This is a genomic window from Candidatus Omnitrophota bacterium (assembly GCA_041648975.1).
In the GTDB taxonomy this organism is placed as follows: domain Bacteria; phylum Omnitrophota; class Gorgyraeia; order 2-01-FULL-45-10; family 2-01-FULL-45-10; genus JAQUSE01.
The window spans coordinates 1-57,671 of record JBAZNZ010000016.1 but is presented as its reverse complement, the minus strand read 5'-3'; the positions used below and the strand labels follow the sequence as shown (position 1 = coordinate 57,671).

General features: G+C 49.6%; 57 protein-coding genes, 3 tRNA genes, 1 other RNA gene, 1 pseudogene and 1 riboswitch (1 of these 63 running past the window's edge). Of the genes and pseudogenes, 7 read left to right on the top strand and 55 right to left on the bottom strand.

Annotation, left to right across the window (positions count from 1 at the left end; translation table 11 throughout):
- From WC592_06115 to rpmH, 55 genes and pseudogenes are all read right to left on the bottom strand, one after another.
- A protein-coding gene (locus WC592_06115) for a methylenetetrahydrofolate reductase C-terminal domain-containing protein (GenBank protein MFA4982024.1) crosses the window boundary here: on the bottom strand, nt 1-411 show its 5' portion. The gene continues 237 nt to the left of window position 1, outside the view; only the first 411 of its 648 coding nucleotides appear in the window; its start codon is at nt 409-411; the stop codon falls past the left edge of the window.
- Between the two features lie 10 nt (nt 412-421).
- Complete coding sequence (locus WC592_06110; GenBank protein ID MFA4982023.1) at nt 422-643, bottom strand: NifU family protein; 222 nt, start codon at nt 641-643, stop codon at nt 422-424.
- Nucleotides 644-659: 16 nt separating this feature from the next.
- Nucleotides 660-1,154 carry a TlpA disulfide reductase family protein gene (locus WC592_06105; protein ID MFA4982022.1) on the bottom strand — a complete coding sequence of 165 codons (495 nt, stop codon included), beginning with the start codon at nt 1,152-1,154 and terminating at the stop codon, nt 660-662.
- A gap of 21 nt (nt 1,155-1,175) precedes the next feature.
- Complete coding sequence (locus WC592_06100; GenBank protein ID MFA4982021.1) at nt 1,176-1,901, bottom strand: cytochrome c biogenesis protein CcdA; 726 nt, start codon at nt 1,899-1,901, stop codon at nt 1,176-1,178.
- 7 nt (nt 1,902-1,908) lie between these two features.
- Nucleotides 1,909-2,172 carry a hypothetical protein gene (locus tag WC592_06095; protein MFA4982020.1) on the bottom strand — a complete coding sequence of 88 codons (264 nt, stop codon included), beginning with the start codon at nt 2,170-2,172 and terminating at the stop codon, nt 1,909-1,911.
- Between the two features lie 4 nt (nt 2,173-2,176).
- Complete coding sequence (locus tag WC592_06090) at nt 2,177-4,879, bottom strand: calcium-translocating P-type ATPase, SERCA-type (protein MFA4982019.1); 2,703 nt, start codon at nt 4,877-4,879, stop codon at nt 2,177-2,179.
- A gap of 138 nt (nt 4,880-5,017) precedes the next feature.
- Complete coding sequence (locus tag WC592_06085; GenBank protein ID MFA4982018.1) at nt 5,018-5,926, bottom strand: permease; 909 nt, start codon at nt 5,924-5,926, stop codon at nt 5,018-5,020.
- Nucleotides 5,927-7,141 carry a homocysteine biosynthesis protein gene (locus tag WC592_06080; protein MFA4982017.1) on the bottom strand — a complete coding sequence of 405 codons (1,215 nt, stop codon included), beginning with the start codon at nt 7,139-7,141 and terminating at the stop codon, nt 5,927-5,929.
- Nucleotides 7,142-7,156: 15 nt separating this feature from the next.
- The gene (locus tag WC592_06075) at nt 7,157-7,621 is read right to left on the bottom strand and encodes an Rrf2 family transcriptional regulator (protein MFA4982016.1); all 465 of its coding nucleotides are present in this window, start codon (nt 7,619-7,621) and stop codon (nt 7,157-7,159) included.
- A gap of 48 nt (nt 7,622-7,669) precedes the next feature.
- Nucleotides 7,670-8,605 (bottom strand): cysteine synthase A, encoded by a 936-nt coding sequence (gene cysK / locus WC592_06070; protein MFA4982015.1) that lies wholly within the window; start codon nt 8,603-8,605, stop codon nt 7,670-7,672.
- 102 nt (nt 8,606-8,707) lie between these two features.
- Nucleotides 8,708-9,487 (bottom strand): sulfide-dependent adenosine diphosphate thiazole synthase, encoded by a 780-nt coding sequence (locus WC592_06065; GenBank protein MFA4982014.1) that lies wholly within the window; start codon nt 9,485-9,487, stop codon nt 8,708-8,710.
- 12 nt (nt 9,488-9,499) lie between these two features.
- Nucleotides 9,500-10,534 carry an AIR synthase family protein gene (locus WC592_06060; protein ID MFA4982013.1) on the bottom strand — a complete coding sequence of 345 codons (1,035 nt, stop codon included), beginning with the start codon at nt 10,532-10,534 and terminating at the stop codon, nt 9,500-9,502.
- Between the two features lie 41 nt (nt 10,535-10,575).
- A riboswitch (TPP riboswitch) is annotated at nt 10,576-10,689 on the bottom strand.
- A gap of 31 nt (nt 10,690-10,720) precedes the next feature.
- Nucleotides 10,721-11,719: a tRNA 4-thiouridine(8) synthase ThiI gene (locus tag WC592_06055; protein ID MFA4982012.1), complete on the bottom strand. Its 999-nt coding sequence runs from the start codon at nt 11,717-11,719 to the stop codon at nt 10,721-10,723.
- Nucleotides 11,716-13,926: a hypothetical protein gene (locus tag WC592_06050; GenBank protein MFA4982011.1), complete on the bottom strand. Its 2,211-nt coding sequence runs from the start codon at nt 13,924-13,926 to the stop codon at nt 11,716-11,718. Before WC592_06050 ends, WC592_06055 begins: the two co-directional genes overlap by 4 nt.
- Nucleotides 13,905-15,068 (bottom strand): AAA family ATPase, encoded by a 1,164-nt coding sequence (locus WC592_06045; protein MFA4982010.1) that lies wholly within the window; start codon nt 15,066-15,068, stop codon nt 13,905-13,907. The genes WC592_06050 and WC592_06045 overlap by 22 nt, the downstream gene beginning before the upstream one ends.
- Before the next feature lie 81 nt (nt 15,069-15,149).
- The gene (locus tag WC592_06040) at nt 15,150-17,261 is read right to left on the bottom strand and encodes an NHL repeat-containing protein (protein MFA4982009.1); all 2,112 of its coding nucleotides are present in this window, start codon (nt 17,259-17,261) and stop codon (nt 15,150-15,152) included.
- A 4-nt stretch (nt 17,262-17,265) separates the two neighbouring features.
- Nucleotides 17,266-17,643: a four helix bundle protein gene (locus tag WC592_06035; GenBank protein MFA4982008.1), complete on the bottom strand. Its 378-nt coding sequence runs from the start codon at nt 17,641-17,643 to the stop codon at nt 17,266-17,268.
- A 55-nt stretch (nt 17,644-17,698) separates the two neighbouring features.
- Nucleotides 17,699-20,752: a hypothetical protein gene (locus WC592_06030; protein ID MFA4982007.1), complete on the bottom strand. Its 3,054-nt coding sequence runs from the start codon at nt 20,750-20,752 to the stop codon at nt 17,699-17,701.
- Nucleotides 20,753-20,815: 63 nt separating this feature from the next.
- A complete protein-coding gene (locus WC592_06025) occupies nt 20,816-22,096 on the bottom strand; it encodes a replication-associated recombination protein A (protein ID MFA4982006.1) in 1,281 nt (426 codons plus the stop codon).
- Between the two features lie 123 nt (nt 22,097-22,219).
- Complete coding sequence (locus WC592_06020) at nt 22,220-22,729, bottom strand: nuclear transport factor 2 family protein (GenBank protein ID MFA4982005.1); 510 nt, start codon at nt 22,727-22,729, stop codon at nt 22,220-22,222.
- An 11-nt stretch (nt 22,730-22,740) separates the two neighbouring features.
- Nucleotides 22,741-23,001, bottom strand: coding sequence for a hypothetical protein (locus WC592_06015; GenBank protein ID MFA4982004.1), 261 nt, complete (start codon nt 22,999-23,001; stop codon nt 22,741-22,743).
- 26 nt (nt 23,002-23,027) lie between these two features.
- Complete coding sequence (locus WC592_06010; protein MFA4982003.1) at nt 23,028-23,216, bottom strand: hypothetical protein; 189 nt, start codon at nt 23,214-23,216, stop codon at nt 23,028-23,030.
- A gap of 2 nt (nt 23,217-23,218) precedes the next feature.
- Nucleotides 23,219-23,959, bottom strand: coding sequence for a lipid-binding SYLF domain-containing protein (locus WC592_06005; protein ID MFA4982002.1), 741 nt, complete (start codon nt 23,957-23,959; stop codon nt 23,219-23,221).
- A gap of 27 nt (nt 23,960-23,986) precedes the next feature.
- On the bottom strand, nt 23,987-24,403 hold the full coding sequence (locus tag WC592_06000) for a peptide chain release factor-like protein (protein ID MFA4982001.1): 417 nt from the start codon (nt 24,401-24,403) through the stop codon (nt 23,987-23,989).
- Between the two features lie 58 nt (nt 24,404-24,461).
- Nucleotides 24,462-24,803, bottom strand: a complete 342-nt coding sequence (locus tag WC592_05995) for a P-II family nitrogen regulator (protein MFA4982000.1) — start codon at nt 24,801-24,803, stop codon at nt 24,462-24,464.
- A gap of 83 nt (nt 24,804-24,886) precedes the next feature.
- Complete coding sequence (locus WC592_05990) at nt 24,887-26,122, bottom strand: ammonium transporter (protein MFA4981999.1); 1,236 nt, start codon at nt 26,120-26,122, stop codon at nt 24,887-24,889.
- Between the two features lie 151 nt (nt 26,123-26,273).
- The gene (locus WC592_05985; protein MFA4981998.1) at nt 26,274-26,453 is read right to left on the bottom strand and encodes a hypothetical protein; all 180 of its coding nucleotides are present in this window, start codon (nt 26,451-26,453) and stop codon (nt 26,274-26,276) included.
- 6 nt (nt 26,454-26,459) lie between these two features.
- A complete protein-coding gene (locus WC592_05980; protein ID MFA4981997.1) occupies nt 26,460-27,719 on the bottom strand; it encodes a glycosyltransferase family 39 protein in 1,260 nt (419 codons plus the stop codon).
- A gap of 137 nt (nt 27,720-27,856) precedes the next feature.
- On the bottom strand, nt 27,857-28,036 hold the full coding sequence (locus WC592_05975; GenBank protein MFA4981996.1) for a hypothetical protein: 180 nt from the start codon (nt 28,034-28,036) through the stop codon (nt 27,857-27,859).
- A gap of 274 nt (nt 28,037-28,310) precedes the next feature.
- On the bottom strand, nt 28,311-29,093 hold the full coding sequence (locus tag WC592_05970; protein ID MFA4981995.1) for a phage Gp37/Gp68 family protein: 783 nt from the start codon (nt 29,091-29,093) through the stop codon (nt 28,311-28,313).
- 2 nt (nt 29,094-29,095) lie between these two features.
- Entirely contained in the window at nt 29,096-29,935 is an 840-nt protein-coding gene (locus WC592_05965; protein ID MFA4981994.1) for a three-Cys-motif partner protein TcmP, read from the bottom strand.
- 311 nt (nt 29,936-30,246) lie between these two features.
- Nucleotides 30,247-30,768, bottom strand: a complete 522-nt coding sequence (locus tag WC592_05960) for an ORF6N domain-containing protein (GenBank protein MFA4981993.1) — start codon at nt 30,766-30,768, stop codon at nt 30,247-30,249.
- Between the two features lie 427 nt (nt 30,769-31,195).
- A non-coding RNA gene (ssrS, locus tag WC592_05955) (6S RNA) lies at nt 31,196-31,358 on the bottom strand.
- A 58-nt stretch (nt 31,359-31,416) separates the two neighbouring features.
- Nucleotides 31,417-33,540 (bottom strand): phenylalanine--tRNA ligase subunit beta, encoded by a 2,124-nt coding sequence (gene pheT, locus WC592_05950; GenBank protein MFA4981992.1) that lies wholly within the window; start codon nt 33,538-33,540, stop codon nt 31,417-31,419.
- Between the two features lies 1 nt (nt 33,541).
- Nucleotides 33,542-34,594 carry a phenylalanine--tRNA ligase subunit alpha gene (gene pheS, locus WC592_05945; protein ID MFA4981991.1) on the bottom strand — a complete coding sequence of 351 codons (1,053 nt, stop codon included), beginning with the start codon at nt 34,592-34,594 and terminating at the stop codon, nt 33,542-33,544.
- Nucleotides 34,595-34,615: 21 nt separating this feature from the next.
- Complete coding sequence (gene rplT, locus WC592_05940) at nt 34,616-34,963, bottom strand: 50S ribosomal protein L20 (GenBank protein ID MFA4981990.1); 348 nt, start codon at nt 34,961-34,963, stop codon at nt 34,616-34,618.
- 124 nt (nt 34,964-35,087) lie between these two features.
- Nucleotides 35,088-35,288: a 50S ribosomal protein L35 gene (gene rpmI, locus WC592_05935; protein MFA4981989.1), complete on the bottom strand. Its 201-nt coding sequence runs from the start codon at nt 35,286-35,288 to the stop codon at nt 35,088-35,090.
- A 169-nt stretch (nt 35,289-35,457) separates the two neighbouring features.
- Complete coding sequence (infC, locus tag WC592_05930) at nt 35,458-35,946, bottom strand: translation initiation factor IF-3 (GenBank protein MFA4981988.1); 489 nt, start codon at nt 35,944-35,946, stop codon at nt 35,458-35,460.
- A gap of 40 nt (nt 35,947-35,986) precedes the next feature.
- A complete protein-coding gene (thrS, locus tag WC592_05925) occupies nt 35,987-37,708 on the bottom strand; it encodes a threonine--tRNA ligase (protein MFA4981987.1) in 1,722 nt (573 codons plus the stop codon).
- Between the two features lie 41 nt (nt 37,709-37,749).
- Nucleotides 37,750-37,835 (bottom strand) — tRNA-Leu (locus tag WC592_05920).
- Between the two features lie 132 nt (nt 37,836-37,967).
- A tRNA-Val gene (locus WC592_05915) sits at nt 37,968-38,044 on the bottom strand.
- Nucleotides 38,045-38,314: 270 nt separating this feature from the next.
- Nucleotides 38,315-38,389: transfer RNA gene (locus WC592_05910), tRNA-Cys, on the bottom strand.
- A 114-nt stretch (nt 38,390-38,503) separates the two neighbouring features.
- Nucleotides 38,504-39,049, bottom strand: a complete 546-nt coding sequence (locus WC592_05905; protein ID MFA4981986.1) for a DUF1559 domain-containing protein — start codon at nt 39,047-39,049, stop codon at nt 38,504-38,506.
- A 6-nt stretch (nt 39,050-39,055) separates the two neighbouring features.
- A complete protein-coding gene (locus tag WC592_05900) occupies nt 39,056-39,700 on the bottom strand; it encodes a phosphopantothenoylcysteine decarboxylase (GenBank protein MFA4981985.1) in 645 nt (214 codons plus the stop codon).
- A complete protein-coding gene (locus WC592_05895) occupies nt 39,697-40,242 on the bottom strand; it encodes a flavoprotein (protein MFA4981984.1) in 546 nt (181 codons plus the stop codon). The genes WC592_05900 and WC592_05895 overlap by 4 nt, the downstream gene beginning before the upstream one ends.
- Entirely contained in the window at nt 40,239-40,442 is a 204-nt protein-coding gene (gene rpoZ, locus WC592_05890; GenBank protein MFA4981983.1) for a DNA-directed RNA polymerase subunit omega, read from the bottom strand. Before rpoZ ends, WC592_05895 begins: the two co-directional genes overlap by 4 nt.
- Before the next feature lie 3 nt (nt 40,443-40,445).
- Nucleotides 40,446-41,021: a guanylate kinase gene (gene gmk / locus WC592_05885; protein ID MFA4981982.1), complete on the bottom strand. Its 576-nt coding sequence runs from the start codon at nt 41,019-41,021 to the stop codon at nt 40,446-40,448.
- Nucleotides 41,021-41,899, bottom strand: a complete 879-nt coding sequence (locus tag WC592_05880; GenBank protein MFA4981981.1) for a YicC/YloC family endoribonuclease — start codon at nt 41,897-41,899, stop codon at nt 41,021-41,023. Before WC592_05880 ends, gmk begins: the two co-directional genes overlap by 1 nt.
- A complete protein-coding gene (locus tag WC592_05875; GenBank protein ID MFA4981980.1) occupies nt 41,896-42,393 on the bottom strand; it encodes a nucleoside-diphosphate kinase in 498 nt (165 codons plus the stop codon). Before WC592_05875 ends, WC592_05880 begins: the two co-directional genes overlap by 4 nt.
- Before the next feature lie 111 nt (nt 42,394-42,504).
- Nucleotides 42,505-43,353 (bottom strand): ParB/RepB/Spo0J family partition protein, encoded by an 849-nt coding sequence (locus WC592_05870; protein MFA4981979.1) that lies wholly within the window; start codon nt 43,351-43,353, stop codon nt 42,505-42,507.
- A gap of 195 nt (nt 43,354-43,548) precedes the next feature.
- Nucleotides 43,549-44,298: pseudogene (locus WC592_05865) on the bottom strand (AAA family ATPase).
- A 160-nt stretch (nt 44,299-44,458) separates the two neighbouring features.
- Nucleotides 44,459-46,051 carry a membrane protein insertase YidC gene (yidC, locus tag WC592_05860; protein ID MFA4981978.1) on the bottom strand — a complete coding sequence of 531 codons (1,593 nt, stop codon included), beginning with the start codon at nt 46,049-46,051 and terminating at the stop codon, nt 44,459-44,461.
- A gap of 112 nt (nt 46,052-46,163) precedes the next feature.
- Nucleotides 46,164-46,370, bottom strand: a complete 207-nt coding sequence (gene yidD / locus WC592_05855; GenBank protein MFA4981977.1) for a membrane protein insertion efficiency factor YidD — start codon at nt 46,368-46,370, stop codon at nt 46,164-46,166.
- A complete protein-coding gene (rnpA, locus tag WC592_05850) occupies nt 46,367-46,726 on the bottom strand; it encodes a ribonuclease P protein component (GenBank protein ID MFA4981976.1) in 360 nt (119 codons plus the stop codon). Before rnpA ends, yidD begins: the two co-directional genes overlap by 4 nt.
- Nucleotides 46,723-46,860: a 50S ribosomal protein L34 gene (rpmH, locus tag WC592_05845; protein MFA4981975.1), complete on the bottom strand. Its 138-nt coding sequence runs from the start codon at nt 46,858-46,860 to the stop codon at nt 46,723-46,725. Before rpmH ends, rnpA begins: the two co-directional genes overlap by 4 nt.
- A 207-nt stretch (nt 46,861-47,067) precedes the next feature.
- Between rpmH and WC592_05840 the strand changes: the two genes are divergently transcribed.
- From WC592_05840 to WC592_05810, 7 genes are all read left to right on the top strand, one after another.
- Entirely contained in the window at nt 47,068-47,319 is a 252-nt protein-coding gene (locus WC592_05840; GenBank protein MFA4981974.1) for a hypothetical protein, read from the top strand.
- A gap of 96 nt (nt 47,320-47,415) precedes the next feature.
- Nucleotides 47,416-48,786 (top strand): chromosomal replication initiator protein DnaA, encoded by a 1,371-nt coding sequence (gene dnaA, locus WC592_05835; protein MFA4981973.1) that lies wholly within the window; start codon nt 47,416-47,418, stop codon nt 48,784-48,786.
- 187 nt (nt 48,787-48,973) lie between these two features.
- Nucleotides 48,974-50,071 (top strand): DNA polymerase III subunit beta, encoded by a 1,098-nt coding sequence (gene dnaN, locus WC592_05830; GenBank protein ID MFA4981972.1) that lies wholly within the window; start codon nt 48,974-48,976, stop codon nt 50,069-50,071.
- Complete coding sequence (locus WC592_05825; GenBank protein MFA4981971.1) at nt 50,068-50,403, top strand: DUF721 domain-containing protein; 336 nt, start codon at nt 50,068-50,070, stop codon at nt 50,401-50,403. The genes dnaN and WC592_05825 overlap by 4 nt, the downstream gene beginning before the upstream one ends.
- 43 nt (nt 50,404-50,446) lie before the next feature.
- Nucleotides 50,447-54,277: a DNA topoisomerase (ATP-hydrolyzing) subunit B gene (gyrB, locus tag WC592_05820; GenBank protein ID MFA4981970.1), complete on the top strand. Its 3,831-nt coding sequence runs from the start codon at nt 50,447-50,449 to the stop codon at nt 54,275-54,277.
- A 98-nt stretch (nt 54,278-54,375) separates the two neighbouring features.
- A complete protein-coding gene (gyrA, locus tag WC592_05815; GenBank protein MFA4981969.1) occupies nt 54,376-56,991 on the top strand; it encodes a DNA gyrase subunit A in 2,616 nt (871 codons plus the stop codon).
- Between the two features lie 74 nt (nt 56,992-57,065).
- Nucleotides 57,066-57,401: a GIY-YIG nuclease family protein gene (locus WC592_05810; GenBank protein MFA4981968.1), complete on the top strand. Its 336-nt coding sequence runs from the start codon at nt 57,066-57,068 to the stop codon at nt 57,399-57,401.
- The last annotated feature ends 270 nt before the right edge of the window (nt 57,402-57,671 follow it).

The following is a 57,671-nucleotide window of genomic DNA, read 5'->3' as shown; positions in this document are numbered from 1 at the left end:
GTCCCCGCACGCGGAACATCTTTCCTGGAAGGCGCCGCCGGCGTCTATCGCGCCCATAAATAGCGTGTCGCATCCGACATGGACTTTTTTATCTATCCTTAAATTCTCCGCGACAGACTGGATCCCCAAGCCACAAGCCAGGACGAGGATGGCGTCCGACGATTCTATTATTTTCCTGTTCCTGGCAAGTTCCAACTTTACTTTCGAGGCTATACACGGGGCTTCGGGCACACAGTAGCCGGTTACGGTCTTGCCTTCTTTCTCGAGGGCTTCTTTAACTCTCTTTATCTCCTCTTCGCCGCCCGTCTTGCAGGTCGTAGAACATTCACCGCACCCGACGATAAATATCTTATCTTCGTTCTCGAGGAACCTCAGTATCTCTTTTATCTCTTTCTGCTTTGTGATGATCATAATAAAACCTCTATATTACGGCCTGTATTTTCTTTATCTCAGGAACCTGCTTGCGCAGCTCTGTCTCGACGAAATTAGCGAGCGTCATCTGGCTCATGGGACATCCCGCGCACGCGCCTTTCAGGCGGATCTTCACCACGCCGTTCTCTACACCTACTAGTTCGATATCGCCGCCGTCCTGCTGCAGCCCCGCCCTTATGCTTTCCAGCGCTTTCTCGATCTTTTCTTTCATGGCTTATTTCCCCTTTTTACTTTAACAGCTCCTGTATCTCCTTCTCAAATACATCCTTCGCCCTGTAACCTATAAACACTTTCGCTATCTTGAAATCCTTATCGATCAGGAATGTGGTCGGTATGGACCTGATAGGCCCGTAAGAATCGCTGGCCTTTCCGTCGTCGACCGCTACCGGATAATTGATATTCTGCTGGGAGACGAACTTCGCGGTCTCATTCTTGTCGACCAGGCTTACGCCCACCATCGTAAAGCCCTGCGAAGCATATGTCTTCTGCAGCGCGATGAAATCCGGTATCTCCATCCTGCACGGAGGGCACCAGCTGGCGAAGAAATCCAGGATTATGACCTTGCCTTTGAATTCGGAAAGCGTGACGGGTTTTCCCTCCGCGTCGTTTATGGTAAAATCAGGCGCTACCTCGCCGACCTCCATGGCGCCGGATTTAGAGCATGCTCCGACAAGAAATAAAGCGACCGTCAGGACAAAGAACTTACTCAGTTTCGACTTCATATCTCCCCCTTTTTTTAGCTCCTATCTCGTGAACGCGGCCAGGAACCTCTCCGAGATGACCGCCAGGTAATTCGTCGCAACCAGGATACCGATTATAATAAGGAATACCCCCCCGACGATATTTACGACGTTTATCACTTTTTTGAACCTGTTAAAATATTCCAGGAAAGAATTCACCGCCAACGCCGTTATGAAAAAAGGGACCGCTATGCCTAGCGAATATACGGTCAAGAGCTTCGCCCCCTCGGCGACGCTCGACTTCGTGCCTGCCAGGACCAGTATAGAGCCGAGTATCGGGCCGGCGCACGGCGTCCATGCGGCGGCGAACGTAACGCCGATCAGGAACGAACCGATATAACTTGCCCCTTTCGTCTTAAGATCGAACCTGCGCTCTTTCCCCAAAAAGTCCAGCTTCAGGATACCGGTAAGATAGAGCCCAAACAGCGTTATCATAACACCGCCCGCTATCCTGATGATCTTTTGATATTGAAAAAGCGCCTTGCCTATAAAGGTGGCTGTAAGGCCAAGCAGGACGAATATGACAGAAAAGCCGGCGATGAAGAGAAGGGAGTGTATAATTGTCTTCTTCCTCACATCGCTCTTCCTGCCGGAGTCTTTCAGGTCGCTGAACGATACGCCCGCCATATACGCGATGAAGGAAGGGACGAGCGGCAACAGGCACGGCGACAGGAAGGTAAGTATTCCCGCGAAAAAGGCTACGATATAAGATACGTTTTCTCCGCCCATATATCTCCTACTGCTGCTGAGTTACCCTTATCTTTAACACATTCATTTCCTGCTTCAACGATTCCATACCTTCCATAACTTCCTTTTGACCTTTTAATATTTCGTCGAGCTTCCTGATTATAACCTCATTTTGCGCCCGTACCTGGTCTGCCGTCATGATCCCCGGCATGTTTTCTTCCTGCGCCATTATAGCATTACCTGCCGCCATTAGAAAGCCCGATACGGCTAAAAGGCATATGGCTATCGCCGCCGCTCTCTTTACGGTCTTCATGTAACTACCTCCTTTTTATTGACCTCTTATTTACAGCCTTCACCGCCTCCATGGCCCATAAAGGGAATGACGAGATAACTATGACCATCACCCAATCAAAGGCCCCGAGCGGCTCTGTCTTGAATATCGTATTGAATAAAGGTATGTAGACGGCCGCCATCTGAAGCATGAAAGACACGATGGTCGCGATTATCAGTTTCTTGTTGGTCAATATCCCGAGCGCGAAGAGCGATTCCGTCTCGCTCCGGCAGTTGAACGAATGGAAGAGCTGGGCGCAGGAGAGGACTATGAACGCCGCTGTCCTTGCCCTGGCCAATCCCTCCTTTTCCACATACAGGACCAATACGAACGCGAGCAAACTGCAGAACGCTATGAACGCTCCCTGCATCAACATGCCGAGCGCCCTCTTCCTGGTAACAACGGCCTCGTCCGTGGGCCTGGGCGGCCTCTTCATTATATCAGGATCGACGGGATCTACGCCAAGCGCCAGGGCCGGCAGGCTGTCGGTTACAAGGTTGACCCAAAGGATATGTATAGGCAAGAGCGGCACGGGCAGCCCTATAAGGGAAGATATGAACATGACCAGTATCTCGCCGGCGTTGCAGGAAAGCAGGTAGTTGATGAATTTTTTAATATTATCGTATATGCCCCTGCCTTCTTCGACGGCGGACACTATCGACGCGAAATTGTCGTCCGTTATTACCATGTCCGAGACTTCTTTGGTGACGTCGGTCCCTGTGATGCCCATGGCCACGCCTATATCCGCTTCTTTCACGGCAGGCGCGTCGTTAACGCCGTCGCCGGTCATCGCCACGACATCGCCGCGCTTCCGCCAGGCGCGCACGATCCTCAGCTTGTGCTCCGGGGAGACGCGGGCGTATACCGGCGTCATCTCGATCTTCGCGTAAAGCTCTTCGTCCGATAAGCCGTCCAGCTCTTCGCCGGTCAATGCCATAGAATCTTTATTAAAGAACTTAAGCTCGCTCGCTATCGCCACGGCGGTCCGCTTATGATCCCCTGTGATCATCACGGTCTTTATGCCGGCCGTGTTGCACTCTTCGATCGCGGCCCTGACCTCTTCGCGCGGAGGATCGATCATTGCGATAAGTCCGGCGAATGTAAGGGCCTTCTCTATATTCTTCGCTTCATAGCTATCCGGCTCTTTATCCAGATACCTGTACGCGACCGCCAGGACCCTCAGGGCCTGCCCGGCCATATCGTCGTTCGCCTTCAGTATATTTTCCCGCTCTTTTTCGCCGAGCGGCCTTACCTCGCCGCTAACTTCGATATTAACGCAATCGTTGAGCAGGATGTCGGGCGCGCCTTTTACGAAAGCCGCGAACCTCTCTTTCTCCTTGCGCACTATGGTCATCTTCTTCCGGTCGGCGTCAAACGGTATCTCTTCGACAAACGGAAAATCCTTTTCGACGGCCTCTTTCGACATCCCGGCCTTTGCCGCGGCTGTGAGTATGGCGCCCTCGGTGGGATCGCCCATTATCTTGTAAACGCCGTTTTCGGAAACAAGGTCGGCGCCGTTACACAATACGCCGCAGATGAGTACCTTATCCAGGTCCCGCCGTTCCCGGGGCTTTACCGGATTATTGTCGAGTAAAAATTCTCCCTTTGGTTCGTATCCTGTGCCTGTTACTTTATAGTTATTGCCGTATGTGAATACCTCTTTAACCGTCATCTCGTTCCGGGTGAGCGTTCCGGTCTTGTCCGAGCATATTACGGTCGCGCAGCCGAGCGTCTCTACCGACGGGAGTTTCCTTATGAGGGCATGGCGCTTCACCATCCTCTGCACGCCCAGGGCGAGAGCTATCGTCACTACTGCCGGCAGGCCTTCCGGTATCGCCGCCACCGCAAGGCTGACCGAAGTCAGGAACATGTCCAGTATCTTGCCTCCACGCAGGAGCCCCATCACGAATACGAGCCCCACAAGAACAAAACAGAGGTAGACGATCCACTTACCGAACTGGTCCAGCTTCTTCTGGAGCGGCGTAGTCTCCCCGCCTATAGACTGTATCATGCCGGCGATCTTGCCGAGCTCGGTATTCATGCCTGTCTCGGTCACCATGGCCCTCGCCTTGCCTGATGTGACGGAGGTGCCCGCATATACCATATTAGCCCTGTCGCCCAGCGGTATATCTTCCTCGTCGAGCGAGAGGGTCGTCTTTGATACAGGAGTCGATTCGCCGGTAAGGCTCGCCTCGTGCGCAGCAAAATTGCCGGTAGCGTACGTTATGCGGCTGTCCGCGGGGACGTTGTCCCCGGCTTCGAGCTCTATCAGGTCGCCGGGCACTATCTCAAGCGAAGGGATCATAACATGTTGGCCGCCGCGGATCACCTTCGATGTCGGGGAAGAGAGTTTCCTCAGCGCCGCGAGCGACTTCTCCGCACGAAACTCCTGGATGAAGCCCAATAAGCCGTTCACGATCACGATCGCTATTATAGCGATGGCGTCGACCCATTCTTTAAGGAAGCCCGAGACGAGGGCCGCGCCTATGAGGACCCATATTATAAAGTTATTGAACTGGCCGATGAGGATGGAGAACGCTGTCGGGCCCTTTATTTCCCGAAGCTGGTTCGGGCCGGACTTTTCGAGGCGGTCTTTCGCCGCGGACGCGGTCAACCCGGCGTCTATATCTGCGCCGAGCAATCCGGCCGCGGATTCGACCGTTAAATTATAGAATTTTGTACTGGCCATTTGTATGGATAACCTTTATCTTCAGGAATGTGAAGCTCCACGGGTATAAGTCTGTGGAGCGGAACCCTGAACCGTCCCAAACCCGAACGAAGTGAGTGGTTTGTGGACTGGTTCACGGGTAATTTTACCATATAAAGGTTATTTTGTGTAGGAGATTGCCTCATATCCGAATCCGAGAAGAAGCGATATTATTATCAATGTGGACAGGAAAACGGTAAGCACTTTTATACCGTACTCTTTTCTCAACACCAGTATCGTGCCGTAACTTGTGACCGGCCCGATCAGAAGAAGCGTCATCGCGGCGCCGTGGTTCATCCCCTGCCGCATCAGGCTGTCGATTAGAGGGACGCTAGCCGTCGAGCAGAGGTACATAAGGACGCCGAAGACTGCGGCAAAGAGATAGCCGAACCAGCCGCCGAGGTAATTTTTGATGAGCCTGCCTAAAGGCATGAATGTCGCGACAAATGCCGCAAGCAACAGGCCTATAAAAAGCTCCACGCCTATCTCTCTCGGCAGTTCGATAAAAGCATATTTCATAGCGGATATCACCTTCTCGCGCAGGGTCTTCTTTCTGTGCAGTTTTTCGTGTCCGGGATCGATCTCGCAATGCGGGCAATGTGCCTTTTCGGATGGAGGGCGGGGCGTGTATTTTACCATATTGCCCGCCAGGCCTACGACGATGCCCATCACTATTACCGCAAAGAATATATATACGGTGAATTTCAGCCCGAGGACGCTGTATGCGACCAGGAGCGCGCTGACAGACGTTGCGGGCGTTGCGACAAGAAAAGCGAGTATCGGGCCGAGTTTCGCGCCTTTCTTGTAGAAGCTGACCGCGATCGGCAGGGAACCCCAGCAGCAGACAGGAAGGACGGTCCCGACGAGCGTCGATATAAGGATAGGCCGTATCCCCTTGCTGCCGAGATATTTAAGGACGAAAGTCTCGGGTATAAGTTCATGCACAAGCCCGCTTATCAGGAACCCGACCGCGAGCGCCGGGATGACCTCTTTCAGGTAATGGATGAATATGTGGATGAAATGTTCCAATTACTCCTCCTTAACCGGCCTTTCTTTTAGCGGTTTAAACGCAATGCCCGCATCCGCCCCGGGCAGGGCCTGGACGTATTCGGTCAGGAAGAATTTCCTGTCCTTTATCCATTTCTTCAGCTCCTCCGCTATCTCTATAGCCTTAGGATAGCTGGAGAGAGACGCGGTCGGCACCTCTTTGCCCTTCACGGTAATGCTTCCACTCTTAAGCTGTTTATAATTTACCTCGCCCAGTGAGCCGATCTTGCCCTGCGGGTAGTCATCGCTGTAATCGACCACCTGCGCCCAGAGATCTTCATCTTTTATCGCGGCGCATTTCAATACCTCTTCATCGAGGACAGGTATAGGAACTCCTAACCCGACCGTAAGAGTTACACCATATCCCTGGAATGAGGTCCCGCGCAGCCATTCGGCCTTCATCTGTTTCAGGTCGCCCATCACAGCGAGGGTCCCCGCAGGGGCCTGCGGCACCCCATTTTCTTTCCGCTTTACCGACGGATTGTGCTGGGTCCCGTTCCAATAGACATACCCCACGCCCCCGCCCAGGAATATCCTGGTGCCGACGCCTATTGTCCTGTAATACGGGTCTTTCAAGAGCGGAGAGAGCTGCCCGGCCGAGCAATAATTGGCGTTCCCGATGTTGGGCCGGAGCATTCCCATATAGGTGTAGATAGACTTCTTGTCGGAGAGGTTTACTGCCACATTATAATTCTGGTAGCAGTTCCTCGGGTTCAACAGCACGGCCTCATTCATATCTTTTATATTTACGTAGGTCTTGATATATTTACGCGGGTAACAGTCCGTCCCGTAAGCGCGAGCCTCCAGCACCACGTCCTTGCCGCCGGCCAGTTCTTCTATGACATGCGCGCCGCCGTATTTAAATTCGCCGGGGAATACCTTGTTCCTGGGGTCGTCGTCGGGCATGGCCGTTGCGCCCAGATAGATATCGACCGCTGCGAAACCCGTATACGCGGGGACATTGTTCAGCGTGACCTGGCCGCCGCCTAATTTTATCTTCGGCTTCGAGTGGCCCAGGTTAAGATATATGCCGCTTGAGCACATCGGGCCGAAGGTGCCGGTCGTTACTACGTCGACCTCCCTCGCGGCCTCTTTAAGCCCCTTCTTCTCGACGAGGTCTATGACCTCCTCGGCGGTCACGACGACTACGCCGCCGCTTCTTATCTTTTCATTTATCTCTTTTATCGTCTTCGCCATCTGTTGCCTCCCTTTTTATATCGTATAATCAAATTCCGGCAAAATGCCCAGCGACTTCTCTTTGTGTCTCATCACCAACTCCTCGAACGTCAATGTGTCTATCACTATCGATATCGCATTTTTAACGTCTTTCCAGACGTTGCGGAATATACAGCTAGCGACGTCTTTGCAGCCCTTATAACCATCACGCTCTATGCACGCTATCGGCCCTATCGGCCCTTCGATGAACCTTATCACTTCACCGACCGTTATCTCTTTGGGCTCTTTAGCCAGCATGAATCCGCCGTTTACGCCGCGTTTGGACTTCACAAAACCGCCCTTCCTTAATATAAGAAGTATCTGCTCCAGGAACTTCGTAGGCATGTCGCCGAGCCGCGCGATCTCGCTTATGGCCATGACCCCGTTGCCGCTTTCGTCGTACCTTAACGCCAGTTGGAACAGGGCCTTTAACGCGTAATCGCCTTTATATGTTATCTTCACCCCGCCCTTCCTTCCTAATCCCCTAACCCATCATAAGATGGGCGGGGTTCACCCTAAAAACTCCTGAAATAGCCATGTAGAGAGATACCGCTCGCCGGTGTCCGGCAACAGGACCACTATCGTCTTGCCGGCGGATTCTTTTCGTTTCGCCGCCTCGAGCGCCGCCCACATAGCCGCGCCGCTCGAGATGCCCGCGAGTATCCCTTCTTCCCTGGCAAGCCTCCTGGCGATCTCGCCGGAGTCTTCATTGCTTACCTTAATTACTTCATCCAATATCTTTTGGTTCAATACTTTTGGGACAAATCCCGCGCCGATGCCCTGTATCTTATGCGCGCCCGGTTTACCGCCCGATAAAACCGGCGAATCGGCAGGCTCCACTCCAAGCACTTTCAGGCCCGGCTTCCTGCTCTTCAGCGCCTCGCCCACGCCGGTTATCGTGCCGCCGGTGCCTATGCCGGCCACGAATATATCAACGGCTCCGTCCGTATCTTTCCATATCTCTTCGGCAGTCGTCTTCCGGTGTATCTCGGGGTTCGCCGGATTATTAAACTGCTGCGGCATAAAACTGTCCGGTGTCTTTTTTGCCAGCTCTTCGGCCCTGTCCACGGCCCCTTTCATGCCTTTTGCGCCGTCGGTTAGGACGATCTCTGCGCCGAGTATCTTCAATAACTGCCTGCGCTCCACGCTCATGGTATCGGGCATCGTCAGTATAAGTTTGTATCCTTTTGCGGCGGCCGCGAACGCCAGGGCAATACCTGTATTGCCGCTCGTCGGCTCTATTATAACGGAATTCTTTTTTAATGCGCTCTTTTTCTCGGCGTCCTCTATCATGGCAATGCCGATCCTGTCCTTTACGCTCGACAGCGGATTGAAAAATTCTAGTTTGGCCAGGATGGTCGCACTCGATCCTTGGTTCAGTTTGTTTATCCTTACCAATGGCGTATTACCTACGGTTTTCGTAATGTCCGAGAATATCCGAGCCACAATACACCCCCGATTTCAAAAGGCTATAAATATGATTGACTTAGTAGTGATTATACACTAAAAAAAGAATTTGTCAAGTCTATTTTATAAAATTTTTAATATTTAATCGCGCAGTCTTTTTACCAGATCCATAGCTACTTTTTTCCCGGAGATGAGCATACCCCCGAATATCGGCCCCATCCTAGGCCCGCCGAAGACGGCGTTTGCGCACATCCCGCAGACATACAGGCCGGGCGCGGCCTCTTTCGAGTTCTTAACTATCGTATCTTCGGCAACCTCGGCCCACATGGACCCCTCACCTACCACCTTGCCCGTCCTCGTCTTAAGCGTTATCCCCGATTTCCTCTCCGCCAGGCGCGCCAGCTCAGCCGCGTGGCCGGTGGCATCGACTACGAATCTGGCGGACATGGTAATAGGATCGACGTGAAGCTTCGCCATCTCTACCGCCGTCCAATTCAGGACAAGACCTCGCACATTCTTATTCCTTACCATAAGGTCCTCCGCGCTTATCAGGTTTAGTATTGTCACTCCGGCCTTAACCGCCTTTGAGCAGATCGTCGAAACGGCTTCGATTGAATCGGCCATATAGTAGTCATCTTCGTACCTCCTCGTCCTTACATCAAGTTCGTCGAGGATGGCCTTTGCTTTCTTCTGTACCACTATCTCGTTAAACATTATTCCGCCGCCCCACATCCCGCCGCCCACGGAGAGCTTTCTCTCAAAGATCACCGTCTTTACGCCCTTTCGGGCCAGGTAATAGCCGCAAGCCATCCCCGCAGGCCCTGCCCCTACGATAGCTACGTCCACATCCAGGCAATTGATAAGCTTATCATAGTATGTCTTGATTATGGCCTGCGATATCTTTATCTCGTCTAATTTCAATTTGCACCTCCGCTACTTTTTTAGATACTCCTCGAATTTCGCCCAGAACGGGTCGATCTTCGGATGGCTCAATATCTTCTTCTTGCCGTTAACAATAGTATGGATGCCTTCTTTCGCGGGAACGGCAACGCCCGCGATGCTCGCCGCGATCCCTTCTTTCTTAAGCGCCTTGACGACGCTGTCCGCTTTATCGGCCCGGACGCTCGCGAGAAGCGTCCCCTCGCTTATCGCGACATACGGGTCTATCCCGAAACAGTCGCAGGTCTTTCTTACCTCGTCCTGCAGGATGATCTTATCTACATCTATATTCAGCCCTACATTACTATGCGCCGCCATCTCGTAAAGCCCGCCGAATACGCCACATTCGGTCGCGTCATGCATCGCAGTGACCCCTTTTACGGACGACGCGACGAGCGCGTCCTTAACGGTCGACATCTGATAATAGACGTCCTGAGCCCTTTTGACAAACGCGCTTCCGTACTTCTCCTCCAGGAATTTCGGGAAATACGCGGCCATGAGGCCTGTCGTCTCTATCGCCGGCCCTTTCGAGACTACAATGGCATCCCCGACGTTTATCTTAGGTATAATAAGCTCATTCTTACTGCCAACGCCTATCATCGTGGCGCCGCCGACCATCGGATAGTTACAGCCCGCGTAACGCGCTGTGTGGCCTGTTACAACGGTAATGCCGAGTTCCTTGCAAACGCCATCCACCGCGCCCCACATCCTTACGAGCTCGTCCTCTTTCATGCCGGGAGGCAGGTTGAGGTCCACTGCCAGGTATCTCGGCCTTATCCCGCTTACCGCGACATCGCTCGCGAGTATATGGACGGCGAACCATGCCGCCTTCTCCATCCCGAGCTCACTGGCGATATAGAACGGATCTGTCGACATCACCATCACCCTGTCGCCAAGGTCGACGACCCCGAAGTCGACGCCGTGCTGCGGCTCGACCAGGACCGACTTATCTTTCGCGCCCAATTTTGGGTAGATGAATTTGTTAAAAAATTCCGGGTTTATCTTCCCCAGTTCTGGTAATTTTTCCATATCTATCCTATTAAAAAATCGGCCCTTACGCCAAAACATAAGGGCCTCGTCCTAACCTATCCCTACGCTGGCATAACCCAGATCAGGTTCTAAGGGTAATCTGCTCGATGCGGCAGAACTCTCAGGCCGCTTCACGGCCTCCCCGTTATTTGTCTTTATTAAACCACCTTCGCCCACTTATGTCAACTAAATCCGCGATGCTTCTACATCGCTCTTATCTGCAGGCTTTACGGTCAACGTAACACGGTCGGATGAGCCTGCCTTCCAGTGATCTATCTTCAACGTCTCCTCGCCGCGGAATTTTGTGTGATAGGCGGCGATCTCCGCCGCGCGCTTGATTACTTCTTCGCTGTGGCTCCCCCTCAAGAGGGATAGCGGCCCCTGGCGGTCTTTAAGCTTGAATATCATATCCTCGGGACTCGCCATCGACAGCAGCTCTTCATTGTCCTTCTCGTCCCGCCCTACGACGAGTTTCGCGGCCTCTGTCAACCGGAAATGCCTCCCCGCCTTAAGGAGCCTCAGGTCGTTCACATTGAGCGCGCCGTGTTTTTCCAGGTCCTTTACCCGCCTGGCGAACCCCGGATCCGTCAATAGGCACCCGCCCGCAGGATTAGGATATTCTTTTATGCCGAATTTTTCCGCAAGCTCCATCTGCCGGGTCCTGCCGCGGCCGGACATATCGAGCAGCTCTTCTCTATTAATAATGCCTTCCGTCTCGGGCAGCGTCGGGTTCAGGAGTTTCGCCGAGAGCGGCCGCAACAGTATCTCTTTGACTTCTGCCTGTTTCGAGATTAGATAGAGCATGTCCTTTCTCTGGGACATCGGCCGCTGGCCGACTACCTCTCCGGTCACCAGAAATGAAGCGCCGGCCTTCTTCATATATTCTTTGGCCTTCTTTAACATGAATATCTTGCAATCGATACAAGGATTTACGTTCGAGCCGTAGCCGAATTTCGGGTGCTTAAATGTCTCTAGATATTCGTCGGTGATATCTATGAGCTCGAACGGGACCTTCAGCATCCTCGCCGCTTTCGCCGCGGAACCTTCGCCTCCTCTGGCATTGCATGCGGCAAAGTCTATATAATAATTGACGGCGAATACCTCTATGCCCTGTTCCTGCATGAGCTTAACGGAAAGTATGCTGTCGAGTCCTCCGGATAATAACGCAATTGCTCTTTTATTCATATCCCGGCCTCTCCTATCCCGGTGCGATCTTCTTTATTGTTCTTGTCGTAGACGGAGAGTTGATAATAGAGGGTTGTAGGGTTATTGCCTGCCCGACTGCTGTAGGATTTCTGCGAGGCAGGCGGGGGTTTTAGGGTTATAGCGTTATTTGCGTTTGTTGCGTTTGTTGCGTTAAGAGGTAGGGTATATATAGAGGGGATGGGGTTGGGGAGGTCTATCGTTTTAATAAGGTTATAGTCTTTATCGTAGAGCTTTATGTTTGATCTGACGATGAATAAATGATAATTGCAGGTTATCGTGAATTCTATCAGTTCGTTTGTTGCGTTATTTGCGTTTGTTGGGTTTGTTGCGTTTGTTGGGTTATTGGGTTCGGAGTTAGATGATACGATTTTATGGGAGATGGAGAGGCGGGGTTTTAGCATGACGGGGTCCTGGGAGATGCTTACCTTTAGCAGAGGCTGGTTGTTTGCGTTTGTTGGGTTTGTTGCGTTGTTTGCGTTTATTGGGTTTGTTGCGTTTGTTGGGTTGTTTGCGTTATTGCGTTCTCGTGGTAACTGCACGGCGAAAGAGACTTTTGTGAGGACGCCTTCGGTTACCGTTACATGATAGGGGTTGTCTGTAGTTATGACGCTTCCTTCGGGTAAAGTGGATTCGTCTATCTTCAATAGATGCTGGCCTACCTCTATATAGGGGAAGTGGTATTTACCGTCCGGGTCTGTTATGGCGTAGATGCCGGTGTCGGAGACGACTTTGACGCCCTCGATGCCGGGTTCGGTTATTGCGTTATTGCGTTGTTGGGTTATAGGGTTTGTTGCGTTCATTGCGTTTGTTGGGTTTGTGGCGTTCATTGCGTTTGTTGGGTTTGTGGCGTTCATTGCGTTTGTTGGGTTTGTGGCGTTGGTTGGGTTGTCTTGGATGCCGTTGGCGTTTACGTCGTTGAAGACTTTACCTATCAGGGCTTTGCCCTGGTCAAACTGGGGGCCGTTCTTTATGGATGAGACGCCGATGTTGTAGATGAGGACGCGGTTGTTGCGTTCATCGTCAACATATAGTCTTCTACCGTCAGAAATAGCTACACGCGGGTAATTCAATGTATCTGCCTTCGGCCCTCCGCCCTGGTTGACAGAATTCGAAGTAAAATTCGGCTGCCCTATAACAATATCCGCATAGGCATTATTTCCAGTCGGGATTGAATTAAAAACAAGGATCCGGTGATTATCCTCTGCGATAAACAGTCTTTTGCCATTTGTGGTAACGCCTTTAGGGCCTTTTAAGGTATTCGGCCCGGGGTCGCCCCCCTGATTATAAGAGCCGGATGTAAAATCAGGCTGGCCTATGACAATATCCGCGGAGGCGTTGTTCATGGTCGGAATAGAGTTATAAATGAGAACGCGGTGATTTTGCCCGTCACTTAAAAATAATCTTTTGCCATCCGAGCAGCCCATCACCACAAGCCCTACGGTATTGGCCGCGGGCCCTCCTCCCTGGTCAACAGCGCTGGAGGTAAAATCAGGTTGGCCGATAACCACATCAGCGGAGGTATTGTTAGCGGTTGGGATACGATTAAATATAAGAGCGCGGTGATTACCGTAGTCGATGATGAACAGCCGTGTCCCGTCCGAAAACACATCTGTCGGTTGATATAAAGTATTTGAACCCGGCGCGGCTCCGCCCTGGTTTATCGAATTGGAAGTAAAGTCAGGCTGGCCGATAACAACATCCGCGGGAACGTTATTACCAGAGGGAAAAGAGTTGAATATCAGAACGCGATTGTTGCCTTGATCGGAAATGAATAACTTTTTTCCGTCAAAAAAAGCGTTGCTCGGGCTGTAAAGCGTATTCGCCGCGGAACCTGCGCCTCCCTGGTTAGCCGAATTCGACGTAAAGTCAGGCTGGCCGATAACAGTATCAGCGGAAGAATCGTTCGTGCTGGGGATTGAATTGAAAAACAAAATACGGTGATTGCTTGCATCTGCTATGTAAAGCTTAGCGCCATCGCAAAAAATCTTGTAATTGTGATACAGGGTATTGCTATTCGCGCCGCCCAGGCCCTGATTCGCAGCATTCGAAACAAAGTCTTTCTGCCCTATCACCACATCCGCGGACATGCCGGTCGTCAGTTCGGCGTGGGCGGGTCTTGGGTAAAACAGAAGAGTCAATATGATGAGGATCATTATAGGGTTCATTATATTATATGTCTTCCCCATAATTCGCGCAGAAAATCACGCCAGGGCATAATCTCTATTTTGCCACGCATTCTCTTTTCTCTTTCGCTACAAACCACAATCGCCCTCTTTGGGGCATACGCTTCGGTAAACGCCGTCAACCCGGCAAGATCTTTTCCGTCAACACGCTCGGTCCCTTTTATCTCTACGGCAACCTCCCCGGCGCCAAGCACGAAATCCACCTCAAGGCCCGTTTTAGTCCTCCAAAAATTCATTTCAAAATCGCGTCTGGAGTAAGACCTGTAAGCGGTTATTTCCATAAGCAAAAAATGCTCGAACGCCTTTCCAAACTCCGAGCCTTTGGCTTTTTCTACGCGTCTCTTTGTCAGATAACCGGCGACGCCTACGTCAAACATATAGTATTTAGGCGCCTTTGTTATAACCTGACGCGATTGCCTTTTCTTAAACGGTTCTATCCTGATCGCCAGCAATGTATCGACAAGTATCTGATAATATTCTTTTACAGTCTTTGAGTCCACTCCGCAGTCGCGGGCGATGTTGGAATAATTGGTGATCTCACCGTGTGAATATCCGAATGCCTCGAAAAATCTTGAAAACGCGGGAATATTACGCGTCAGGCCTTCGGCAAAAACTTCCTCCTTTAAATAATCCTGTATATAGGCTGCCAGGGATTTTCTGCAATCCTCTTCGTCCTGTAAATAGTGTGACGGGATCAAGCCGTGATTGAGAGCGCGCAAAAGGTCAAATTGCCCGATCTCGGGTGTAGCGAGCGGGAAGAGTTCATAACGCCACGCCCTTCCGCCTAAAAGATTCGCATGCCCCCTTTTTAACTTTCTGGCGCTTGAGCCGCATAATATAAACCTTAAACCTTTGTTTTCTATTAACCAATGCACCTCGTCCAACACCTGCGGAACTTTTTGGACTTCATCAAGTATCACCGGATGTTTAAGCGCCACTTCATTCTTCGCGAGCAAACGCTCCCTCAGCAGGGCGGGATTTTTAGTGACTTCGAGAAAAAAGTCAGCCTTAAGGAAATCGTAAACCAGGCTATCCGGGAAACGATTCCTAAGATATGTAGTCTTGCCTGTTTTCCTGGCGCCCCATAAAAACGCGGATTGCCGGGCCGGAAGTTTAATATCCAACATCCTTTGAATGTGTTTCATAATGGAATTACCTCCGTATTAGTATTACTACTCTGGAGTATATACCATTTTGGTTAGGTTGTCAAGGCCTACCCGCAGATCCTACTTAATGGCAATCTCCCCTACGCCCGTCCTGTCTTCCTTGTTGTTCTTATCGTAGACGGAGAGTTGATAATAGATTCGTTCATTCGTTGGTTCGTTTATTCGTTTATTCGTTTGGAATGATAAGTCGGATATGGGGAGGGTATATGTTGAGGGTATGGGGTTGGGGAGGTCTATTGTTTTGATGAGGTTATAGTCTTTATCATAGAGCTTTATGTTTGATTTAACGATGAAAGGGTGATAATTACAGGTTATCGTGAATTCTATCAGTTCGTTGGTTCGTTTATCCGTTAATTCGTTAGTTCGTTTAGTCGTTGGTTCGCTGGTGACTATCTTATGGGAGATTAAGAGGCGGGGTTTTAGCATGACGGGGTCCTGGGAAACGCTGACTTTGAGCAGAGGTTCGTTGATTCGTTTATTCGTTTGTTCGTTGATTCGTTCGGGTGGTAATTTGACGGCGAAAGAGACTTTGGTGAGGACACCTTCTGTTACTGTTACATGATAGGGGTTATCTGTAGTTATTGTTGAGCCTTCAGGAAGAGTTGATTCGTCTATCTTTAAGAGATGCTGGCCTACCTCTATATAGGGGAAGTGATACTTACCGTCCGGGTCTGTTATGGCGTAGATGCCGGTGTCGGTGGCGACTTTGACACCCTCGATACCGGGTTCGGATATTCGTTTATTCGTTAATTCGTTTATTCGTTTATTCGTTAATTCGTTTATTCGTTTATTCGTTAATTCGTTTATTCGTTCGTTTGTTAATTCGTTGGTTCGTTTATCCGTTAATTCGTTAATTTGTTCATTCGTTTGTTCGTATGTGTCCTGCATCCCGTTACCGTTCACGTCGTTGAAGACCTTGCCTATCAGGGCTTTCCCCTGGTCGAACTGGGGGCCCTGTTTGATGGATGAGCCGCCGATGTTGTAGATGAGAGCGCGGTTGTTGGTTGTAAATTCGGAAACTATCAGTCTTTTGCCGTCGGAGGTCACATTTATCGGAGCCGAAATTGTATTGGCATTCGCGCTGCCGCCCTGGTTGACCCCGTTGGAAAAAAAGTCGCGCTGGCCGATCACCATATCCGCAGAAGCGCCATTAGAAAGCGGCATATTATTCCAAACGAGTATTCTGTTGTTATTAACATCGGGCACATAAAGACGTTTACCGTCCGAAAAAACCTTGCCGGGGATATGGAACCTATCAGGGCCGAGCCCCGAAGAGGAAGTTGTAAAGTCCGGCTGTCCCAGGACGATATCCGCTGGAGCGCCGTTAAAGGAAGGGATTGAATTGTAAATAAGGATACGATTATTGTCATACTCGGATATGAACAACCTCTGGCTGTCAAAAAACAACGAGTTTGGGCGGTCTATCTTGTCCCTGGCTGTGCCCTGTGAATTAGTCGTAAAATCGGCCTGTCCTATTACGTTATCTGCTGGGGCGCCGTTCGATACCGGTATCGATTTGAATATCAGGACCCTGTTATTATATTCGTCGGGAACTATGAGCGTTTTCCCATCGGAATGGAGCATATTGGGCCTGTACATCTTACTTTGGGACACGCCGGAAGATACGGTATCGAAATCGGGCTGGCCTACCACGACATCCGCGGGCGCGTTATTGACGGTGGGAAGCGTATTCCATATTAGGATACGGTTATTCCCCCAGTCCGCGACGAATAATTTTCCCCCGGCGTAACAGACGCCTCTGGGCCCGTTAAGCCCGCTCCGGCCCGTCCCGGCTGCCGACGTTGTAAACACGGCCTGCCCCAGGACGATATCCGCGGGGGCATCGTTTAAAACAGGGATGGAATTCCATATCATAACGCGATTATTATTGACTTCGGTGACAAAAAGCCGTTGGCCGTCCGTAAAAATACCGTGCGGCGCGTTTAAGTTACGCTGCGTAGTCCCGGCGCTGGTCGTTCTAAAATCCGGCTGGCCTATCACCACATCCGCGGACATGTCGTTCGTCAACTCAGCATGAGCAGTCGATGAGTAAGAAAGCAGGGTTAAAACGATGAGTATGGTTATTGCGTTTGTAGGGTTTGTTGGGTTTGTTGGGTTTGTTGCGTTGTAGCGTTTTAGGGTTATGGGGTTTGTTGGGTTTGTTAGGTTCATTGAGTTAATTGTGTTTGTTGCGTTGTAGTAAATATGTTATAAAATTCGATATCAATCTCGCTACTTTATCGCTTTGCTCGTATATTTTGTTAAAGGCCTCTTTAGTCATGTATTCTTGATCTAACGCGACATATAAATGACTCTGCACTTCCGCGGCTGAAGCCTTGGCTATAAATAAAAACTGTATAAATTCTCTGTTGGATCTTCTTGAAAAACCTTCGCTGATATTTGCCATTATCGAAACCGCCGCGGAGGTAATCTGATCTCTAAATCTGTAATCTTTATAAAACGATTCCTTAGATTTAATAACCTCATAAACCATTCCTACTAAAACTCTTGCTTCCTGCCAAGCCTGTATGTCTTCAAATTTTTCAATCTTCATAACTCAACCAACCCAACAAACGCTATAAACGCAATAAACCAACCCTATCAGACTGTTAATACCTTCCCTGCAGTCTCACGAAGAACCCGCCGGCGCCCTGATTTTTGTCGGCGATGTCCGAGAGTTTCATGTCGAGGTTGTCGGCGAATGAGGTGAAGTTATAGCCCGCGCCGACGGCAATGCCCTTCGCTATAAGATAGTTGGCTTCGACAAGGAACCCGTCTTCGCGGTGTTGCGTCGTAGCGCCAAGCGACGGCCCCTTCTCCTGCAAGACCCTGTATTCGAACGCGGCATCCCACTTTTTCGTAAGATGGTAATTAAGCCTGGTTATCCATAATTTAGCGGTAAGGTCATCCGGTGTTTCTACTATCCCGAGCGGATCGTATGAAAGCGTCTTTTCGTATTTATAGGCCAGCTTTTGCACAAGCTGGAAATTCCACGGCAAATCAAGCGCCGCCTCTGCCGCAAACGTGTCGCTTGTCGACTGCATCGTCAGGAAGCCGCCGTCAGCGCTCGTAACGCTGTCCGGCCGTTCGTCTATATAACGTATGTATTTGATAAGGCCGTTGAACCAGTCGAACGCCACGGGCCTGTAAGCGAGCCCCACCTGTTTTTTGTCGATCTTCGAGCAGGAATCGTTGGCCCCCTCCGTGTAGGCGATGGAATATTCACATTCGCCGAAAAGATATACGTCGCCGAAGACCTTTACCTCACCCGTATTGTCCGTCAGGATCTGCCAGGTCTTGTCCTGATCGCGCCTGTATTCTTCCTTCGTCACCAGCTTAAACTTATCGGGAGCTATATACGAGCCGTTAAATGAGAAAGCATCCTGCGGGATGGATCCCATCAGGTTATAATCCTCGCCTTCGTTACGCCTCTGGTAAGTGGCGCTGAACTCCGCTTGGGGATTTATGCTGTAGCTCAAGCCCATCAGATTCGTCGTGTAGGCGCCCCTTATGTCGCTGGTTATGAACTGCCGTTCCGTATTTAGTTTGGCGTTCGGGCTTAACGCGGTGTTTGAGCCGAATGAGGTCGTGGAAGATTTCCCGTCGGTCACGGAATCGGTAAAAGTGTAGTTGGTATAAACGCTTCCTTCCTGCCCCACAGCCTTATCGAAAGCGGCCGATACGGAATTGCCGTCGTTCCCGGCCGCGCACTCGACCATGGCTTTTGTGCCGTCGAAAAGCTTAGTGTTAACGCCGGCGGAGGTCCTGGCCTTGCCGCCGTCTACGGTAATCTGCTCTCCTATGAACAGGGAGGTTATCTTGTTTAAATTATATTGGACGCGCTCGGCGATCGTGTTTTCCGTTAATCTATGCTGCCCGCCGCCATAGTAAGAATACACATCCGTCTTATCCTTGGACGCGAATTCCGTTATGAAATCGAATTTATCGTACTTGTGGGTCCACTGCCCCGTGAAGTCCTGTTCCGAGCCGGCAGTGACCTGGTTCTGGGCCGCTTTATTGGTCGATTCAAGCGCTTTCTTCTCGTATATGAAGCGTATATTGTCATTCTCGGTGAGTTTATGCGCGAACTCAAACCCGTATTTTTCCGTCCCCGCCTGGAAAAGGCTGTCGGAGGTTACAAAATTCTTCCCTATATATTGGTAATAAAATGAAAAATCTCCGTAACCTCTGCCCAGCCCCAGATATTCGCCTATACTCGAATTAACGTTTATCTTTAACGCATGGTCCCGAAGGGCGTTATCGCCTGTCACTGTGGTAAAATCGTAGCCGCCGTTATAAGAGATATATAGAGGCGCTGTGGCGGCCTGCGTGCCCACAGCCTCGATGGTGGCTTTGGTGAAATTCCCGATTTTAACGGTGCCGTCTATCCCGTACATCTGATACTGATTAAGGGAATCGTTTGGGTTTGCCTCCTGGACATAAGTAACGCCGACGCCGAAATTATTGAAATTCTGCGTTATATTTAAGCCGCCGGTCCTTTGCCCGAACTCTTCTATCGAGATCGGGAACGCGTTCTGATCCTTGTATTCGTAATTCACGACGACGTAAACCGGATTGCCGTTCAGGACGTCGCTTGATATGATCGTATCGGAAGCGGCAACGGCCAGGACAGGTTTGTTAAAAGTAATATTGCCCTGGTCATACTTTATCTGATAGTCCGTAGAAACCGCCTGGTTGATCGAATACAGCGTTATGCCGGTATTCTTATCCCTTACATCGATACGCACCTGTTCGCTTCCCTCTACAATATTCCTGTGCCGGAGATAATACAGGGATGTGCCCGTAGCCAAAAATTCATTATGGCCGGCGTGCTGGTTCGCCTCGGCGGCGAACATGGCGGCCTTCGTGATGGGTTCGCCGTATATGGTCCGCTGGGTCGACTCGAGCTGGATCTTGCCGCCATAGAGGGTCCTGTTATATTTCGCTATCTTGTCGGACTTCTCCCCGCCTATCTGCGTCTGGAAGTTGCCGACCGTGATCCCCGATCTGTCCCATTCTAACAAGAGATAGAACTTCCCCTGGCTGTTCACATCATACACCACCGTGGAATCGTCGCCATAGACCGGATAATATTTATCGGGATCGATATAGGTAAAAAGTTTTTCCTGGGTAGCTTTATCGGTGTCGAGCTGGGATTTGATTAAAATTTTCCCGAGGATCTTGCCGACGCAGTAGTAGGCGAGTTTCCCGTCGGCGTTGAAGCCGTTCTTGAAATGCTTCCCATCCCGTTCCCAGGTCACGCCTTCGCTTGCCTGGGAAAAGTTGAGTGTCCCGTCGGCGAGCCCCACCATGAAGAAGTGATTTTCCTTCGCCGTTATTTTTTTGGCGTAGGTTTTAACTTTACCGTCCTTGTTTGTAGCCGTAACTTGTATTTCGGTATCGCCTAAAGGGATAAGGACGTCATCCTGGAATGAGCCGTCTTTCTGGATGATTATGTTCCGTCCGTTTACCCGCAGAACATTATCCTGATCTGTAATCCCTTTGATATTAACTGTGGATCCGAGAAGCTGTATTTCCTGAGATTCTCCGGGCAGGACTTTTGGAATGGAAAAAGGATTAGCGAAAACTTGAGTGGTAATGATCGAATAGTTGAATGAAAAAATAGCGGAAAAGACAAGAATGGCATTCTTTCTGGCGCTCATTGCCCCTCCTTTTTGTATTATATATAATTTCCATAAGTATATTATATATATATTAAGTCAATATTATTTACCGGCCTTGAGCTTCTCCAGCCACGCTTTGATCTTCGCCTCATATCCCATATTTGTCGGAATGTAGTAGATCTTGTCCGTGGGTTTATATTCCTGTTTCACGTAATGATTGTCGAAGTCATGCGCGTATTTGTACCCCTTGCCGTGGCCGAACTCTTCCGAGTCAAGGCTCGCGTCCTTCAGGTGGTCCGGCACCTCCAGCGTCCTGCCCGCTTCCACATCCTTTAACGCCGCCTCTATGCCGAGGTAACTCGCGTTCGACTTCGGCGCGCACGCGACATAGACGGCCGCCTGGGCGAGCGGTATGCGCGCCTCCGGCATCCCTACGAACTCCGACACCTGAAGCGCCGCGTTGGCCACGACGATCGCCTGCGGGTCGGCGTTGCCCACGTCCTCTGCCGCGCAGATGACGATCCTGCGGGCGATGAACCTCGGGTCTTCGCCGGCGTATATCATCTTTGCCAGCCAGTAGAGCACAGCGTCGGGATCCGAGCCGCGCATCGACTTTATGAACGCGGATATCGTGTCGTAGTGCCCGTCTTCGTTCTTGTCATATACCACGGCCTTCTTCTGTATGGACTCTTCCGCAATCTTAAGCGTAATGCGGACCTTCTTGTCCTTGCCTGCCGGCGTGGTCAGGACGCCTATCTCGAGCGCCGACAAGCCGCGCCTGGCGTCCCCTTCCGACATCCTGGCAAGGTGCATGACAGCGTCGTCGTCTATTGCAACGGATATCTTCCCAAAACCTCTCTCTTTGTCATTCAAAGCGGCTTTCAATATCATGACGACGTCGACGTCGGACAATTTCCTGAATTCAAAGACCTGCGAGCGAGAAAGGAGGGCGTTATTTACGTAGAAGAAAGGGTTGTGGGTCGTCGTGCCGATGAGTACCGGGTTGCCGGCCTCGACGTCCGGCATCAGCACGTCCTGCTGGGCCTTGTTGAAGCGGTGTATTTCGTCTATCAATAGTATCGTGCGTTTGCCGTCTACGGAGGCGCGCTTCTGGGCCTGGGCGATGATGCGCCGTATGTCCGCTACGTTATTGGACGCGGCGTTTATCCTCTCAAAGTGCGACTTCGTCCTCTCGCTTATTATGAGCGCGAGCGTCGTCTTGCCGCATCCCGGCGGCCCGTAAAGGATGAGCGACGAAATCTTATCCGACGCTATCAGCCGCCGCAGCAGCTTGTCGGGGCCCAGGATATGTTCCTGGCCAGTGAAGTCGTCGAGCGACCTCGGCCGCATCCTCGCGGCGAGCGGCCCTTCGGCTTCGCTCATCCCTCGACTCTGCTCGGGATGAGCCCTGAGCTTTGTCGAAGGGCTCAGGGCCTGTCCTGAGCTTTTGCCGAAGGACGGCCCTTCGGCCTTCAGCTTAGTCTTCTCTTTTTCGAATAGGTCCATCTAGAATTTTTCGATCCCCGTATCTTCTTCGCATGGAGCGCCGTCACAAGTCATTTTATGGGAGAGCTGTTTTAAACGGACGATGCGCCAGCCGTTGAGGGTCTTTGTCAGGTCGACCTGCCACGTCCGCGTAGTCCGATACAGGTGCTTTCCGCCGGTCAGCATATATTCGTGTATCGCCGTGACCGTAGCCGCGCCGTTTACGTCTATGGCCTCCGCTTTTGTGACGTCATATCTCGTTTCTTCATTTTCTATCTTGTTGAAATTTTTCTTCAGGTTTGCTTTCCATTCGTCCGCGGTAAGGACCGTGCCGTCCAGGTACTGCAATGTGGCCGCCGGAAGGTATGCCCTGACCACACCACCGACGTCTTCCTTGTCGAACGCAGTGCCCGAGGTGTTAAAAAGCGACTGTACCTCGTCCTTTATCGACGTCGGCTGGACGTCGTCCGCCGCCGATACGGGGCCGATCAATATACAGACGGCGAAAAAAGATAATATTATTCTTCTCATGCGTTCCTCCTTTATTGTGTCATATCGTTGTAACGGGACTGGTATATTTCCTGGATAGACGGCGCGTCCTCAAAACCCTTAGTCGTAGGAAGCTGCACATATTTGCCGTATTCCAACCTCGATACGACCCTTTTTGTGAACCGGTTGACTAAAACCGTCTCAGTGCCGATCTGGACTTCTTTATATATGACTTTTTCCGCCAGGTCAAGCGCATACGACGGCGCAGTGGCCATCATAGAGAATAATAACAGCATTACAACGACCTTCTTCATCTCTCGCCTTTCGAAAATATAACCTGTTATTTTTTACCGGATGCATTATTAGCTCTTTCCCGCTCCAGAACACTCATTGACGATAGATACTGGATCTTGCTTATCTTGCCGTTTTCATAATCCGCATCCAGCGCCCGTTCCCGTTCGCTTAACATTATACTGGAACAGCCGCACAAGTAACAGCATATTATAGCTATGAGTATTATCCTCATCATCCCTACTTAAACACCCCTATTTTTCTTAAGAAACGGATTACCGGATTGTCCGGCTGTAATGTCTTAAAGAACGCGTATGCGGCCTTGGGCATGACGGCCTTATCTTCAATAAGTATCTCCCGGGCCGTTAGGGGCTTCCCGTAAAGTTCCTCATTCGCTTCTTCGTGCTCCAAAAGTACCGCGCCTTCTACCTTGGCGCCGATGAAAAGGCCTCTCGATATGGAATACGACAATATGCCGCCCCTTAATTGGGCATCGGTGGCCGCCGACACGTTCCTTCCGACCGGGCCCGCGGCAACCGAGGCGTCCACGCCGAGTTTCATCTTTCCCCGAAGAATGGCATCGACGCTGTGAGCGTCCATAAAGACCAGTATTATGTCGGTCGCCTGAGCGCCTATCTGCCAGCCGATGCTCCCTCCGGCCAGCGTAAATATCGCCGGGGGCGACCATCCGTCGTCATGTTTGACCAATATTATCCCCTGGCCGTATTGGCCGCCGAGGCCGAATCCTCCGGAAATTGTAGACGGGAATATGCCTACAGCCTCGCAATTGGCTATCGGGCCATTCATTATGCCCTCGCCTGCCGCCTTACCGGCGCTATCGACCACTCCGGCGCATTTTACTATCAGCCTCGTCCACTTGTTTTCCGGGTATGACAGGGTCTTGTGTAATAAAAATACGGCGATAGAGATAATGAGGATGAAGAAAATTATTACCGGTAGGAATTTTTTTCGCTTAGGCATGTATTTATTATATTACTTCGGCTTATATTAGAGTAGTGAAATTTTGGATTTGTTTCGGAGCGATTTCTTCTCGGAATGGAGTTTCTTATCCCTGAGCATCTTATCTTTAGCCCTTCTTGAACGCCTGCGTTTCTGGCGGCGGATCTTCTCGTATCTCTTCTGCTCTTCCGACTCCCTGCCGAGAATAAGCGCTTCGATCTTGTTGACAAGGATCCTACGGGCAAGGAACCGGTTCAGCGCCTGGGAGCGCTCCTGTTGGCATTTGACCTCGATACCGGTAGGCTTATGTTTCAGATATACGCAGGAGGAGGTCTTATTGACCTTCTGGCCTCCCTTTTTACCGGCGAGTATGAAGAGCTCGACGATATCGGACTCCTTTATACCGGCGGCGGCCATCCTCGCCCCTAAAGCCTCTTCTTTGTCTATTCCCGCTATTGATGTCATAACCGTCCCAGGTTATGATTATTATATTACTTTGGTGTGTATTAAAGTAGTAAAATTACTACCCTATGGCTTCGTTTCCCTTTTCGCCTGTTCTTATTCTTACACATTCTGTAAGATCCAGCACGAATATCTTACCGTCGCCTATGGCGCCGGTCTTGGCGCCGCGCGTTATCGCGGCTATGGTCGGCTCGACAAATCCTTCATTGACGGCGATCTCTATGCGGACCTTTTTGAGGAGATTCCCGGTCTCTTTTCTTCCCCGGTATACCTCCACCCGCCCTTTTTGCCTTCCGCATCCCAACACGCTGGAAACAGTCCTCAGGTGTATCTCATTTTTATCAAGCTCCTGTAAAACATCTTCGAGTTTGTGCGGCTGAATTATCGCTATCACCAGTTTCATGGCTGCCCCCGATTTGTTGCAATCTTACTCTTACAAATCATCCCGAACCGCATCTGTTTAATTCATGCGGTGAGGGACTACCACTAATCCAACAACGTGTACGCGCTCTCTTCGTGCTGGCTAATATCGAGACCTATCACCTCTTCCTCGTCGCTCACCCTGAGCCCCATGGTAGCGTCGAGTATTTTCAGCATGACGAATGTCATACCGACGGAATATACGACAATGACGAGCGCGCCGAATGTCTGGACGGCAAGCTGGGAGGCGTTACCGAAAAACAGGCCGTTGTTACCTGCGGGATTAAATATTTTCTGCGCTAAAGCCCCTGTAAAGATAACGCCCACGAATCCTCCGATGCCGTGGACGCCGAACGCGTCGAGCGAGTCGTCATAAGAGAACTTAAGTTTTACTACGGCAACCGCAAAATAGCAGATCGCGGCGGTTGCGATGCCGATGATAATGGATGAAAACGGGCCCACAAATCCCGACGCGGGAGTTATTGTGGCAAGCCCCGCTACGGCGCCGGTTGCCCCGCCCAGAAGGGTGGGTTTTCCCGTAACTTTCCATTCGATCAGCATCCAGGTAAGCGCGGCGGTGGCGGCGGCCGTATTGGTAACGACAAGGGCCATCGCCGCGATAGCGTTCGCTCCCAACGCGCTTCCTGCGTTAAATCCGAACCAGCCAAACCACAGAAGCCCGGCGCCTATAATAGTCAAAGGGAGATTATGCGGCGGCATGGGCTCCCTGCCATAGCCTCTTCTCGATCCCATATAAAACGCGCACGCAAGAGCCGAAAAACCCGCCGTGACATGCACCACAAGCCCCCCGGCAAAATCCATCACTCCCATGTTCCTCAGCCATCCGCCGGAGCCCCAGACCCAATGGCACACAGGATCGTACACCAGGGTCGCCCACAATAAAGTGAATACCGCGTATGTGGAAAATTTCATCCTCTCGGCGAATGCGCCTGTTATCAGCCCCGGCGTGATCACCGCAAACATCATCTGAAATGCCATAAAAAGAACGTGGGGAATGGTCGCGGCATACACGGCATTCGGCTCCGCGCCGACGCCCCTCAGGCCAAACCATGACAGATCTCCTATGATGTGGAATTTATCCGGCCCGAACGACAGGGTATAACCAAACAATATCCATTGCAGGCTTATCAGGCACAAGACAAAGAAAGACTGCATCATGGTGGCAAGGACATTTTTTCTTCGCACCAAGCCGCCGTAAAAAAGCGCGAGGCCGGGAATGGTCATGAGCATCACCAGAGCCGTCGACATCAGGACCCACGCGGTATCGCCCGTATTAATCATAATTTCCTCCTAATTCTATATCCACATTATTAATGCCGATGAAATAAAAGAGGGCGTAATAAATGCTTACACTACGCCCTCTGTCATATATACAAGTAAAAAATAGCTTCTCTTGGTAACTGTTTAGGTTTTGGGAAGGTATTTATCTTATTTATTTACAGACGTGGTCTCCACCTGTTATATGAACCATCTTGTGCTCCAATTCGCCGACCTTATTGTATAGGTCCGACAGCATCACACAAGTAGCTATTACATATATCACGGCTGCCACAGCCAATAGTTTTAAATAGCCGGGATTCGTTATTGCCGGCCTCTTCTTATCTTTTTCCATATTCATTTACCTCCAAGTGCCGATGTTGTTAAAATATGTCCTGGCGCCTGCCCATAGCCTGTCGAGCGCCAAAAAGGCAAATACCAGCACATAGAATATAACCGGGATCAGCATCCTGAACCCGTAATTATGGATAGGCGCGCTCATGATCACTGTTCCATAATAGCATATAATAAAAAGATGCGTGGCCGCTTCCCACATCTCCGGCCTTGCGCGGTCTTTGATCCGGAAAAACAGGTATAAAAAATAGCCCGCCCACATGGCCAGCCAATGGCTGCGCAGGCCATACACCGGAGACAGGGGGGACATGTAGCCGAGACAGAAAAGCGCCTTCTTAATATAATAACCGAAGAAGAGGCGGGGCTTCTGCAGCGCATATTCCGCATAATCGACCATATCCCTACTAAGATGCAGCTTCGCGTAAAGGAAATTCTCGTTCGTCCTTGTAAGATCCACTGATGAAGGTATAGGGTGATACATCCTGGCAAAACTCATGGATGACACCTGGACGGGAAGAAGGTACGGCTTTTTGCAGACCAGGTAATTCCTTACCAGGAGAAGCGATGAGCTTAGAAAAAACACCAGTAAAAATGCCGCCAGCTTTATATAGCCGGCCCTCCCCCGTCTGACGTAGTATGCTGTGACGAGCGGAATGAACGCCAGGCCGAATATAACGATATTGGGCCTTGTCAGAATAGAGAGCCCGAGCGAGGAGGCGGCTGTAAGCTGCAGCGCAAGGCTCTTCTTTTCGATGCCCTTGATAAAACATAAAAAGAAAAGCGCCATAGTAAAAAGCGCCAGGTTCTCTCCCAGCAGCAAAGCTGAATAGTTTTTACAGATATCTTTTATGCTGAATACGAAAAGGGTGCATAGGAATATGAGGGATGTAAGTCCGTTCATCTTGTCTCTGAACGCCCAGTAGACGAACCCTATGGAAAGTCCCAGCATCAGATGCTGCGCTATAAATATCGGAACGCTCTTCTCCCCGAACAGCGCCAGACAAAATGCGATAAAATAGGAATAGAGATAGCTTGCCGGGAAATAATACGCTCCCTGCACGGAGGGCATAAGAAGGCCGTTATCTTTTATGTCCAATGCGTAGCGCGCATACAGGCTCCAATCATCGCCCCCGGAGTCGATGATGCTTTGAAAAGTTTTAAAATCGTACGTCCTTATTAAAGATATGACGAGGAATATCGCTATTATCGAGACCGCTATTATCGTTCCGGTGCGTTTTGCGGCGCAAAATTCCAATATTTTATCCATTGGCGCTCTTTATCATGACGAGCAGCATTTTGAATCTCGCGGCGGCCTTCAGGGCATGCGGCTTATTGGCGGGCATGACGATCGCCTCGCCTTTCTTTACGACGGAGGACTTGCCATTTTAAATCCTCCACAGCCTCTTAATGCTTATCGCAACAGACACAGCTGCATTTCGGCTTCTCGGGCCTTTCAGATTTGCCGATACACTTATTGCATATATCGGCGTCTTTATCCGACGGTCTTATTCCAAACAGCTTCGCCGCTATCATCCTGTATAAAAATCCCTCCAGCGGCACCTTGCACCTCTTGCATCGTTTCATCGTCTTTTTCTCCTGTTATGGTTGTTACTCTCATCGCTATTTGCTTTATTATATTACTTTAGCCTGTATTAAAATAGCAAAATTTTGGTCATAATGATGTAACATTTTGTGACACCATTAAGCCTAGTTCTTATATATGGGAATAGGGTTGATCGGGTAGGTGGTTCTACATTTTTTCCTGATTTTTCATCTTGAGATCGCAATTTGCGACCTCAAGTTCACGCTAAAAATGGTCGCTGTCCCTAATTTGCGTCATCATATATTTGGTGCCACTTTAAACATATTCTAATTGCTGTTTCTGAAAGTACTCTGCTTTGGGCATCTGATCCCACATCTTTCCATCAAGAAGGCGCCCCGCACGCTTTTTCCCTACTCTCTCACCTAGATCATTAAATGTTCCCCATTGTTTAAAAAAGAATGCTACATCACTATCTCGACACAGCTCTTTAATATCTCTAGCCCACTGTGGATTCATCGCCCTGGCCTTGTGACCACTTTCGCCACCCACAATAACCCATTGTATACTATCTAAATCGCGAGAAATAAGCTTTAATGGCCCTAATAGAGGCTCACAGGATACAAATCTCACGTAGGCCGGCGTATCTTTTAAATCCTTAATTCTATCAACATAATCTTGGTTTTCAACTGAAACTCCAAGCCATATATGAGCAGGAACAATATCTTTTGCAAATTGTTCTTGAATCCATTCCATCATTCGTTCTGAACGTTTAGTAAGAACCTGAAAAATGTGGTGGTCTGCTTCGATCATTGTATTAAAAACTTCTTTAATAAAATTATCGGGCACTTTTTCATGAAATAAATCTGACATAGAATTAACAAAAACCATTCGAGACTCTTTCCACATCACGGGCAACCGTAGCCGATTCGGCCAGAGCTTAAAATCAAATCCTTGTTCGAATGGATGCCGCGGCACTCCTCTAAACCTCTCGGCAAATATTTCAGCATAACAATTCTTACAACCAGGGCTTACCTTAGTGCAGCCGGTTACTGGATTCCATGTTGAATCGGTCCATTCAATTGATGAATAGGATGCCATTATTATGCCCCCACCTTAGAATACTTATCAAATATATAGTCAACAATTTTCTTTGCAACTGGCCTTTGAGATGCAAAAAATAGATAATATATTATAGCATTGTTTGAATTTTTCATCGGCAATGGTGCGGACACATGATTAAATCCAGCAACATCACTAAGGCGTTTACGAAAACTCTCTGCAATTATATCATTTGGTTCTTTTTCCTCATAGCCAAAAAGGTTCTTTTTTGTCGTATACGCTATTTTGCGCCATGAATCATCGCCCCAAAATGCATTCATCCTTTCAATATCATCTGGATCTACGCCATTCGGGTTATGCCAAAAAACATTTCGATTCATATCTGCTATTGGAAAGTTAAGAAATATCTCGATAGATTTCATGCCCCCGGCTATTTTTATGACTTTCCAGTCAAGATGCAGACCATACGGATCAAGCAGACAAAGGCCTCGTTTATAATCTTTATATTTTACTTGGGGAAATATATTATTTAATAAAATAGTATTGCAATCGCCGGTACTAACAACTACGTCTGGGTTATTGGCAACCTGTTGACGCAAATAATTCGTCTTTGTCGAATCAAGGTCAATAAAATAATATTTTTTGAACGGAGGTTTAACCGATAAAGCCTTTTGAGGGCTTCCGGGGATCATCTCCCCAGTAGTTTTTGATTTGTGTACCCCAGGACCGGAGAATGCATCAATATATATATGATCAAATGATGGGTTAGAACACTTTGAAATTATTTTAGAATATTCTCGCGCATAAGCATCGATTATCTCGAGCTTCATTTCAGACCAATACCCAACTTCATCAAACTTTAGCTTGGCTTTTCTGCTCATCGATTCAATTATACACTACAAAACTGGAATTTCAAAGTCTATCTTCCAAGTGTTCCAAGTGTTTCCGAGGACAATCTCTTTAGAAGTCTTAAAACCTAAGCCGACGTTATGATGAGCACATTGAAAATATTAGGTCTTTGTGATGGAGAAAAACGGTTAAAAAGAGCCGCGGATGTTTGAGGCCTCTTCCATGAGGCCGAGTTCCGCAGGCTCCCATTTTTTGACTGAACAAAGACCGACCCTATAGCTATACTATGGGGGAATATTTTCAGTGCTCACATAACTAGGCTTAGGTTAGAGCAGAGCCTTTCCTACCGCACTTGCTTAAATCCTTTTATGACCCGCGCCTTTTGAGGCGTAGGCGCCATGAGCTGGCGGATCGCCTCGAATATCGAGCTGATGTCTCCGTCGTGCTTCTCGATCTTGCGTTCGAGCTCATTCAACTTGTGGGCGAGCTCTTTATGGGTAGATAAGATAGTTTTTAACCTTACGAATGCGCGCATTATAGCAATGTTAACTAGCACGGCGCGTTTACTGTGTAAAACTCCAGATAACATAGCTACCCCTTGCTCAGTAAAGGCATAGGGTAGATATCCTCCGAAAGTTTTTCGTGATGGTGTAACATTTTGTGACACCATGAAGATCAGCTCTTCCTCCGTGAGCTGAAACATGAAATCCTCTGGGAACCTTTCTTTGTTTCTTTTGACCTGCTGCCTTAAAGCCCTGGGATCCACTTCGTAAAGACTTGCTAAGTCCTTATCCAGTATAACCTTATGCCCTCTGATGAGATATATCTTATTCTCAATAATCTCCTGTGGTATTAATTCTTTCATATTTTGCCTGACTTTCTGTCTATATAGACGGTTTATCCCCTACTATATAAGATGCCAAAATCGGGAAAATTCTTGCAGGAATTTTTAAATTGTTTGAGCAACAATGGCAAGCCAACCAACAGGGGAAAAAATTAAGGAGATTTAAGGGGTTTTACCAGTTATAAAAATGGGATTTTTTTGCTCTGTTATGGCGACGATGGCAACCGGCCACGTGGGTTGCCTGCCCGCCTGCAGTAATGCAGCCGCAAGGCAGGCGGGAGCCGTAAATTTTGATAAGGTTACACTACCACCGAAAGTACTTTAGCGCCATAGTTACCATAAGGACAAGATAACAGAAATAATATAGATAAAACCAAACACTCTTGATATCAAAATTAGGCGAAGCCCACTGGCCGGTTCGCCAGATCGTCGCAAGGGCAAAGCGAAAAAAATCCCCGCTTGTGCCGTGTGAGATTGAATTATCTTGACCCTGTTATGTACAGGTGGGTGCCCTCGTCATGAGCGCCAAGGCGCTCGCGCAGTTAGGCTCCCTTTTAAATTTCTAATGGCTCAAGATTCTTCATCTTAAATCACGAGCACAGCAGGGATTTTTTACTTCTAATGAAAGTATACCACAGATTTTGGTAAAAGCAACTTTGCGCAGATGGGTTACCTGAGTTTTGCGCCGAATTTTTCTTCGAGGGCGCGGAGGATGCCGGAATGGAGGAGCGAGATCTCTCTTTCTTCAAGAGTCTTGTTGAGATCCCGGTATTCCAGCCTGTAAGTAAGAGAGACTTTCCCGTCGGGGATCTGCTTTCCGATGTACCTGTCGATAAGTTTAGTCTCTTTGAGAGCGTTTCCGCCCGCGCTTTTTATCGCGATGATCAGATCCGAGTTCGTAACGTCTTTCCCGACCACTATCGATATGTCGCGATAGACTGACGGATATTTCGGCAGGTGGACAAAACGTTTTACAGTCATCGCGCGCTGCAGTATAGGCTCGACGCAGAGTTCACAGACGTAGACCTTGTCTTTGATGTCGTATGCCGCGAGGACCTTGCGGCTCGCTTCGCCTATAATTCCCGCGCTCTTACCGTCTATCTCTATAGACGCGCATGCCGCGGATGAAAAACTGCTGTCTTTGACCTGTTTGAAAGTAACGTTCTCCACGCCGAGTGATGAGAGGAGCGTTTCGACCGCTCCTTTCACGTCGAAGAAGCTCGACTCCCTCGAGGAACCGGCCCAGCTTGAGAACGCAGAGCCTGCGATGCCTATCGACAGATGCTTCTTCTCAGTTACCTTGCCGCCTTCTTTTACATATATGTTGCCTAACTCAAAAAGCTTCAGGTCCTTCGTCTTCCTGTTCATATTCCAAAGTATCGCGTTCAGCATCCCCGGGATAAGGCTCGGCCTCATTATCTCCTGCTCACTTGTGAGCGGGTTCACTATCTCCACTATGCCGTTATCCGGGATCGCGGCCATCGCAAGGAGTTTTCTGCCGAGAAGACTATAGGTTATGATCTCGTTCGCGCCCATAGCGATGAGGCCCGCGCGAATATTGCCCGCAATCTCCATGCCGCGCGGCAACCTTATCGGCTGTTCGACAACAGGCGGGATAGTTTCCGGGATATTATCGTAACCATATATCCTGGCCACCTCCTCGATGAGGTCTATCTCGTTGTTAAGGTCATAGCGAAAAGACGGTATCTCGAATTTCACCTTGTCGCCCGACGAGGTCTTTGCCTTCAGTCCCAACAGGCTTAATATCTTCTTTATTTTTGATGCCGGAATATCGGCTCCCAGTTTTACGCCAAACCTCGAACATTTGATCTCTACTGTCCGCGGCGCTTCCGACTTCTTCCCTATATCGACGAATTCGCCTATCTCGCCGCCTGTCAATTTCGCTATGAGCGCCGCTGCCCTGTCCGACGAATACGCTATATTAGCCATATCGACGCGCCTCTCGAACCTGTAGCTCGATTCCGTCGATATCGAGAGCTTCCTTGCCGTCCTTCTGATAGAGATGGGATCGAAAAACGCGGCTTCCAGCAATATATTCTTCGTCGCCTGCGATACTTCCGTATTTATCCCGCCCATGACGCCCGCTATCGCGACAGGTCTGGCAGAATCGGCTATCACAAGCATTGTCCCGTCCAAGGTCTTTGCCGCATTGTCTATGGCGATGATCTTTTCGCCCTGCTTTGCCTTACGTATATTTACCGCGCCGCCTTCGAGCGAGTCCAGGTCGAACGCGTGCATCGGCTCCCCTGTCTCAAAGAGGCAGAAGTTTGTTACGTCTACGATGTTATTGACCGGGCGAAGCCCCATCGCCTCGATCTTCGTCTTGAGCCACGCAGGAGATTCGCCTACTTTTACATTCCTGATTATCCTGGCCGTATATCTGGGGCAGAGGGCCTTATCCTCGACGGTGATCTTGAAATTTTCGCCGGAAAATTTCCCCGCCTGGGTAGCTACCCAGGGCGGGATCCCGCCCTGAGTTTTGCAATGGCGGGACATCCCGTCGCCGCGACGAATAGGAGCGGCGGAGGGATTACCTTTAATTTCAGGCGTCTTCAGCTTCGCGCCGGTGATTGCCGAAAGTTCGCGCGCCACGCCGATATATGACAGCCAGTCGGGCCTGTTTGCGGTCACCTCTATCTCCAACAGGCTGTCGCCGGGCACAGCCTCGACGGATTCCACTGTCGCGCCTGCCATAGTCAGCATCTCGGCAAGTTTCTCCGCCGGAACTTTGATATCGATGTATTCTTTTAGCCAATTGTAACTGATCCGCATATTAAAATTGCCTCAAAAATCTTACGTCGTTCTCGAAGAACATCCTTATATCATCTATGCCATATTTAAGCATGGCTATTCGTTCCACGCCCATGCCGAACGCGAGCCCTGTGACCTTTTCGGGATCGTAGCCCACTTTTTTGAAGACCTTAGGGTTCACCATACCGGCGCCTAATATCTCGAGCCAGCCCTTGCCTCCGCAGACGCTGCATCTGTGCGGCGCTCCCGTTTTATCGCGGCCGGGGCCGCCGCAGATGATGCACGAAATATCGACCTCAGCGCTCGGTTCAGTAAAAGGAAAGAAGCTCGGGCGGAATCTCATCTTCGTATCTTTGCCGAACATCTGTTTCGCAAAAAGGGTTAGAACGCCTTTCAGGTCCGAGAATTTTATATCATTCCCGACCACGAGCCCTTCGACCTGGTGGAACATGAACGAATGGGACGCGTCCGTGGCGTCCGGCCTATAGACCTTGCCCGGGACGACTATGGAAAAAGGCGGCTTGTTCGATTCCATGAAGCGGGCCTGGACCGGAGAGGTGTGGCTTCTAAGCAAGAATTTCTGGTTACTATCGCTTTTAAGGTAGAACGTGTCGAAGGCGTCGCGCGAAGGGTGTTCAAGCGGTATGTTCAGCGTTTCGAAATTATAATGCTCGGTCTCTATCTCCGGCCCGTCTACGATCCTGAAACCGAGGCCGACGAATACAGCGCATATCTCGTTAATGGTAGCAGTGATCGGATGTAATTTGCCGACGGTAGCCGGTATGCCTGGCAGGGTCACGTCGATCTTGTCTTTCGTATCTTCCTCAAGGGCCGAGGCCGAGCCTAAGCGCTCATCCAGGGCTCTCGTCACCGAATTCTTGAATAGATTCAACTGCTGCCCGGCCTGCGGCTTTTCGTCCGCTGGGAGCGAGGCCATCTCTTTGAAGAGATCGGCGATGACGCCCTTCCTTCCGAGATATTTTATCCTGAGAGCCTCCAGGGCGTCGCGGCTATTGGCCGCGGAGCCTATCTCTGAGAGGGCTTCCTGTTCCAGTTGTTTTATCTTATCAAGCATAAGATCCTCTAGACCCGTTCTTTATGCTTTTGCCATTTCCACCAGCTTAGCGAATGCCTTCTTATCCGAGATTGCAAGTTCCGAAAGTATCTTACGGTCAAGCGTGATCTTGGCTTTCTTCAATCCGCTGATGAAGAGCGAATAAGACAAGCCATGCTCCCTGCATCCGGCGTTTATCCTCGCTATCCAGAGCGTGCGGAAATCACGTTTTCTTGCCTTCCTGTCCCTGTAGCTATACATCATACCCTTGGCCACCGACTCCTTGGCCCGGCGGTAAAAACGATGCCTGCCGCCCCATTGGCCTTCGGCGGCGTCGAGAACCCTCTTCCTGTGTTTCTTCGTCGCAACTGCGTGTTTTACTCGTGACATTGTAGCCTCCTAGTTATATACTTGTTGGTTTGTTGCGTTCTTTGCGTTTATTGCGCTTGTTGTGTTAACTCAATAAACGCAACTAACCCAACGAACGCAATAAACCGGACTCGGTCTGACTCTGCTACGCTCCGTACGGCAATAGCTTATACATCGTCGCTACCTGCCCCTTAGCGACCGTACCCGGTTTGCCCAGGTGTCTTCTTCTCTTCGCGCTCTTCAACGTCAACAGATGCCCCCTGGAAGACCTGAAACGCTTGATCTTGCCGTTCTTGCTTATCCTCATCCTCTTCTTCACGCTTCTGTTCGTCTTTAATTTAGGCATGTTTCCCCTTAAATGAGACCACAACTTATGGAGTGCGAAGCACGACATAAGTTGTCCCCATTGTTTAAGTGTAAGGTCGAATTTAATGCCGAAAGATACCTTTAAGAAAACTCGGCTTGAGATTCAAGCCATCTTTCGGCTCGCTTCCACATTCTTGTTTTCCAGCTTATTACTTCGCCCTGATCACCATATTGATGAAACGGCCTTCGAGCCTGGGACGTTCCTCTATCTCTCCTATCGCGGATACGTCGCTACATAGCCTGTCCAGGATCTTCCTGCCGAGGTCCACGTGCGACATCTCCCTGCCCTTGAACATCATGGTGACCTTGACCTTGTCGCCCCTCTTCAGGAACTCTTCCAGGTTCTTGAGCTTGAACTGATAGTCGTGTTCGCCGATCTTCGGCCCCATCCTCACTTCTTTCAGATGAACAATCTTCTGCTTCTTACGGGCTTCCTTCTCCCGTTTTTCCTGTTCGTATTTGTACTTCGAGTAATCCATTATCCTGCAGACCGGCGGCACCGCTGTCGGCGCTACCTCTACAAGATCGAGCCCTGCTTCTTCGGCGCGTTTCAATGCGTCCGGCGTCGCCAGGACCCCCAACTGTTCGCCCTCCTCGCCTACTACTCTCACCTCTCTTACCCTGATCCTACTGTTTATCCTGAGATCTTTCTTTGCGATACTCGATCACCTTACCTTTCTATTTATCAGCCTTTTTATTTTTCACTTCTTCTTTCAACATCCCGACGAACCTTCCTATATCCATCGCGCCCAGGTCGCCTTTCGCTTTTGACCTTATCGAAAGGGTCTTTGCCTGGGCCTCTTTCTCGCCCACTACTATCATATACGGGACTTTTTCGACTTCTGCGTCGCGTATCTTCTTCTGCAGCCTCTCGTTCCTGACGTCGACGGTGACCCTTATCTCCTCTTCGAGGAGTTCCTTCTCGACCTGCCTCACGTAATCTATCGCCTTTTCGGAGACCGGTATTATGACGCACTGCACCGGCGCCAGCCAAAGCGGCAGCGCGCCCGCGAAATGTTCTATGAGCGCCCCGGTGAACCTCTCGACCGAGCCCAAGATGACCCTGTGCAGCATTATCGGGCGGTATTCCTTGCCGTCCGCTCCCACATACGTAAGCTTGAACCTCTCCGGCAGCGCGAAGTCGCACTGTATGGTGGCGCATTGCCATTCGCGCTTCAGCGCGTCTTTCAATTTTATATCTATCTTGGGTCCGTAGAACGCGCCGTCGCCTTCGTTTATCGCGTATTTCAATTTTTTCCTGTCGAGCGCGCCTATCAAGGCCGCCTGGGCCGCCTCCCAATCGGCGTCGTTGCCTATCGATTTCTCCGGTCTTGTCGAAAGCTCGACGGAGAATTCCTCGAAACCGAATACCTTCAATGTATCGACGACGAAATCGATTACTTTTATTATCTCCTCTTCGACCTGCTCTCTGAGGCAGAATATATGCGCGTCGTCCTGGGTAAAGCCTCTCACCCTCAAGAGGCCGTGCAGGACGCCGGACTTCTCGTTCCTGTAGACCGTGCCGAGCTCGAAATATCTGAGCGGCAGGTCCTTGTAGCTGCGCGTCTTCGATTGGTATACGAGTATATGGCCGGGGCAGTTCATCGGCTTTATCGCGTATTCCTGGTCCTCGATCTTGAATATGTACATGTTCTCTTTATAATAACCGTAATGGCCGGACCGTATCCATATGTCGCTCTTCATTATGTGGGGCCCGAGGACGAACTCGTATCCCCTCTTTATATGTTCCTTCCGTATGTAGTCCTCTATTATGCTCCTCAGCATCGCGCCCTTCGGGTGGTAGAGCACGAGTCCCGGCCCCACCTCTTCGTTAAAGCTGAAGAACTCGAGCTGTTTGCCCAATATCCTGTGGTCCCTCTTCTTCGCTTCCTCGACGAGCGTAATATATTCTTTCAGCTCTTTCTCGGTCTCGAACGCTGTCCCGTATATCCTCTGGAGCATCGGGTTCGTCTCTATGCCGTGCCAGTAGGCGCCGGCGATCGAAAGGAGCTTGAACGCTTTTATCTTGCCGGTCGACTCTATGTGCGGCCCGCGGCAGAGGTCGACGAAATCGCCGTCCTTGTATATAGTAACGGTCTCGTCGGGGAGAGCCTTTATAAGCTCCACTTTATACGGCTGGTTGAGCTTCTGGAAGAACTTGACCGCCTCGTCCTTCTTCATCTCCTGCCGCTCGAACTTGTGATCCTTCTTCACGATCTCGCGCATCTTCGCCTCGATCTTCTCCAGGTCTTCCGGCGCGAACGGCGTCTCCTTGTCGAAATCATAGTAGAAACCGTCTTCGATCGACGGGCCGATGCCGAGCCTGGCGTCCGGCCACAGGCTCTTTACCGCCTGCGCCATGACGTGTGAAGTAGAATGTCTTAATGTAGCCAGATCCATCTAAATTCCTTTGTTACAATTGAGGTTCTCATTTTTGGAAGTGGTGGGCAAGGAGGGAGTCGAACCCTCATGGCCTTGCGGCCAGTGACTTTTAAGGCCACCGTGTAAGCCTTTCCACCACTTGCCCTCGCACTACCAATATACATTCCTTACAACACCATTCCAGACTTAAATTACAGAATGGTGGGTCCGCCAACCATCAAAGGGTATGACCGAAACGGTTGGCGAGACCTCACCAAAAATTTGCTTTGCAAATTTTTGGTGGGCAGTAGAGGACTCGAACCTCTGACCCCCACGATGTCAACGTGGTGCGCTAACCAACTGCGCTAACTGCCCGCACGACTTCATAATGTCAAAAACAAGACTCGCCCCGCCCGGAACCTAACCAGGGGCGGGACGCTAACTGCCCAATTTTGCTATAATCCGCTTTGGTACGAAATTCATCCCGAGATTCCGACGAATAGAAGGAATCAAGGGAAAAGATATTACCTTACCGTTTTACCGAAACAATGCTACAGTCTTTTTATATGTAGCCCCTCGTCGGCCTACAGTCTAACTACGGCCTCCTCGGGACAAATTTCGCACGAATCAGACTGCAGCGAAATTTGGAGGCGCGGAGCGGAATTGAACCGCTGTATAGTTGTTTTGCAGACAACTGCCTTACCGCTTGGCTACCGCGCCAATTTTGCCACGCAAAATTGATCCTGAGAACGCGACTAACGGGAGCGTTCGAAGGACCTTCGGAGCATCCGAAGCACCTTATCAATTCATACGCTCGAAGGACTTCCTGCTTCTCTAACGTCTCGCGATCCATTCCAAAGAACCGTCGACCTTGAGAATGTATTTACCGCGCTTGTGATTATTCTCTATGTCCTGCGCAATTGGATCTTTCGGAGGAGCGTTCTCTGTAAGGCTCTGCACATATATATAATCAGGGCCGGCCGGACTCCCCACACTTTTGCTTGCCGGACAATCGAAACTCTTCTGGTCTTCTATGTAATTCGGGTACAACTCCCCCAGCGTCTGCGGGAACGCTCCATTATGATCGGCCGCATACGCGTGCAGCCCAAGGCTTATATGCCGTAAATTATTGGCGCAGCTTATCTTGCGAGCGCGGGCCTTGGCCATATGGATGAAAGGCGTAAGGACGAGCAAGGTGACCATGACTATAGCCACCACGACCAGTAACTCTATAAGCGTGAAGCTCCGCCGCCTTACAGTGGTGGCTTCTTTTTTTGCAGGATTTCGCTCTTTCGGTGGAGCGAAACCCTGAACCGTCCCGAACCCGAACGAAGTGAGTGGTTCGTGGACTGGTTCATGGGTAAACCCTTTATTCTTCATAATATCCTATATATTAAAATTTAACGCCCTGTCAAGAATAATCTTAGCCAGTTCTTTCTTCGTTTTACGCCGCGCCATTACCTTATTCCCGAGCCTGTCCATTATCACCGCGTCGACGCGCCCCGGGCCGAATACATCGTTCTTGGGCGTTAGCCTGTTGGCCACGATAAGATCCAGATTCTTCTCTTTCAATTTTTTCGCCGCGTTCTTTTCGAGACCCTCGGTCTCCAGCGCGAATCCGACCAGTGTCCCGTGTCTTTTACGCCCGATCTCACGAAGTATGTCGGGGTTCTCGACCAGCTCCAGGGTCTTTGCGCCTCCGCGGCGTTTTATCTTGCCGCGCGCTTCCCGGCGGACACGCCAATCCGATACAGCGGCGGCCATTATCACGCACCCGGCCGAACGTAAATTCTTCATCACCGCGCTTTGCATCTCGGCGGCGCTCTCCACCATCACAACTTTTACTCCCGGCGGAACTTTTAACGACGTCGGCCCGCTTACTAGGATGACGCGGCGCCCTCTCCTCTTCGCTTCCCTTGCTATCTCATAACCGAATGTTCCTGTAGAATAATTTGATATGAACCTGACGGGATCGATTCGTTCTCGCGTGGGCCCTGCGGTTATAAGAATGGCGCCGATATTCGACCTCACTTCAAAAGCCTTAAAGCTTCTTTTACGATATCCTGCGTATCGGCAAGGTGGCCGATGGCTGCGTGCCCGCAGGCGAGATGCCCTTTTACGGGGCCTATGAATTTGTATCCTATCTTTTTAAGTTTGGCTATGTTCTCCTGCACTATTTTATGCATATACATCTTCTCGTTCATGGCCGGCGCTATCAGGACGGGCGCGCTCGACGCAAAAACGACGCAGCTCAATATGTCGTCGCACGTGCCCCCGGCCAGCTTCCCTATGATATTCGCCGTTGCCGGCGCTATCAATATGAGGTCCGCCTTGTCGGCGAGCGACGTGTGCACCGGGTTCCATTCGTCAGGCAATTCGAACATGTCGGCGACGACTTTATTGCGCGACAACGTCTGCAGGGTCAGCGGCGTTATGAACCGCTCCCCCTCTTTAGTCAACAGCGCCTGGACGTCGACCGATGATTTCCGGAGCGCGCTTATTATCTCGCAGGCCTTATACGCGGCGATACTGCCGGTCACCCCTAAGAGGACGGTCCTCGGCGACTTTGTCACTTCTTTTCCTTCATCTTGTACGTTATCTTGCCTTCGGATATCTCCTGCAACGCTACATTTATGGTCTTTATCTCCGGAGCGGCCGTGACGAGCCTTGCCGCGCCGTCGGAGAGCTCGATCGCCCTCATGGTCGTAAGCACCACGAGTTTATAGGTGCTTCCGGTCTTATTCAATAATTTTTCGATATCGACCTCGTACATCTTCTACGCTCCTCCCAGTTCCAACGTTATGATCTTCTTCAGCTTCTTATAGGCGCTGTCCAGCCTGTCATTTATTATCCTGTAATCGTACTTCTTCCTGTACGCCATCTCCTTTTTCGCAAGGCTCAATCTCTTCAATATCGCCTGCGGGTGGTCGGACATCCTGGCGCGGAGCCGTTTGCTCAATACTTTCATGGAAGGCGGCAGTATGAATATGAGCACGCTCTTTTTGGGGAACGCCTTCCTTACCTTCATAGCCCCTTTGACGTCTATGCTCAATACGACGGACCTGCCGATTTTTAGGTTGTCGTTTATCGCTCTCTTCCGCGTGCCGTAGAAATTCCCGAAATTCTCTTCGTGCTCCAAAAATTCGTCATTATCTATCATGCGCATAAAGCGCTTTTTGGATACGAAGAAATAATCGACGCCTTCTTTCTCTCCCGGTCTCGGGGGCCTGGTGGTCGTCGATACGGAACGCTCGAGACCGCTTCTTTCGCCAAACAGCTTATTGCACAGGGTCGTCTTGCCCGATCCCGACGGAGCTGAGATTACAAATAGTTTGGCGGCCGTCTTTTTCATCACTCCAGATTCTTAGCCTGTTCGCGTATCTTTTCTATTTCCCCTTTTATCTCTATCACGTTCTTCGATATCTTGAAATCGCTGGCCTTTGAGCCTATGGTGTTTATCTCCCGGTGCAGTTCCTGGGCGATGAAATCTATCTTCTTGCCGACCTCCCCGTTCATGGAGATCGTCTTGTTAAAATTGGAGAGGTGGTTCTCCAGCCTCGTGATCTCTTCAGAGATGTCGCTGTTCTTAGCGAATATCGCCACTTCCATCTCGAGCCTTCCCATGTCGATCTCACGGCCGCCGGTAAGCTCTTTGGCCCTGTCGGCGAAACGCTTCCTGTACTCGTCGATGTTCAGGTGCGCCCTCGATCTTATGACAGAGAGCATCTTCTCTATATCTTTGGTCCTTTTGGAAAGGTCGGCGCAGAGGTTCCTGCCTTCCTTCTCCCTGTCCGCCACCAGCTTGTCTACAGCCGCATCGAGCGCTTTCTTCACTTTAGGCCAGAAGGCCGCGAGGTCTTCTTCTTTACTTTCATAGGAGACCACGCCTGGAAGCATCATTATGTCTTTCACCGTTATGTCGTCCTTCAAGCCGAGATATTTCCTGAGCTCCAGCATGCCGCGGTGGTAACTCTTCGCCGCTTTCTTGTTTACCAGGATCTTCTCGCCCTTAAGGAACGCGCCGTCGTAGCTTAGGATAAGGTTTATCTTGCCCCGCTTTATCTTCTTCTGCAGGACCTCTTTTATCCTGTCCTCGTATTCGGAAGTGTTGTTCGGAAGTTTTGACGTAACGTCGAAAAATTTGTGGTTGACCGTCTTTATCTCGACCGTTATCCTGCCGTTATTGAATTTTGCCTCTCCCCTGCCGAATCCCGTCATGGATCTGATCATGCCCAGGTGCTCCTCTCGACCGTTTTTTTAACGTTCTTGGCGGGATAGAGGTCGGCTATTATTTCATCGGGCTGGAACCAGAGCTTTATCTCCCGCTCGGCGTCTTCCTGATTCGCTGAAGCGTGTATTACGTTCTCGTACACGCCTTTAGTGGTAATCCTGCCGTATGCCCCTCGTATCGAGACCGGATCGGCTTCTTCCGGATTGGTCGCGCCGCATATCTGCCTTACTTTAGCTATCGCGTCTTCGCCCCAATATACGAGCGCCATGACCTTCTTTTTGTGGTACTCGCCCATCAAATACTTCAACAGGTCTTCGAAGAACGGCTTATCTTTCAGGCTTGCATAATGCTGCTCGGCAAGTTCGCGCGTGACTTTCACGATCTTGGCGGCCACAATATCCAGCTTGGTCTCGGAAAGGCGCGTCAGCACATTACCCGTCAACGACTTCTTAAGCCCATCGGGCTTTATTAAAATTAATGTCTGCTGTACCATTTTTGCTCCTTTTAGTAGATAAATTAAGGCGGAAAAGCGCAAAACAACATCTCGTTTTGCGCTTTGGCTAATATAATATCTGTATATTATAATCTAATAGGATACTGGTAGTCAAGGTTTTTTCGACCCGAGTATCCCCAGAATACGGTTCAGGTCATCTGTAGAATAATACTCTATCATTATCCTGCCGCGCTTCTTTCCGTGAAAGACTTTGACGCGCGTTCCCAGCGCATGCTGAAGCTCGCTTTCGATGTCGGCCATGTTATTGTCACTTTTAGGCGTGATCTTCCGCATGCCGTAGGACTTGCTGCTCACGATGTTCTCTGCCTCCCTTACTGAGAGGCCTTTCTTTACGATCAGAGTGCAGACGCGCATCTGGTCGATCTCCGTCGGGAGCGGCAAAAGCGCCCTGGCGTGGCCGGCCGTTATAGTGCCATCCACTATATAATCCTGTATCTTTTTGGGCAAACCCAGCAACCTTATTGTGTTGGCTATAGTTGAACGATCTTTGCCCAGGACTTTAGCGATCTTCTCCTGTGTAAAACCGAAGTCTGTGATGAATTTCTGGAAAGCGATTGCCTCTTCCATGGCGTTAAGTTCCTCGCGCTGGATATTTTCTATCAGGGATATCTCTAGCATATCAACATCATTTACATTTCTTACAATCGCGGGGATCTTTTCTATCCCCAGAGACCTGACAGCCCTGAGACGCCTCTCGCCTGCTATCAACTCATAGCCTTCCGTTGTTCTCCTGACCAGGACCGGCTGCACAACGCCTTTTTCTCTTATTGAACTTACAAGCTCTTCCAGCCTTTCCTTATTGAAGTCAACACGCGGCTGATATTTATTCGTCTTTATCTGCGAAATTGGAATATTCATGATATTTTCCTGGAACGAACGTTCTGTATCAGTAGGAGTGATGAGCGCCCCTAATCCCTTACCAAGAGCTCGCTTTTCCATTGCTTAATCTCCAAGTTTATTCAGCCATAGTGTTGGCTAAGTGCCGCGAGTTCTACGAGCGGCCAAGTTTATTCAGCCATAGTGTCGGTTAAGTGCCTAGGCCTCAGGCCGAGGTCTTTAATTAATCTTCTCTAACATCTTGTCAGAATTAGAGTTACAAGAATTAATGTCTTTGTTTTCTGCTTTCTTTACACCTAACACTTCATTGGCAAATTCCTGATATCTTAATGCGCCGATTGAATTCTTATCATATAATGCGACTGGCTTACCAAAACCAGGCGCTTCAGTAAGCCGGATATTTCGTGGTATAATAGTGCTATAAACTTTATCTTTGAAGAATTTTCTTACCTCATCAATTACCTCATTTGTAAGCTTTGTCCGGAAATCGGCCATTGTGAGCAATACCCCTTCGACCTCGAGAGCTGAGTTTATATTATCCTTAACAAGATTTACAGTATTAACAAGCTGGCTTAAACCTTCTAGCGCATAATATTCGCATTGTATTGGGATCAATACTGAATTTGCGGCGGCGAGGGCATTTACAGTCAGGAGTCCGAGCGATGGTGGGCAATCTATTATAGTATAGTCAAAGTTTGCCATAAGCGATGCTATGGCTTTTTTAAGCCTGTATTCTCTACCCATGATACCGACTAGCTCGACCTCAGCGCCTGTGAGGCTTAAGGTCGATGGTATCAAGGAAAGGTTGTCGATTTGAGTGGCTAATATGGCGGTACGAGGATCTATCTCGTCGATTATTACATCGTAAATGCTGGACTTAATATTATGTTTATTGATGCCGAGTCCGCTCGTGGCATTGCCTTGAGGGTCTATGTCGATCAGGAGGATCTTTTTGCCGGAAAAGGCGAGATAGACAGAAAGGTTTATTGACGTTGTAGTCTTGCCAACGCCGCCTTTTTGATTACATATAGCTATTACTTTAGACATTAAAATTTGCGTGCAAATTTTATCCCGAAGTTGCGACAAATCGGAGCAACTGAGGGATTACCAATTTAAATCCCGCGACTCCGGGATGTTTCACGTACAACATTGTTCCACGTGGAACTATTGAATAAAATATACCCTACAAAACTGTATTTGTCAAGGGCTATGCCTTTTTCAATACCAGGGCTTGTTCCGATATCGTCATGACAGTGCTGACTATCCAGTATAGGACCAACCCTGACGGCATATTGTAGAAGAGGAACCCGAACATTATCGGCATGATGATCAGCATCATCTTCTGCTGCTGTTTCTGCTCTTCGGTCACTCCGGCTCCCGTAGATCTAGTCGACATCTTCTGCTGGAAGACCATTGCCGCCACCATGGCAAGAGGGAGGATGTTAATAGTATTGCCTATTATGGGCAATGTTATAGGGATCGGTATTGCCTCTGGGGACGAGAGATCCTTTATCCAGAGGAACGAAGAATTCCTAAGCTCTATCGATTTCATCAAAGCCTGATACAGAGCAAAGAATATTGGCATCTGGAGCAATAGGGGAAGGCAGCCGCTAAGAGGATTGATGCCGTATTTCTTATAGAGCTCCATTACCTCCTGGTTCAGTTTCTGAGGGTTCCCTTTATATTGCGCTTTCAGCTTTTCCATCTGCGGCTGGAGTTCCTGCATCTTCTGCATAGACTTGAAACTCTTGACCGTCAAAGGGAAGAGGACAATATTCAGCAATATCGCCAACAATATTATCGACACACCCCAATTCCGCACTATATTGTAACATAGTCTCATAGCGGTTATCAATATCTTGCTTATTCCTCCGAAGAATCCGTAGTCGATAGTCTCGTCGAGTTCATAGCCGAACTCTTTCAGGACCGGTATATTGCTTGGCCCTGCGTAGAGGAGATATCTGTTCTCCGCCGTAGCTCCGGGGGCAATGGCAGATATATCTGTCTCGACTCCGGTAACGAGCAGGCCGTCCCTGTTCAAATAATGGAACTGGTCTTTTGCCTGGCCAAGCGGTTTCACGATCAGAGAGAAGTATTTATTATGAAGCGCTATCCAGTTAACAGCCCCTGAGTTGGTTATCCGTTCATCGTTCCTTGGCCTTTTATAATTTACCTTCTTTTCATTGACCTTTGCGGTCGCGGCTATGACGGCTTTATCTTGTGCTTTCTCTTCGGTAAGGCCGGATCCGCCCACTATCTTGTAGCGAAACGGCTGCCGGCTGCTGGAAATGTTCTTTATAAAAACTTGTAACTCTATGCCATTCTTATTGTTACGTAAAATATACTTCTTTATTATCTTGAAGTCGCCTGCCGTTTTAGAATACACGACAGCCCCGTCTTCTCTCGCTACCGAATACTCCGACATATCAAGAGCTCCGGGGCTTGACGGTTCGCTTAAAGCAAAGATATACTCCTCCGGATTTTCTATATCCACTAGGTCGAGCGGTTTGTCGGTCCCCAGGTTCTTATATTCTTTCAGCCGAATTGCCTTTATCGAGCCGCCGACATTGCTGAACGTCATGATATATTTATCGGTCGACGCTTCCAGCAATTTTTCCTCGAATGAGGGTTTCGAAACGGGGTAGGGGGCGATCTCCGGCGCCTTTGTTTGTACAGGCGCGGCTATTTCTCCGACGGGCGCGACAGTTTCCCGCGCCTTCTTCTGTTTCACCACCATAGATTGGAAAGAAAGTATTATTACTATCGACAGCGCTATTGCAATGACAAGTCTCTTTTCCATGTTTCTCCCTTAAAATCGATTAGTTACCAGTTGCCAGTAACCAGAATGGAGCCAGACAACCGAGCTTTTTCAGATTTCTGGTTACTTCTTTTCTGGTTACTATTTTTTTGCTCTACACCGGATCATACCCGCCCTTCGAAAAAGGGTGGCATCGCAGTATCCGTTTCGCGGCTTTGAAAAGTCCGTAAAAAGCTCCGTGTTTTTCTATTGCCGATATAGCGTATTCAGAGCAGGAAGGATAAAATCTGCAGCATTGTAACTTGTATGGTGACAAGCAGTTACGATAAAATTTTAATAACAGAATCAGCGCTCTTTTCATGTCAAAAGGCCTGCCTCTTTTACCAATCTTAAAAAATGCTTCTTTATCTCTTTAAAGGTCAGGGAACTGCCAAAGTCCCTCTTGACGACGATGATCATGTCGAAGCCGCTCCGCAGATCTTTCTTATTCTTCCTGTAGATTTCCTTGAAAAACCGCCGGAGCCGGTTGCGTTTGGTGGCGAGTTTTACGTTCCTGGAGCTTATGGAAAATCCCAGCCTGTTCTTTTCCAGCGCGTTAGGCTGGCAGTACAAAATTATCCCGCCGGACTTGTGCGGGACGCCTCTCTTGTAGACCTTGCTGAAGTCCGCGGTCTTTAAAAGGTGCTCATCTTTCCCGAATTTCTCGTCGGAGATCATACCGTCAGTTTATGGCGGCCCTTCTGTCTCCTTCTTTTCAAAACGGCCCTGCCCCAGCGGTCCTTCATCCTCTTCCTGAACCCGTGTTTTCTCTTCCTCTTGAGATTAGATTTTGGTCTCAGATTATATTTCATTTAAAAGTCCTTTCGAATTTGTGTACAAATTCGATGCTGAGGCGGCGTTAAGCAATGCGCCCGACGGAAGCATTGTAGCTGCCGAAGCATCTAATTATGTCGTTAGATTATAACACAATTATTGCCGGCGTCAACAAAAAGATTGACCTTTACTTTTTACCGTGGTATAAGAGTTAATCGATTGATAATCAATACAGGTAGATTAAGATGGCTAAAATAATGATGTGGCAGGCGCCGCGTCTCCGCGCAACTGGCATGATTAAACACATAGGGACGGGCTATGCCAATTGCGAGAACGGTTCGGGCGACGCAGTCTTGTGCGGCGATGGATCTGCCGCCATAAGCCAGTGCGGCGTCGGCGTTAGCGCAAACTCCTGCGGTCTTGGGAACCTGGCTACAACTTGCGAAATAGGAAGCGGCGCCCTATCACAATGCATCGTTGGAGATGGCGGGGCGTAAACTTCTGATTTTTATTGTGCACAACCTGTGAATAACTCGAACAATTTGTGTTAAAACCCAAGCAAAAAGTCTGTGGATAACTAGGAAAGGGTGTTTGTGGCGGATTCGGGAACGTCTATCTGGTCAATAGCGCAGGAGATAATAAAGAAGGAACTTGCAAACGACCAGACTTTCAATATATGGTTCAGCCCCATAAGATTCGTCTCTATTACTCAAGACGCGATGGTCCTGGGCGTTCCGAACAAGTTCTTTAAAACCTGGCTGCTGGAACGCTATATGACGCTGATATCGTCTGCCGTACAAAAGGCGTCCGGCAGGGACCTCAACGTCGATTTCGTATTCACTGAAGCGGCCGTCGAAGAGGCCGTTGCCGCGAAGGCTGACGAACCAAAAAAAGAATCGAAGACCTTCTGGCCGTTCGCCCGCGTGAACCAGGGCCCGGCGAAAGAGATAGGCCTGAACCCCAAGTATACTTTTGACAGTTTTGTAGTGGGCGCCTCTAACAGGTTCGCGCACGCGGCGTCTATGGCGGTATCGGATTCTCCGGCGAAGGCATACAACCCACTTTTCATATACGGCGGCGTCGGGTTGGGTAAGACGCATCTCATGCACGCGATCGGACAGCGTTCCGTCCAGAAAAATCCGCGGGTCAAGATACTCTACATATCGAGCGAGGAGTTCACGAACCAACTGATCGGCGCGATCCAAAACAGGTCCACGCAGAAATTCAGGGAGAAGTACAGGAGTGTGGACGTGCTTCTTATCGACGATATACAATTCATCGCGGGGAAGGAGTCCACGCAGGAAGAGTTCTTCCATACCTTTAACGCGCTTTACGACGCGCACAAACAGATCGTAGTGTCGAGCGACCGCCCTCCGAAAGAGATACAATCTCTCGAGGAGAGGCTCATCTCCCGGTTTGAGTGGGGTCTCGTGACCGATATCCAGGCGCCGGATTTTGAGACGAGGATAGCTATACTAAAAAAGAAATCGGAGAAAGAGACGATCGCGCTCCCCGAGGACGTCTTCTATTTTTTGGGGGAGAAGGTCAAGACCAACATAAGGGAGTTGGAGGGAGCGCTCATCAGGGTAGTCGCATACGCTAAACTGGTGGAGAAGGATGTCTCGGTCGATCTTGTAAAAGAGGTCCTGAAGGACATGATAGCGGAAGGCGAGAAGAAGGTCTCTATAGAGATGATACAGAAGAAGGTCAGTGAGTACTTTGATATTAAATTATCCGACATGCGGGCCAAGAACAGGTCCAAGGCCATCGCTTACCCCAGGCAGATAGCTATGTATCTCGCGCGGCAGCTTACCGACTATTCCCTGCCGGAGATCGGGGAATATTTCGGAGGCAGGGACCATACTACGGTAATACACGCTTATGATAAGATAGAGAATGACCTTAAATCAAAAGAGGGGTTTAAGTCTCTTGTAGACCGGCTCGTCCAGAACATTAAGGCTTGAGGCGCAGCCGGTTTTTAGTTTTCTGTTGGCAGTGTTGATAAGTTTTTTCTGGTTGTGGATCTTTTATGGGCCGTAAATTGTTGTGTCTTATGCGGTTGTCTACTTACTGACATACCAACAGGCCCTGCTACTACTTTTACTATTTATTTTTATAAAAACAATAATAATAGAAGGGGGTATACTGGGGATGAAATTCAACACAACGAAAGATATTCTGTTAAAAGGCATACAGAGCGTGCAAACGGCTATAAACACAAAATCGAGCCTTCCTATATTATCCAACATACTGATAGAGGCAAAGGATGAGAATATTATAATGACGACAACAGACCTTGATATAGGTATAGTCTCAAAGATACCGGTAAAGCCCGCCATAACAGGCGCGATCACGGTGCCCGCTAAGAAGTTTTCTGATATAATAAAAGAGCTGCCGGATAACGAGAGTATATCGATATCCGTAAAAAAGAACAATGTGGTGAATATCGATTGCGGCAAAAACACATTCAAGGTGATGGGCCTTCCCAGGGAAGAGTTTCCGCAGCTGCCGGAATTGAAAGACAAGGATTCTATAAACCTGCCGCAGAAGAAGTTGAAGACGATGCTCAAGATGACGAGTTTCGCGATAAGCCGTGACGAGACAAGATATGTGCTTAACGGCGTCCTCTTTGTGGTGAAACCGTCGTTTATCAGGCTGGTAGCGACGGACGGCCGCAGGCTGGCCTCGATAGAGGAAAAGATGCAGCTCCCAAAATCGATGGAGCGGAAGTTTATAGTCCCGACAAAAGCTGTTAACGAGCTGGATAAGATACTGGGAGAAGACGGAGAGGTTAAGATCTTCTTTGGGGATAACCAGGTCTTCTTTGACGCGGGACAAACGAGGCTCGTTTCCAGGCTCATCGAGGGCGAATTCCCGAATTACGAGCAGGTTATACCGAAAGAAGCGAAGGAGAAGATAGTGGTGTCGAGGAGCGCGCTCCTGTCCGCCGTGAAGAGGGTGGCGCTCTTTACGAACCCGGACTCAATGGCCATCAAGGTAGAGTTAGGTAAGGATAAGATCATAGCGTCCAAGAACAGCCCGTACCTGGGGGAAGCGCGCGTCGAGGTCGACGCGGATTATAAAGGTAAGGAGTTGTCTGTGGGTTTTAATCCGGATTACCTCGCGGACCTCCTGAAGAACGTGGACCAGGAGATGATAAATTTCGAGCTTGTGGACGCTGAGAAACCCGGCGCGGTAAGGGTCGGGAGCGAATATGTGTACGTAGTTCTGCCGATGCAGTTGGGATGATGAGACGCGATAAAGACAAGACTCGGGAGGCCGGCAAGGACAAGAAGTCCATAGAGGATATTTTAAAGCGCGTCATAAAGACTCTGGGACCCGAGAAGCGTCTCAGCGAAGAAGATATAATTGAAATATGGAAAGAGGCTGTGGGAGAGGCGGGGGCCTCGCACTCGCGGCCGGTTTCGCTCAGGAAGTCGAACATGATAGTCAATGTGGACGGGTCGAGCTGGTTGTACGAACTTACCACGAAGAAGAGGGAGATCCTGAAGAAGCTCGAGGGAAGGTTGAAGGGGAAGAAGCTTAAAGATATACGGTTCAGGATAGGCGAGATTAAATAAGCTGTAAGTTGTAAGTTTTAAGCTGTAAGCTAAGAGGAGAGAGATGGCAAAGAAAAAGGCTATAGAAAAAGTTCAGGAACAAGATACGCAGGAAAAAGACAAAGCCGCGGCGGTAAAGAAGTATGACGCGACTACCATAACGGTCCTCGAAGGCGTCGACGCCGTAAGGAAGCGGCCGGCTATGTATATAGGCGACACGACCATGAGAGGCCTGCACCACCTCGTGTATGAGGTCGTCGACAATTCCATAGATGAATGTATGGCGGGCTTCGCGTCCAACATAGACGTGGTCATACATGCCGATAATTCGGTGTCGGTTACCGACGACGGACGCGGCATACCCGTCGACATACACAAGACCGAAGGCAAGCCGGCTGTCGAGGTAGTGCTCACGAAGCTGCATGCGGGCGGCAAGTTCGACCACAGGGTATATAAGGTGGCCGGGGGTTTGCACGGCGTCGGTGTAAGCGTCGTGAACGCGCTGTCTGAATGGCTCGAGATAGAGGTAAGGCGCGACGGCAAGATACACCACCAGGAATACGAGAAGGGCAGGACCGCATCGAAGCTGAAAGTTATAGGTACCGCGAAGAAGACGGGGACGCGCGTGACGTTCAAGGCCGACAAGGAGATATTCGGCGACAAGATAGTATACAGTTTCGACACGCTCGCCAACCGCTTAAGAGAGCTTGCCTTCCTTAACAGGGATATAAGGATCACCCTGAAGGACGAGAGGGTGAAAGAGAAGGAGATGGAGTTTAAGTTCTCCGGCGGCATAGTGTCATTCGTGGAATTTTTAAATAAGAATAAGAATGTGCTCCACAAGAAGGTCATATATTTCCAGAAAGAGAAAGATAAGATAATAGCGGAAGTGGCGATGCAGTATAACGACGGTTACGGCGAGAACATATTCACCTTCGCGAACAACATAAATACCATCGAGGGCGGCACCCACCTGACCGGGTTCAAATCCGCTTTAACGAGGACGATAAACCAGTATTGCAAAAATAAGAACCTCCTTAAGGAGTCGGACGCGGCCATATCAGGCGACGACGTGAGGGAAGGGCTGACCGTCGTCATCAGTACGAAAGTCCCCAACCCGCAGTTTGAAGGACAGACGAAGACGAAACTCGGCAACTCCGAGGTCGAAGGCATAGTTGAGTCGATAGTCAACGAGGCCCTCGGCGGATTCCTCGAAGAGAACCCGCCTATCGCGAACAAGATAATAGAGAAAGCTGTCCTGGCCGCGCGCGCGCGAGAGGCCGCAAGGAAGGCGCGCGAGCTCACCAGGCGGAAAGGCGCGCTGGAAGGCGCGTCGCTGCCCGGCAAGCTTGCCGATTGCCAGGAATCCGATCCTTCATTATGCGAGCTCTATTTTGTGGAAGGGGATAGCGCCGGAGGCTGTTTTGACGGAGACACAAAAGTTGCTCTGGCCGACGGAAGAAACCTGAGTTTTATAGAGCTTGCCAATGAATGGAAGCAAGGAAAAAAGAATTATTGTTACACGATTACAACTGCCGGCACGATGAGCGTAGAAGAAATAGCACACCCAAGGTGTACAAAAAGGAACGCCGAAGTTATAAATGTGATTTTGGATAACGATGAAAAAATAACCTGCACGCCAGGCCATCTTTTTATGACAAGAGACGGGTTCTATACCCAGGCAAAGGACCTTGCGCCAGGCGAATCTCTCATGCCGTTTACGACAAAACTATCTGCCATAGAAGGGAAGGTTACCATAAAAGGCTATCCTATGGTTTTTGATACGAAGAAAAACGCATGGGTATTTACCCATCTGCTATCGGATGCTTATAATATGGAGCACGGCGTTTATTGCGCATATGGAAGAGAGGATAAACATCATATTGATTTTAATAAGATGAATAATAATCCGGACAATATTATAAGAATGGGCAGAAAATACCATATGGCGCATCACAGGAAACACGCCAAGGCGACATTGCATACCAAAGAAGTCATAGAAAAATGCAATGAAACAAAGCGATCCCCAGAATACAGAAAGAAAATGTCGGCCCTTATGAAGCAATGCTCCAAGATGCTCAGCGAGAGAGCCAAAAAACAATGGCAAGATCCCGTGTATAAAAAATATATGCTGGAAAAATATATGGAGTTTTTCTACGCGGACAAGACTTTCAGAAAAAACATATTGCACATAATAAATGAGGCGCAAAAAAAATACTGGGCCGATCCCAAAAATAGAGAAAAGCAGTCCGAAAATACAAAAAGATATTTTGGGGGACATCCGGAGCATAGAAAAAGACATTCCGACAGTTCAAAAAAACAATGGGAGAATACCACCCTGTGGTTGTGGCGCAGGGAAAAAACGAAAGAACAATGGACGGGCGAGTTTAGGTTAAAAAGGAAAGAAGCTTATAATAAAACATATTTTAATCATAGTATGGCGTTGGCAAAAAAGCTTGTCGACGAGAACAGGGCTGTTTCTGAGTACGAAGAAGAGAGAAAAAAGTTGGCCCCGCAAAACAAAAACTTGCTGAAGTTCGGTACACTACTGGGAAGATTTTTTGATAATGACGTTTGCAGGTTTTGGGAAGCCGCCAGGAATTACAACCATAAAGTAAAGCGCGTCGAATGGCTTACCGAACAGAGGGACGTCTACGATATAGAGGTTCCAAACACCCATAATTTCGCGCTGTCGAGCGGCATTTTTGTCCACAACAGCGCGAAGCAAGGGCGCGACAGGCGGTTCCAGGCGATCCTGCCGTTAAAGGGCAAGATATTGAACGTCGAAAAAGCGAGGCTCGATAAGGCGTTGTCGAACGAAGAGATAAGGACGATGATAACCGCCATAGGCACCGGTATCGGAGAAGAGTTCAATATCGAAAAACTCCGTTACGGCAAGATAATACTTATGTGCGATGCCGATGTTGACGGTTCGCATATCAGGACGCTTCTCCTGACATTCTTTTACAGGCAGATGCAGGCGCTGATAGAGAAAGAGCATATTTATATTGCCCAGCCTCCTCTATACAAGATCAAGAGAGGCAAGAGAGAAGAGTATATACAGACTGAAGACGATTTCAATAATATGCTGCTTGAACTTGGTTCCGAAGGCATGGAAGTGACGCGCCAGAAAGATAAACACCAGTTTACGGATAAGCAGCTTAAGGCCATCTTGGATGCCCTGGTCGAGCTTGAAAACCTGTCGAACGCTGTAGAGAGACGTGGAGTGAGTTTCTCAAAATACATCAGTTTTAGGCATAAAAAGACCAAAAAACTACCACTTTATATGGTAAAAGTGGAGTACGAAGACCATTTTCTATATAATGACGATGAGTTGGCCAAGTATCTGGGCGAAGATAATGGCAATGGGCAAAAGAAGAAGGATAAAGAAGGAAAAGGGAAGTCTGCCCAGGAAGAAGCCCTGGAGGAAAAGACGCGGGGTGTGGAGCATGTTGAGTTCTATGAAGCCAGGGAGATCGAGAAGATAGTCGAGAGGATAGAGAAGCTCGGCGTTGACGTTGAAGATTACAGCGATGAGAGCGAAGCGGAGGCCGCTAAAAGGTCGTCCAGGAAGGACGTCAGGAAACCGAAATATGTGATAAAGAGGGAAAAGACCCGCGAAGAGTTCTTCAACCTGAAAGACATCCTGCGGTTCGTAATGACTGTGGGCAAAGAAGGCATGTCCATACAGCGTTACAAAGGTCTCGGAGAGATGAACCCCGAGCAGTTGTGGGATACGACCATGGATCCGGAAAAGCGCACGATCCTGAAGGTGATGCTCGAAGACGCCGTTGAAGCTGACGCCATGTTCACTGTTTTGATGGGTGAGGCCGTGGAGCCGCGCAGGGAATTTATAGAGAAGCACGCGCACGAAGTTAAGGTGCTGGATATTTAAGAGTAACCAGAAAAAAAGTAACCAGTAACCAGAAAAAGAAAAAAGCGGTGATTTGGCCGTTCTGGTTTCTGGTTACTAATAGATTCCGAGGGAGACAAATGTACACACGCAATGAGAAGATAATACCGGTATATATCGAAGAAGAGATGAAAGATTCCTATATCAATTACGCGATGAGCGTAATAGTCGGCCGCGCGCTTCCCGACGTAAGGGACGGGCTGAAACCCGCCCACAGGAGGGTCCTGTATGCTATGAAGGAATTGGGGTTGGAGCACAACAAGCCCTACAAGAAGAGCGCGAGGATCGTCGGAGACTGTCTCGGTAAATACCACCCGCATGGAGACAGCGCCGTATATGATACGCTCGTAAGGATGGCGCAGGAGTTTTCGCTTCGTTATCCGCTCGTCGACGGACAGGGCAACTTCGGGTCGGTCGACGGAGACACAGCCGCCAGCATGAGGTACACCGAGGCGCGCCTGGAGCACATCACCGATTGGATGCTCCTCGACATGGACAAAGATACCGTGGATTTTGTGCCGAACTTCGACGAGTCGCTGACGGAGCCGACGGTGCTGCCGTCGTGCCTGCCGAACCTCCTGGTGAACGGCTCGAGCGGTATAGCTGTAGGTATGGCGACGAACATACCGCCTCATAATTTAAGGGAGATAGCTGACGCGGTTATATTCGTCATAGACAATCCTGATTGCGAGGTAACGGATCTCCTGAAGAAGGTCAAGGGGCCGGATTTCCCGACGGGCGGTATCATCCGCGGCACTGAAGGGATAAAGAGCGCGTATAAGACCGGCAGGGGGCGGCTTAAGATAAACGCCAAGGCCTTCATAGAGGAACAGAAGAACGGCAAAGAAGCCATAATAATAAAAGAGATACCGTATCAGGTCAACAAGGCGAACCTCATCGAATCGATCGCGAATCTCGTTACGGACAAAAAGATAGAGGGCATCACGGATTTAAGGGACGAATCCGACAAGGACGGGATGCGCATCGTCATCGAACTCCGGCGCGGGACGAACGCCAATATCGTATTGAACCAGCTCTACAAACATACGCAGATGCAGGAGACCTTCGGCGTCATCATGCTCGCCCTCGTCGACGGAAGGCCCAGGGTGTTGAACCTCAAGGAAGTGCTCGACGAGTTCATAAAACACCGGAAAGAGGTCATAATAAGAAGGACGAAATTCGAACTGGCGAAAGCCCAGGACAGGGCGCATATACTCGAAGGGTTGAAGATAGCCCTTAAGAACCTCGATAAGATCATAAAGATAATAAAAGAATCGGACAGCCCCCACGCCGCAAAAGAAGAGCTGATGAAGAGGTTCGAGCTCTCCGACAAACAGGCCCAGGCGATCCTCGAGATGCAGCTCCAGCGGCTGACAGGCCTCGAGCGCGACAAGATAGAGAAGGAATACCTGGAGCTGATAAAGAAGATAGAACTATACAAGTCGATACTTGCCAGCGAGAAGAAGGTCCTCGAGATAGTCAAGGGCGAGACGAAAGAGCTCTCGGAGAAGTTCGGGGACGACAGGCGCACTGAAATAGCCCCGGAAGCGGAGGAGCTCGAAATTGAAGACCTCATAGCCGAAGAGGATGTCGTCGTGACTATAAGCCACACCGGCTACATAAAGAGGCTGCCCGTTTCAAGCTACCGCAAACAGCGGCGCGGAGGTAAGGGCATCACCGGGGCTGATATGAAAGAGGAGGATTTCATCGAGCACCTCTTTATAGCCTCGACCCACGACTATATGCTCTTCTTCACGAACAAAGGCATAGTCCATTGGCTTAAGGTGCACGAGATACCGGAAGCGGGCCGCTTGTCCAAAGGCAAGGCTATAATAAACCTGCTTCAGCTCTCGACCGGGGAGAATATCAGCACATTCGTTCCCGTCAGGGAATTCAAGGAAGGCCATTTCCTTATAATGGCCACGAGGGGCGGGCTTATCAAAAAGACGGCCCTTACGGCTTATTCGAACCCCAGGAAAGGCGGCATTATCGGGATAGGCCTCGAGAAAGACGATGAGCTGATCGAGGTCGAGTCGACGAACGGCGAAGACGAGATACTGCTGGCGACGCGCGAAGGGAAAGCTATCAGGTTCAAAGAGTCCCAGGTCCGCGAGATGGGACGCGCCGCCAAAGGAGTCAGGGGGATAAACCTCGGGAAGAAAGACGCGTGTATAGCGCTTGCGGTGGTAAGGCCGGACCAGACCGTCCTGACGGTGACGGGCCAGGGCTTCGGGAAGAGGACCTCGTTCAAAGAATACAGGTTGCAATCTCGAGGCGGCAAAGGTATTATAAATATAAAAGTGACGGGAAAAAACGGCGAGGCGGTCGGGTTAAAGATCGTTTCGGATAGGGATGAGATTATGCTAATTACCGAAAAAGGCATGATAGTCCGATCTCCGATAAAGGATATCCGCTCTACCGGCCGTTCTACTCAGGGTGTCAGATTGATGAAGATAGAGGCGGGAGATAAGCTCTCGTCTGTCGCGAAGATAGTGCCGGAGGATGAGGACGAGGTGGCCGCGAAAGAAGTCGTTAAGACGCCGTCCGCGCCTCAGAAGAGCGTCGAGCCTCAGGCCAAGGAAGAGCCGAAAGAAGAAGTAAAGGCTGAAGAAAAAAAAGAGGCGAAGCCGGCAGAAGATAAGAAGGCGAAAACCGCATCTAAAGAGAAACCAAAAAAGATCAAAAGAAAAAAGTAATTCGCGTCCCCATCGTCCCCCGCCCCGGGTAAGGCAATTGGCGGGGTAGTCTGGTCCAGGGCATATTGACAGATATGTATTATATCTATATAATTTATAGTCCCAAATGCCAAAAATATTATATAGGTAGCACTGGTAACGTAACAAAGAGACTAGCAGGGCATAACCAAAATAAAACATGCTCGACGAAGAACAGAGGCCCTTGGGAGCTTGTTCACAAAGAAGATTTTGATATAAAAACAGCTGCTCTGAAACGCGAGAAGCAGATAAAAAGCTACAAAGGCGGTAGGCTCTTTAAAAAGTTAATGGTATCGTCCCCATCGTCCCCCGCCTGGAGTAATGCAGGGGGGCGGGGCCCCGCCCCGGGTAAGGCAATTGGCGGGGTAGTCTGGTCTAGGACATCACCCTGAACCAGAACGTTAAGGCGGTTAAATTACGGGACGTTCGGTTCAGGGTGCCATGAACCGAATCGACAATAGAAAGACTGCCTTAGGATTCTGGTTCATGGCAGATTTATATTAAACAAAAAGTTAATGGTATCGTCCCCATCGTCTAGTCTGGTCTAGGACATCACCCTGAACCAGAACGTTAAGGCGGTTAAATTACGGGACGTTCGGTTCAGGGTGCCATGAACCGAATCGACAATAGAAAGACTGCCTTAGGATTCTGGTTCATGGCAG

Coding starts and splice junctions, on each gene's coding strand:
- WC592_06110 (MFA4982023.1), bottom strand. CDS start 643: ATGAAAGAAAAGATCGAGAAAGCGCTGGAAAGCATAAGGGCGGGGCTG.
- WC592_06105 (MFA4982022.1), bottom strand. CDS start 1,154: ATGAAGTCGAAACTGAGTAAGTTCTTTGTCCTGACGGTCGCTTTATTT.
- WC592_06100 (MFA4982021.1), bottom strand. CDS start 1,901: ATGGGCGGAGAAAACGTATCTTATATCGTAGCCTTTTTCGCGGGAATA.
- WC592_06095 (MFA4982020.1), bottom strand. CDS start 2,172: ATGAAGACCGTAAAGAGAGCGGCGGCGATAGCCATATGCCTTTTAGCC.
- WC592_06090 (MFA4982019.1), bottom strand. CDS start 4,879: ATGGCCAGTACAAAATTCTATAATTTAACGGTCGAATCCGCGGCCGGA.
- WC592_06080 (MFA4982017.1), bottom strand. CDS start 7,141: ATGGCGAAGACGATAAAAGAGATAAATGAAAAGATAAGAAGCGGCGGC.
- WC592_06060 (MFA4982013.1), bottom strand. CDS start 10,534: ATGGAAAAATTACCAGAACTGGGGAAGATAAACCCGGAATTTTTTAAC.
- WC592_06055 (MFA4982012.1), bottom strand. CDS start 11,719: ATGAATAAAAGAGCAATTGCGTTATTATCCGGAGGACTCGACAGCATA.
- WC592_06050 (MFA4982011.1), bottom strand. CDS start 13,926: ATGGGGAAGACATATAATATAATGAACCCTATAATGATCCTCATCATA.
- WC592_06045 (MFA4982010.1), bottom strand. CDS start 15,068: ATGAAACACATTCAAAGGATGTTGGATATTAAACTTCCGGCCCGGCAA.
- WC592_06040 (MFA4982009.1), bottom strand. CDS start 17,261: ATGAACCTAACAAACCCAACAAACCCCATAACCCTAAAACGCTACAAC.
- WC592_06035 (MFA4982008.1), bottom strand. CDS start 17,643: ATGAAGATTGAAAAATTTGAAGACATACAGGCTTGGCAGGAAGCAAGA.
- WC592_06030 (MFA4982007.1), bottom strand. CDS start 20,752: ATGAGCGCCAGAAAGAATGCCATTCTTGTCTTTTCCGCTATTTTTTCA.
- WC592_06025 (MFA4982006.1), bottom strand. CDS start 22,096: ATGAGCGAAGCCGAAGGGCCGCTCGCCGCGAGGATGCGGCCGAGGTCG.
- WC592_06020 (MFA4982005.1), bottom strand. CDS start 22,729: ATGAGAAGAATAATATTATCTTTTTTCGCCGTCTGTATATTGATCGGC.
- WC592_06015 (MFA4982004.1), bottom strand. CDS start 23,001: ATGAAGAAGGTCGTTGTAATGCTGTTATTATTCTCTATGATGGCCACT.
- WC592_06010 (MFA4982003.1), bottom strand. CDS start 23,216: ATGATGAGGATAATACTCATAGCTATAATATGCTGTTACTTGTGCGGC.
- WC592_06005 (MFA4982002.1), bottom strand. CDS start 23,959: ATGCCTAAGCGAAAAAAATTCCTACCGGTAATAATTTTCTTCATCCTC.
- WC592_06000 (MFA4982001.1), bottom strand. CDS start 24,403: ATGACATCAATAGCGGGAATAGACAAAGAAGAGGCTTTAGGGGCGAGG.
- WC592_05995 (MFA4982000.1), bottom strand. CDS start 24,803: ATGAAACTGGTGATAGCGATAATTCAGCCGCACAAACTCGAAGATGTT.
- WC592_05990 (MFA4981999.1), bottom strand. CDS start 26,122: ATGATTAATACGGGCGATACCGCGTGGGTCCTGATGTCGACGGCTCTG.
- WC592_05985 (MFA4981998.1), bottom strand. CDS start 26,453: ATGGAAAAAGATAAGAAGAGGCCGGCAATAACGAATCCCGGCTATTTA.
- WC592_05980 (MFA4981997.1), bottom strand. CDS start 27,719: ATGGATAAAATATTGGAATTTTGCGCCGCAAAACGCACCGGAACGATA.
- WC592_05975 (MFA4981996.1), bottom strand. CDS start 28,036: ATGAAACGATGCAAGAGGTGCAAGGTGCCGCTGGAGGGATTTTTATAC.
- WC592_05970 (MFA4981995.1), bottom strand. CDS start 29,093: ATGGCATCCTATTCATCAATTGAATGGACCGATTCAACATGGAATCCA.
- WC592_05965 (MFA4981994.1), bottom strand. CDS start 29,935: ATGAGCAGAAAAGCCAAGCTAAAGTTTGATGAAGTTGGGTATTGGTCT.
- WC592_05960 (MFA4981993.1), bottom strand. CDS start 30,768: ATGAAAGAATTAATACCACAGGAGATTATTGAGAATAAGATATATCTC.
- pheT (MFA4981992.1), bottom strand. CDS start 33,540: ATGCGGATCAGTTACAATTGGCTAAAAGAATACATCGATATCAAAGTT.
- pheS (MFA4981991.1), bottom strand. CDS start 34,594: ATGCTTGATAAGATAAAACAACTGGAACAGGAAGCCCTCTCAGAGATA.
- rplT (MFA4981990.1), bottom strand. CDS start 34,963: ATGTCACGAGTAAAACACGCAGTTGCGACGAAGAAACACAGGAAGAGG.
- rpmI (MFA4981989.1), bottom strand. CDS start 35,288: ATGCCTAAATTAAAGACGAACAGAAGCGTGAAGAAGAGGATGAGGATA.
- thrS (MFA4981987.1), bottom strand. CDS start 37,708: ATGGATCTGGCTACATTAAGACATTCTACTTCACACGTCATGGCGCAG.
- WC592_05905 (MFA4981986.1), bottom strand. CDS start 39,049: ATGAAGAATAAAGGGTTTACCCATGAACCAGTCCACGAACCACTCACT.
- rpoZ (MFA4981983.1), bottom strand. CDS start 40,442: ATGTACGAGGTCGATATCGAAAAATTATTGAATAAGACCGGAAGCACC.
- gmk (MFA4981982.1), bottom strand. CDS start 41,021: ATGAAAAAGACGGCCGCCAAACTATTTGTAATCTCAGCTCCGTCGGGA.
- WC592_05880 (MFA4981981.1), bottom strand. CDS start 41,899: ATGATCAGATCCATGACGGGATTCGGCAGGGGAGAGGCAAAATTCAAT.
- WC592_05875 (MFA4981980.1), bottom strand. CDS start 42,393: ATGGTACAGCAGACATTAATTTTAATAAAGCCCGATGGGCTTAAGAAG.
- WC592_05870 (MFA4981979.1), bottom strand. CDS start 43,353: ATGGAAAAGCGAGCTCTTGGTAAGGGATTAGGGGCGCTCATCACTCCT.
- yidC (MFA4981978.1), bottom strand. CDS start 46,051: ATGGAAAAGAGACTTGTCATTGCAATAGCGCTGTCGATAGTAATAATA.
- yidD (MFA4981977.1), bottom strand. CDS start 46,370: ATGAAAAGAGCGCTGATTCTGTTATTAAAATTTTATCGTAACTGCTTG.
- rnpA (MFA4981976.1), bottom strand. CDS start 46,726: ATGATCTCCGACGAGAAATTCGGGAAAGATGAGCACCTTTTAAAGACC.
- rpmH (MFA4981975.1), bottom strand. CDS start 46,860: ATGAAATATAATCTGAGACCAAAATCTAATCTCAAGAGGAAGAGAAAA.
- WC592_05840 (MFA4981974.1), top strand. CDS start 47,068: ATGGCTAAAATAATGATGTGGCAGGCGCCGCGTCTCCGCGCAACTGGC.
- dnaN (MFA4981972.1), top strand. CDS start 48,974: ATGAAATTCAACACAACGAAAGATATTCTGTTAAAAGGCATACAGAGC.
- WC592_05825 (MFA4981971.1), top strand. CDS start 50,068: ATGATGAGACGCGATAAAGACAAGACTCGGGAGGCCGGCAAGGACAAG.
- gyrB (MFA4981970.1), top strand. CDS start 50,447: ATGGCAAAGAAAAAGGCTATAGAAAAAGTTCAGGAACAAGATACGCAG.
- gyrA (MFA4981969.1), top strand. CDS start 54,376: ATGTACACACGCAATGAGAAGATAATACCGGTATATATCGAAGAAGAG.
- WC592_05810 (MFA4981968.1), top strand. CDS start 57,066: ATGTATTATATCTATATAATTTATAGTCCCAAATGCCAAAAATATTAT.